Origin of the sequence: Pantoea sp. YR525, from assembly GCF_900116775.1 — a bacterium.
GTDB classification, from domain to species: domain Bacteria; phylum Pseudomonadota; class Gammaproteobacteria; order Enterobacterales; family Enterobacteriaceae; genus Pantoea; species Pantoea symbiotica.
Window position 1 is genome coordinate 1 of the sequence record NZ_FPBU01000012.1, and the last position, 57,671, is coordinate 57,671.

General features: G+C 54.6%; 53 protein-coding genes and 1 riboswitch (1 of these 54 running past the window's edge). Of the genes, 26 read left to right on the top strand and 27 right to left on the bottom strand.

What is annotated here, in order from left to right:
• Positions 1 to 326 precede the first annotated feature (326 nt).
• On the bottom strand, positions 327 to 1,178 hold the full coding sequence (gene murI, locus BM323_RS21110) for a glutamate racemase (RefSeq protein ID WP_008109644.1): 852 nt from the start codon (positions 1,176 to 1,178) through the stop codon (positions 327 to 329).
• Positions 1,123 to 3,009, bottom strand: coding sequence for a TonB-dependent vitamin B12 receptor BtuB (gene btuB / locus BM323_RS21115; RefSeq protein WP_008109645.1), 1,887 nt, complete (start codon positions 3,007 to 3,009; stop codon positions 1,123 to 1,125). Before btuB ends, murI begins: the two co-directional genes overlap by 56 nt.
• A 68-nt stretch (positions 3,010 to 3,077) precedes the next feature.
• Positions 3,078 to 3,259, bottom strand: a riboswitch (cobalamin riboswitch).
• A gap of 112 nt (positions 3,260 to 3,371) precedes the next feature.
• Between btuB and trmA the strand changes: the two genes are divergently transcribed.
• The gene (trmA, locus tag BM323_RS21120; protein WP_008109646.1) at positions 3,372 to 4,475 is read left to right on the top strand and encodes a tRNA (uridine(54)-C5)-methyltransferase TrmA; all 1,104 of its coding nucleotides are present in this window, start codon (positions 3,372 to 3,374) and stop codon (positions 4,473 to 4,475) included.
• Between the two features lie 76 nt (positions 4,476 to 4,551).
• Here the strand turns inward: trmA and BM323_RS21125 are convergent, their stop codons facing one another.
• Both BM323_RS21125 and fabR read right to left on the bottom strand, forming a co-directional pair.
• Positions 4,552 to 4,905, bottom strand: a complete 354-nt coding sequence (locus BM323_RS21125; protein WP_008109647.1) for a YijD family membrane protein — start codon at positions 4,903 to 4,905, stop codon at positions 4,552 to 4,554.
• Positions 4,906 to 4,923: 18 nt separating this feature from the next.
• On the bottom strand, positions 4,924 to 5,568 hold the full coding sequence (fabR, locus tag BM323_RS21130; RefSeq protein ID WP_008109648.1) for an HTH-type transcriptional repressor FabR: 645 nt from the start codon (positions 5,566 to 5,568) through the stop codon (positions 4,924 to 4,926).
• A 194-nt stretch (positions 5,569 to 5,762) separates the two neighbouring features.
• Here fabR and sthA point away from each other — a divergent pair, with 194 nt between their 5' ends.
• Positions 5,763 to 7,163 carry a Si-specific NAD(P)(+) transhydrogenase gene (gene sthA, locus BM323_RS21135; RefSeq protein ID WP_008109650.1) on the top strand — a complete coding sequence of 467 codons (1,401 nt, stop codon included), beginning with the start codon at positions 5,763 to 5,765 and terminating at the stop codon, positions 7,161 to 7,163.
• Here the strand turns inward: sthA and oxyR are convergent.
• The 5 genes from oxyR to argC form a co-directional block, all read right to left on the bottom strand.
• Positions 7,146 to 8,063: a DNA-binding transcriptional regulator OxyR gene (gene oxyR / locus BM323_RS21140; RefSeq protein WP_008109652.1), complete on the bottom strand. Its 918-nt coding sequence runs from the start codon at positions 8,061 to 8,063 to the stop codon at positions 7,146 to 7,148. The genes sthA and oxyR overlap by 18 nt on opposite strands.
• Before the next feature lie 287 nt (positions 8,064 to 8,350).
• Positions 8,351 to 9,724, bottom strand: coding sequence for an argininosuccinate lyase (gene argH / locus BM323_RS21145; protein ID WP_008109653.1), 1,374 nt, complete (start codon positions 9,722 to 9,724; stop codon positions 8,351 to 8,353).
• A 75-nt stretch (positions 9,725 to 9,799) separates the two neighbouring features.
• A complete protein-coding gene (locus BM323_RS21150) occupies positions 9,800 to 11,017 on the bottom strand; it encodes an argininosuccinate synthase (RefSeq protein WP_008109655.1) in 1,218 nt (405 codons plus the stop codon).
• Positions 11,018 to 11,031: 14 nt separating this feature from the next.
• Entirely contained in the window at positions 11,032 to 11,805 is a 774-nt protein-coding gene (gene argB / locus BM323_RS21155; RefSeq protein WP_007885411.1) for an acetylglutamate kinase, read from the bottom strand.
• A 15-nt stretch (positions 11,806 to 11,820) separates the two neighbouring features.
• A complete protein-coding gene (gene argC / locus BM323_RS21160) occupies positions 11,821 to 12,825 on the bottom strand; it encodes an N-acetyl-gamma-glutamyl-phosphate reductase (protein ID WP_008109657.1) in 1,005 nt (334 codons plus the stop codon).
• Between the two features lie 167 nt (positions 12,826 to 12,992).
• Between argC and argE the strand changes: the two genes are divergently transcribed.
• Together argE and ppc are read left to right on the top strand one after the other, a co-directional pair.
• A complete protein-coding gene (gene argE, locus BM323_RS21165; RefSeq protein ID WP_008109659.1) occupies positions 12,993 to 14,141 on the top strand; it encodes an acetylornithine deacetylase in 1,149 nt (382 codons plus the stop codon).
• Between the two features lie 257 nt (positions 14,142 to 14,398).
• A complete protein-coding gene (gene ppc / locus BM323_RS21170; protein WP_091004295.1) occupies positions 14,399 to 17,050 on the top strand; it encodes a phosphoenolpyruvate carboxylase in 2,652 nt (883 codons plus the stop codon).
• 124 nt (positions 17,051 to 17,174) lie between these two features.
• Here the strand turns inward: ppc and metF are convergent, their stop codons facing one another.
• The 3 genes from metF to metB all read right to left on the bottom strand — a co-directional run bounded on the left by metF (position 17,175) and on the right by metB (position 21,885).
• Positions 17,175 to 18,071 carry a methylenetetrahydrofolate reductase gene (gene metF / locus BM323_RS21175; RefSeq protein WP_008109661.1) on the bottom strand — a complete coding sequence of 299 codons (897 nt, stop codon included), beginning with the start codon at positions 18,069 to 18,071 and terminating at the stop codon, positions 17,175 to 17,177.
• Between the two features lie 218 nt (positions 18,072 to 18,289).
• Positions 18,290 to 20,722, bottom strand: coding sequence for a bifunctional aspartate kinase/homoserine dehydrogenase II (locus BM323_RS21180; protein ID WP_091004298.1), 2,433 nt, complete (start codon positions 20,720 to 20,722; stop codon positions 18,290 to 18,292).
• A gap of 2 nt (positions 20,723 to 20,724) precedes the next feature.
• Positions 20,725 to 21,885 carry a cystathionine gamma-synthase gene (gene metB / locus BM323_RS21185; RefSeq protein WP_008109665.1) on the bottom strand — a complete coding sequence of 387 codons (1,161 nt, stop codon included), beginning with the start codon at positions 21,883 to 21,885 and terminating at the stop codon, positions 20,725 to 20,727.
• Positions 21,886 to 22,159: 274 nt separating this feature from the next.
• Here metB and metJ point away from each other — a divergent pair, with 274 nt between their 5' ends.
• Positions 22,160 to 22,477, top strand: coding sequence for a met regulon transcriptional regulator MetJ (metJ, locus tag BM323_RS21190; protein ID WP_007885403.1), 318 nt, complete (start codon positions 22,160 to 22,162; stop codon positions 22,475 to 22,477).
• Positions 22,478 to 22,554: 77 nt separating this feature from the next.
• Here the strand turns inward: metJ and rpmE are convergent, their stop codons facing one another.
• The gene (rpmE, locus tag BM323_RS21195) at positions 22,555 to 22,770 is read right to left on the bottom strand and encodes a 50S ribosomal protein L31 (RefSeq protein WP_007885402.1); all 216 of its coding nucleotides are present in this window, start codon (positions 22,768 to 22,770) and stop codon (positions 22,555 to 22,557) included.
• 210 nt (positions 22,771 to 22,980) lie between these two features.
• Here rpmE and priA point away from each other — a divergent pair, with 210 nt between their 5' ends.
• From priA to rraA, 6 genes are all read left to right on the top strand, one after another.
• The gene (gene priA / locus BM323_RS21200) at positions 22,981 to 25,179 is read left to right on the top strand and encodes a primosomal protein N' (protein WP_091004301.1); all 2,199 of its coding nucleotides are present in this window, start codon (positions 22,981 to 22,983) and stop codon (positions 25,177 to 25,179) included.
• A 166-nt stretch (positions 25,180 to 25,345) separates the two neighbouring features.
• A complete protein-coding gene (gene cytR / locus BM323_RS21205) occupies positions 25,346 to 26,383 on the top strand; it encodes a DNA-binding transcriptional regulator CytR (RefSeq protein WP_008109670.1) in 1,038 nt (345 codons plus the stop codon).
• A gap of 151 nt (positions 26,384 to 26,534) precedes the next feature.
• Positions 26,535 to 27,449, top strand: a complete 915-nt coding sequence (gene ftsN, locus BM323_RS21210; protein ID WP_036649947.1) for a cell division protein FtsN — start codon at positions 26,535 to 26,537, stop codon at positions 27,447 to 27,449.
• Positions 27,450 to 27,538: 89 nt separating this feature from the next.
• Positions 27,539 to 28,075 (top strand): ATP-dependent protease subunit HslV, encoded by a 537-nt coding sequence (gene hslV, locus BM323_RS21215; RefSeq protein ID WP_008109674.1) that lies wholly within the window; start codon positions 27,539 to 27,541, stop codon positions 28,073 to 28,075.
• Between the two features lie 5 nt (positions 28,076 to 28,080).
• The gene (hslU, locus tag BM323_RS21220; protein WP_008109676.1) at positions 28,081 to 29,418 is read left to right on the top strand and encodes an HslU--HslV peptidase ATPase subunit; all 1,338 of its coding nucleotides are present in this window, start codon (positions 28,081 to 28,083) and stop codon (positions 29,416 to 29,418) included.
• A gap of 154 nt (positions 29,419 to 29,572) precedes the next feature.
• The gene (rraA, locus tag BM323_RS21225) at positions 29,573 to 30,058 is read left to right on the top strand and encodes a ribonuclease E activity regulator RraA (RefSeq protein WP_008109679.1); all 486 of its coding nucleotides are present in this window, start codon (positions 29,573 to 29,575) and stop codon (positions 30,056 to 30,058) included.
• Positions 30,059 to 30,108: 50 nt separating this feature from the next.
• On the opposite strand, the gene zapB is transcribed toward rraA, so the two are convergent.
• Positions 30,109 to 30,348: a cell division protein ZapB gene (gene zapB / locus BM323_RS21230; RefSeq protein WP_007885384.1), complete on the bottom strand. Its 240-nt coding sequence runs from the start codon at positions 30,346 to 30,348 to the stop codon at positions 30,109 to 30,111.
• Between the two features lie 420 nt (positions 30,349 to 30,768).
• On the opposite strand from zapB, the gene BM323_RS21235 reads away from it, so the two are divergent.
• The 3 genes from BM323_RS21235 (at position 30,769) to glpX (ending at position 34,264) form a co-directional block, all read left to right on the top strand.
• Positions 30,769 to 31,617, top strand: a complete 849-nt coding sequence (locus BM323_RS21235) for an MIP/aquaporin family protein (RefSeq protein ID WP_008109681.1) — start codon at positions 30,769 to 30,771, stop codon at positions 31,615 to 31,617.
• 30 nt (positions 31,618 to 31,647) lie between these two features.
• Complete coding sequence (gene glpK, locus BM323_RS21240; RefSeq protein WP_008109683.1) at positions 31,648 to 33,156, top strand: glycerol kinase GlpK; 1,509 nt, start codon at positions 31,648 to 31,650, stop codon at positions 33,154 to 33,156.
• 97 nt (positions 33,157 to 33,253) lie between these two features.
• Entirely contained in the window at positions 33,254 to 34,264 is a 1,011-nt protein-coding gene (gene glpX, locus BM323_RS21245; RefSeq protein WP_008109685.1) for a class II fructose-bisphosphatase, read from the top strand.
• Here glpX and emrD read toward each other — a convergent pair.
• Positions 34,254 to 35,450 (bottom strand): multidrug efflux MFS transporter EmrD, encoded by a 1,197-nt coding sequence (gene emrD, locus BM323_RS21250; RefSeq protein ID WP_008109687.1) that lies wholly within the window; start codon positions 35,448 to 35,450, stop codon positions 34,254 to 34,256. The two genes, glpX and emrD, sit on opposite strands and share 11 nt — an antisense overlap.
• A gap of 289 nt (positions 35,451 to 35,739) precedes the next feature.
• Here emrD and fpr point away from each other — a divergent pair, with 289 nt between their 5' ends.
• The 3 genes from fpr (at position 35,740) to tpiA (ending at position 38,071) form a co-directional block, all read left to right on the top strand.
• Positions 35,740 to 36,486 carry a ferredoxin--NADP(+) reductase gene (fpr, locus tag BM323_RS21255; protein ID WP_008109689.1) on the top strand — a complete coding sequence of 249 codons (747 nt, stop codon included), beginning with the start codon at positions 35,740 to 35,742 and terminating at the stop codon, positions 36,484 to 36,486.
• 106 nt (positions 36,487 to 36,592) lie between these two features.
• Positions 36,593 to 37,183, top strand: a complete 591-nt coding sequence (locus BM323_RS21260) for a YiiQ family protein (protein ID WP_008109691.1) — start codon at positions 36,593 to 36,595, stop codon at positions 37,181 to 37,183.
• A 120-nt stretch (positions 37,184 to 37,303) separates the two neighbouring features.
• On the top strand, positions 37,304 to 38,071 hold the full coding sequence (tpiA, locus tag BM323_RS21265) for a triose-phosphate isomerase (protein ID WP_008109693.1): 768 nt from the start codon (positions 37,304 to 37,306) through the stop codon (positions 38,069 to 38,071).
• Positions 38,072 to 38,214: 143 nt separating this feature from the next.
• Here tpiA and BM323_RS21270 read toward each other — a convergent pair whose 3' ends face one another.
• The 5 genes from BM323_RS21270 to cpxP form a co-directional block, all read right to left on the bottom strand.
• The gene (locus tag BM323_RS21270) at positions 38,215 to 38,973 is read right to left on the bottom strand and encodes a CDP-diacylglycerol diphosphatase (RefSeq protein ID WP_008109695.1); all 759 of its coding nucleotides are present in this window, start codon (positions 38,971 to 38,973) and stop codon (positions 38,215 to 38,217) included.
• A 108-nt stretch (positions 38,974 to 39,081) separates the two neighbouring features.
• On the bottom strand, positions 39,082 to 40,071 hold the full coding sequence (locus BM323_RS21275) for a sulfate ABC transporter substrate-binding protein (protein WP_008109697.1): 990 nt from the start codon (positions 40,069 to 40,071) through the stop codon (positions 39,082 to 39,084).
• A gap of 143 nt (positions 40,072 to 40,214) precedes the next feature.
• Positions 40,215 to 41,177 (bottom strand): 6-phosphofructokinase, encoded by a 963-nt coding sequence (gene pfkA / locus BM323_RS21280; RefSeq protein ID WP_007885343.1) that lies wholly within the window; start codon positions 41,175 to 41,177, stop codon positions 40,215 to 40,217.
• Positions 41,178 to 41,386: 209 nt separating this feature from the next.
• Positions 41,387 to 42,289, bottom strand: coding sequence for a CDF family cation-efflux transporter FieF (fieF, locus tag BM323_RS21285; protein ID WP_008109699.1), 903 nt, complete (start codon positions 42,287 to 42,289; stop codon positions 41,387 to 41,389).
• 202 nt (positions 42,290 to 42,491) lie between these two features.
• Entirely contained in the window at positions 42,492 to 43,004 is a 513-nt protein-coding gene (gene cpxP / locus BM323_RS21290; protein WP_008109700.1) for a cell-envelope stress modulator CpxP, read from the bottom strand.
• A 150-nt stretch (positions 43,005 to 43,154) separates the two neighbouring features.
• Here cpxP and cpxR point away from each other — a divergent pair, with 150 nt between their 5' ends.
• The 3 genes from cpxR to trmL are packed head-to-tail and all read left to right on the top strand — an operon-like array spanning position 43,155 to position 45,735.
• Positions 43,155 to 43,853, top strand: coding sequence for an envelope stress response regulator transcription factor CpxR (cpxR, locus tag BM323_RS21295; RefSeq protein ID WP_007885339.1), 699 nt, complete (start codon positions 43,155 to 43,157; stop codon positions 43,851 to 43,853).
• On the top strand, positions 43,850 to 45,226 hold the full coding sequence (gene cpxA / locus BM323_RS21300) for an envelope stress sensor histidine kinase CpxA (protein ID WP_008109701.1): 1,377 nt from the start codon (positions 43,850 to 43,852) through the stop codon (positions 45,224 to 45,226). The genes cpxR and cpxA overlap by 4 nt, the downstream gene beginning before the upstream one ends.
• A 35-nt stretch (positions 45,227 to 45,261) precedes the next feature.
• On the top strand, positions 45,262 to 45,735 hold the full coding sequence (gene trmL / locus BM323_RS21305) for a tRNA (uridine(34)/cytosine(34)/5-carboxymethylaminomethyluridine(34)-2'-O)-methyltransferase TrmL (RefSeq protein ID WP_008109703.1): 474 nt from the start codon (positions 45,262 to 45,264) through the stop codon (positions 45,733 to 45,735).
• On the opposite strand, the gene cysE is transcribed toward trmL, so the two are convergent.
• From cysE to BM323_RS21330, 5 genes are all read right to left on the bottom strand, one after another.
• The gene (cysE, locus tag BM323_RS21310; RefSeq protein WP_008109705.1) at positions 45,732 to 46,547 is read right to left on the bottom strand and encodes a serine O-acetyltransferase; all 816 of its coding nucleotides are present in this window, start codon (positions 46,545 to 46,547) and stop codon (positions 45,732 to 45,734) included. The two genes, trmL and cysE, sit on opposite strands and share 4 nt — an antisense overlap.
• Positions 46,548 to 46,616: 69 nt before the next feature.
• On the bottom strand, positions 46,617 to 47,636 hold the full coding sequence (gene gpsA, locus BM323_RS21315) for an NAD(P)H-dependent glycerol-3-phosphate dehydrogenase (protein WP_008109707.1): 1,020 nt from the start codon (positions 47,634 to 47,636) through the stop codon (positions 46,617 to 46,619).
• Positions 47,636 to 48,100, bottom strand: a complete 465-nt coding sequence (gene secB / locus BM323_RS21320) for a protein-export chaperone SecB (protein ID WP_007885330.1) — start codon at positions 48,098 to 48,100, stop codon at positions 47,636 to 47,638. Before secB ends, gpsA begins: the two co-directional genes overlap by 1 nt.
• A gap of 40 nt (positions 48,101 to 48,140) precedes the next feature.
• Positions 48,141 to 48,395 (bottom strand): glutaredoxin 3, encoded by a 255-nt coding sequence (grxC, locus tag BM323_RS21325; RefSeq protein ID WP_007885328.1) that lies wholly within the window; start codon positions 48,393 to 48,395, stop codon positions 48,141 to 48,143.
• Positions 48,396 to 48,413: 18 nt separating this feature from the next.
• Positions 48,414 to 48,845, bottom strand: coding sequence for a rhodanese-like domain-containing protein (locus BM323_RS21330; RefSeq protein WP_008109709.1), 432 nt, complete (start codon positions 48,843 to 48,845; stop codon positions 48,414 to 48,416).
• A 249-nt stretch (positions 48,846 to 49,094) separates the two neighbouring features.
• Between BM323_RS21330 and envC the strand changes: the two genes are divergently transcribed.
• Genes envC through BM323_RS21350 form a run of 4 tightly spaced genes read left to right on the top strand, consistent with a single transcriptional unit; the run spans position 49,095 to position 53,441 of the window.
• Complete coding sequence (gene envC / locus BM323_RS21335) at positions 49,095 to 50,396, top strand: murein hydrolase activator EnvC (protein ID WP_008109711.1); 1,302 nt, start codon at positions 49,095 to 49,097, stop codon at positions 50,394 to 50,396.
• A gap of 3 nt (positions 50,397 to 50,399) precedes the next feature.
• On the top strand, positions 50,400 to 51,296 hold the full coding sequence (locus tag BM323_RS21340; protein ID WP_008109713.1) for a divergent polysaccharide deacetylase family protein: 897 nt from the start codon (positions 50,400 to 50,402) through the stop codon (positions 51,294 to 51,296).
• A 20-nt stretch (positions 51,297 to 51,316) separates the two neighbouring features.
• Positions 51,317 to 52,537: a glycosyltransferase gene (locus tag BM323_RS21345; protein WP_008109714.1), complete on the top strand. Its 1,221-nt coding sequence runs from the start codon at positions 51,317 to 51,319 to the stop codon at positions 52,535 to 52,537.
• Entirely contained in the window at positions 52,530 to 53,441 is a 912-nt protein-coding gene (locus BM323_RS21350) for a glycosyltransferase family protein (RefSeq protein ID WP_008109715.1), read from the top strand. The genes BM323_RS21345 and BM323_RS21350 overlap by 8 nt, the downstream gene beginning before the upstream one ends.
• A gap of 29 nt (positions 53,442 to 53,470) precedes the next feature.
• On the opposite strand, the gene tdh is transcribed toward BM323_RS21350, so the two are convergent.
• Together tdh and BM323_RS21360 are read right to left on the bottom strand one after the other, a co-directional pair.
• Positions 53,471 to 54,499, bottom strand: a complete 1,029-nt coding sequence (tdh, locus tag BM323_RS21355; protein WP_008109716.1) for an L-threonine 3-dehydrogenase — start codon at positions 54,497 to 54,499, stop codon at positions 53,471 to 53,473.
• Entirely contained in the window at positions 54,496 to 55,704 is a 1,209-nt protein-coding gene (locus BM323_RS21360) for a glycine C-acetyltransferase (RefSeq protein ID WP_008109717.1), read from the bottom strand. The genes tdh and BM323_RS21360 overlap by 4 nt, the downstream gene beginning before the upstream one ends.
• Positions 55,705 to 55,935: 231 nt before the next feature.
• On the opposite strand from BM323_RS21360, the gene rfaD reads away from it, so the two are divergent.
• Together rfaD and rfaF are read left to right on the top strand one after the other, a co-directional pair.
• On the top strand, positions 55,936 to 56,868 hold the full coding sequence (gene rfaD, locus BM323_RS21365) for an ADP-glyceromanno-heptose 6-epimerase (protein WP_008109718.1): 933 nt from the start codon (positions 55,936 to 55,938) through the stop codon (positions 56,866 to 56,868).
• A gap of 17 nt (positions 56,869 to 56,885) precedes the next feature.
• Positions 56,886 to 57,671 carry the 5' portion of an ADP-heptose--LPS heptosyltransferase RfaF gene (rfaF, locus tag BM323_RS21370; RefSeq protein ID WP_008109719.1) on the top strand. 258 nt of this gene lie beyond the right edge of the window, so only the first 786 of its 1,044 coding nucleotides appear in the window; the start codon lies at positions 56,886 to 56,888; its stop codon lies beyond the right edge, outside the window.

Genomic DNA, 57,671 nt, shown 5'->3' on the forward strand with positions numbered 1-57,671 from the left:
TTCACTCGTGAGGCTTTGATATTTTTTACGTCCGGAGACGCTGATATCAATCCTGCGAGTGCCCACACAGATTGTCTGATAAATTGTTAAAGAGCATGCCGCGATTTCTCTAGCGGCGCGGGATGCGTATATTACGCTTTCCGCATTCTCAGTCAAGCATTTATTTTTGCTTTTCTGAAGGTTGCCTTGAAGGCCACCTCCTGAACACATCGCTTCGTAAGCCGTTGTTCCGTGTCAGTGGAGGCGCAGTATAGGGATTTCTTCGGGGCTGACAAGTGCTAATTTCAAATTAATTTCCGAGTGCTGATTTTTTCGTCGAAATGCCACTAAACTGCTAATTTTTCCAGCAACGGGAAGCCATAACGCTGCAAAATCGGTGACAATTTCGTCACTTCATCATCCATACGCGTACAGAACGCTAAATTCTGCCCGGACGAAACCGCCTGCGGTGCTTCATGCTCTAATAACCAAACGGTACGACGCGCGATAGCAGCGCCCGAATCCACCAACCTTGTCCCTTCAGGCAGTACCAATTGCAGCTCATCACGTAATAAAGGGAAATGCGTACAGCCGAGAACCACGGTATCGGGCGGCTCTTTCATACGTAGCCAAGGTTGCACGGCGCGGCGCACATCGGCCAACTCAACATCTTCGCCATGCAGCTTGGCTTCCGCCAGTTCCACCAGCTCAGCGGAACCGAGCATTTCGATTTTGCAGTCCCGGGCAAATTGCGCCACCAACTCATGTGTATAAGGACGTTTCACCGTGCCACGGGTGGCCAGCAATCCCACCACGCCGTTACGCGTCAGACGCGCAGCAGGTTTAATCGCAGGCACCACACCCACAACCGGGAATTCAAAGCGCTCACGCAGAGCCGGCAAAGAGATGGTACTGGCCGAGTTACAGGCGATGATCACCAGCGCAAGCGGGAAACGCTGAGTGATAGCCGTCACCACCGCCACTACACGCTCGACAATAAAGTCTTCGGATTTTTCGCCGTACGGGAAACCTTCATTATCGAAGGCGTAAAGATAGTGAAGATCCGGCAGTAGATGCCGGACCTCATCATAAACAGACAGCCCACCCACGCCGGAGTCAAACACCAGCACGGTGGGACGCAGATCAGAAGCTGTAGCTGGCGCTGAGGTAATACTCCGTTCCTGGAGTTGGATAGCCATACGCTGTCTCATAATCTTTATCGAACAGGTTGGCAATTCTACCACGAACGGTGAGCTGTGATGTGACCGGATACGAGACAGCGAGATCTACCGTGCTGTAACTCGGTAAACGGCGTTGCTCGCTGGCATATTCGCTGGTGTTGTTATCGTAGCGCTTACCAAAGTATTGGTAGATGACATCGATATCAAAGTCATACACCGTCATACCCAGCTGATATTTGGCCTGCTCACGCGCGCGACGCGCCAGCGTTTCTCCATCTGAATCACGACGAGCATCCAGATAACCCAAAGTGATCTGGTGATGAAGGAAGCTGGTATCAAAATCAGCGGTGGCTTCAATACCTTTCAGCGTAACAGCTTTTTCATTGTAATAGCCGCCATCAAAAGTCACAGGATCAGAAGCGTAGGTAATGAGATTGCTGACTTTATTGTGATACGCCGCAACACGCCAATTAAGCGGACCAGTTAAACCTTCCAGCGCGGCTTCCCACTGTTTTGATTTCTCAGGATTGAGATCGGGATTAGAGCTGATACCAAAACGCTTCAGGCCATATAGCTGTCCTAATGTCGGCGCCTGGAAACCCGTACCGTAAGAGAGTGATGCCTTGTAGCCCGGCACAAACTCCCAACCCGCAGCCGTTTGCCAGGTGCCATGACGGCCAAAGTCTTCATTATCATCGCCACGCGCTGAACCTTCGAGGGTGACATTGCCAAACTGCTGCTGAGCCGTCAGGTAAGCACCTGTGTTGTCTTGCTTGTAGCCATCTTCATCACGCGGTGCGCCAGAATAGAGTTGTCCAACCGAGCTCAGTTTCTGCTGCTGCCAATCCAGGCCCGCGCTGACCATGCCATGCCCCACCGCAAAGGTGTTGCCCCATTGCAGGTTGCGCTGCTCCATGTCATCCAGACTATTGGAATCCGCATAGCGGCCGTCAGATCCAACGTAGTTGTAGATTTTGTACTTTTGATAGCTGGCGGTCAGCTGCGAGGAGTAATCCTCTTTATTAAAGCGCAGACCGGTATCGAACGAGTGATTGTAGATCTGTTGCTCATCCTGACCACCGACGTAACCCGCATCGTAATCTGAGTTAGCGGCGTAACCGTAACCACGGAAGAAGCCAGAGAACGCATCATTAAACTTGTGATCAACGCCGGCCCAGAACGCCTTATTGCGCCAGCCATCACGGTCGCGATCGGTTGGCGATGTTGAGCCCGGCTGAACGTTGTAGCCATTGGTGGCCTGATAAGAACCCGCCACCGTTACGCGCGTCTGGTCCGTGACATTTTGATTGATGCCGCCGCTGTATTCCTGATACCCCTTCGAACCAAAGCCAGCCATCAGCGAGTTTTGATTATTCGGGTTTTGCGTAATGACATTCACCACGCCGCCAATCGCATCTGCGCCGTAAACGGCAGAGCGCGGGCCGCGAATAAACTCAACGCGCTGGATAATAGAAACAGGGATCTGGTTGAAGTCAGCAACGCCGGTGATACCCGGTTTAGAGAACGGCACGCCATCAACCAGAATCAGCGTGTGACGCGCTTCCGAACCTCGCACATACATAGAAGCGCTTTGTCCAATGCCGCCGCTTTGCGCGATATCCACGCCCGGCAAGCGACGCAACACTTCCAGCAGGTTCTTAGATTGCCACTGATCGATCTCGTCGCGGGTAACAACAGAAGTCGAAGCCAGCACCGACGAGACTGGCTGTGCGAAGCGGTTAGCGGTAACGATTTGCGTATCATCATTCTGCTGCGCGTAGCCAAATTGCGCCCAGAGAGACAACGCCGTTGCACTGAAGGCAAACAGCGAAGCATGTGTTTTTTTCATTGTTATAGCATCCAAAAGACGAAGCAGGATGCCGCACGACTACAACCAATAGCTCGCGATGGTCGTATGTATTGCGACGTCACACCGGCAGGTCTTCGGGCTGAGAATCATAAATGGTGAAAAACTTCCCATCCGGCAGGACAGTGTTTGTAAGTGCCATCACCACGACATTCTTTACCGCTGCGCGTCAGCTCCAGATTCACACTGGATTCCCTTTTAACTCAAGGAGGCCGGCAGGCGCAGTCTACGGCCAGGAAGGCCGGAAATCCAGACTTCCAGCCATCTTGTTTTCCGCAGGGCTGGACATCAGCAGTTGAATGCCTACAATCGCCCGGCAAGCCAGCTTATTACCAGGATTAAAGATGACACCCGAACAGCTCCCGATTGAACAATACGACGCGCAACTGGCGGAAAAAGTCAGCCGCTTACAGGCGATGATGGTGCCCTTTGCTGCGCCCGACGTGGAGGTGTTCCGTTCGCCGGTCAGCCACTATCGGATGCGTGCCGAATTCCGCATCTGGCACGACGGTGACGATCTCTACCACATCATCTTTGATCAACAGACCAAGCAACGAATCCGCGTCGATCAATTCCCGGCGGCCAGTGAATTGATCAACCAGCTGATGCCCAAACTGATCGCGGCGATCCGCGACAACCGCGCGCTGCGTTTTAAGCTGTTCCAAATCGATTACCTGTCGACGATGAGCAACCAGATCGTCATCTCGCTGCTCTATCACCGCAAGCTGGAAGAGGAGTGGACCGCCGCCGCCAGCGCCCTGCGTGACAGCCTGCGTGCCGAAGGCTTTGACGTGCAGCTGATTGGCCGCGCCACCAAAACCAAAATCTGCCTCGATCGTGATTACGTTGATGAACGCCTGCCGGTCGCCGGTAAAGAGATGATTTATCGTCAGGTGGAGAACAGCTTCACCCAGCCAAACGCGGCGATGAATATTCAGATGCTGGAGTGGGCGCTGGACGTGACGCAGGATTCGCGTGGCGATCTGCTGGAACTCTATTGCGGTAACGGCAACTTCTCGCTGGCGCTGGCGCGTAACTTCCGCCGCGTGCTGGCCACCGAGATTGCCAAGCCGTCAGTCGCGTCCGCGCAATACAACATTGCCGCCAACCAGATTGATAACGTGCAGATTATTCGTATGGCCGCCGAAGAGTTTACTCAGGCGATGACGGGCGTGCGCAGCTTCAATCGTTTAGAAGGCATCGACCTGAAGAGTTATCAGTGCGAAACCATTTTTGTTGATCCGCCGCGCAGCGGGCTGGATGAGGAAACTGTGAAGATGGTGCAGGCCTATCCGCGCATCCTTTATATCTCCTGCAACCCGCAAACGCTGTGCGACAACCTCGCGGTGCTGGGAGAAACGCATGATGTCACGCGTTTGGCGCTGTTCGATCAGTTCCCGTATACCCATCATATGGAATGCGGCGTGCTGCTGACGCGCAAGGCCTGATGAATCGGTCGCCATAAATGGCGACCCTACGGTTTGTAGGGTGCGCATTCATGCGCACCGAACAGCAGTCGAAGCCTTAGTTACGGTTTTTACGGCGGAAACGCATACCAATCCAGAACACCAGCGCCACCATCAGAATGGTCGGGATGAAGTTGGAGCCGATATCCGGATATTCAGCCCGCACAAGCGCGCTATAAACCAAAATACCCAGCAGGAAGAACGCCGCCGCCAGTGAAGGCATGCCGTCTGGCATATTGCGGTTGAGATAACGCTGATGCAAACACCAGGCCGCGAGGCCAAGCGCGATCAGCGGGAATATCGAAAAGGGGACAAACGTGCTGAACAGCACCGAAAAGGAGCCGTTGATCGCTAAACCGGTGATAAAAGCCAATAAAAGCGTTCCTTTATCGCGTGGGTTTTGCTCAATCATTTCATTATCCTTATCACATTACTCTTCGGGTTTTTCCAGGGTAACTGCCAGGCGCTCTTGCTCCCGGCGATACCAGTAATAAGCACCTTTGGCGATCATGCGCAGCTGCAGCACTAATCGATCCTCCAGCTTACGGCGCTGTTCAATATCAACGTCCAGCGCTTCGGCACCCGCGCTAAACACAATCGTTACCATTGCTTCGGCCTGCGCTTCGGTGAAGCTGCGCGGCATGCGATTTTCCAGCTCAAGGTAATCGGCCAGTTCGGCGATGAAGTGCTGAATCTCACGGGCAACGGCGGCACGAAATGCTGCCGAGGTTCCGGAGCGCTCGCGTAGTAAGAGCCGAAAAGCGTTGGGATTGTTCCCGATGAACTCCATAAAAGTTGCCACCGAGGTTTTGATGATGCTGCCGCCCTTGGCAATACGCTGGCGCGCCTGACGCATTAACTGGCGCAGCATCAAGCCGCTTTCGTCCACCATGGTCAAGCCCAGCTCGTCGACATCGCGGAAGTGACGATAAAATGAGGTCGGCGCAATCCCCGCTTCGCGTGCAACTTCGCGCAAACTCAGGCTGGCAAAACTCCTTTCTGCACTTAACTGACTGAAGGCAGCTTCAATCAGTGAACGTCGTGTACGTTCTTTTTGTAGCGCTCTGACGCCCATTTTCCCGGCCTTTTAGGTGATTTGGCAGGCACTATAACAAACTTTTCAGCGTACAGCGGTGCAAACTTTGTGAACGCCTGTGAACCTCACGCTTTGTCAAACTTCAGCAATTTACGCTGTTAGAATTCAGATGTGCGCGGCGAGATGTTAGAATCTCGTTGTAAAAATGTGATAAAAAAATAGGACGTACTGGTATGCAAAAGTCTTACGATTACGATGCCATTGTGATTGGCTCCGGTCCGGGCGGCGAAGGTGCGGCGATGGGGCTGGTGAAGCAGGGAGCGCGTATTGCAGTGATCGAACGCTACCACAACATCGGCGGCGGTTGTACTCACTGGGGAACCATCCCTTCCAAAGCCTTGCGTCACGCTGTCAGCCGTATCATCGAGTTCAATCAAAACCCACTTTACAGCGATCACACTCGACTCCTGCGCTCCTCATTCGCCGACATTCTCAACCACACCGAGAACGTGATCAGTCAGCAAACCGCGATGCGTCAGGGTTTCTACGAGCGCAACCGCTGTGAACTTTATCAGGGCGATGCCCGTTTTGTTGATGCCAACACCATCGAAGTGGAACAACCCGACGGTACCCGCGAGCGCTTAACCGCCGAGAAATTCGTTATTGCCTGCGGTTCTCGTCCGTATCATCCAGCGGATGTCGATTTTACCCATCCACGCGTTTACGATTCCGACTCCATCCTCAACCTGCACCATGAACCTGGCCACGTGATCATTTATGGTGCTGGCGTGATTGGCTGTGAATATGCCTCGATTTTCCGCGGCCTTAACGTCAAGGTTGACCTGATCAACACCCGCGACCGCCTGCTGGCGTTCCTCGATCAGGAGATGTCAGATTCCCTCTCCTATCACTTCTGGAACAGCGGCGTGGTGATTCGTCACAACGAAGAGTTCGAGAAGATTGAAGGCGTTGATGACGGAGTGATTATTCATCTTAAATCGGGCAAAAAAGTGAAAGCGGATTGCCTGTTGTACGCAAACGGTCGAACCGGTAACACCGATTCACTGGCGCTGGAGAACGTGGGACTGGAAGCGGATGGTCGTGGCCTGCTGAAAGTGAACAGCATGTACCAAACCGCGCTGCCGCATATTTACGCGGTCGGTGACGTGATTGGTTATCCAAGCCTGGCCTCTGCTGCTTACGATCAGGGCCGCATCGCCGCGCAGGCGATCATCAAAGGTGAAGCCACCGCGCATCTTATCGAGGATATTCCAACCGGGATTTACACCATTCCGGAGATCAGCTCCGTGGGTAAAACCGAACAGCAGCTGACAGCGATGAAAGTGCCATATGAAGTGGGCCGTGCGCAGTTCAAACATCTGGCGCGTGCGCAGATTGTTGGTATGCACGTCGGCAGCCTGAAGATTCTGTTCCACCGCGAAACCAAAGAGATTTTAGGGATTCACTGCTTTGGCGAGCGTGCTGCGGAGATCATTCACATCGGCCAGGCCATCATGGAACAGAAGAACGGCGGCAACACGATTGAGTACTTCGTGAATACCACCTTCAACTATCCCACCATGGCCGAAGCCTATCGTGTGGCAGCGTTAAACGGCTTAAACCGCCTGTTTTAACGAGGTATCCAGATAACCCTTCATGTGGGTTTTGATTGCTTCTGCCAACTGCTCATAGCGGCTGCGCAGAGGCGATCCTGGACGATAGACCAACGCGATGGTGCGCTGTGGAACAGGCTTGTAGCACGGCAAATAGCAGACGCCATCACGTTCGCGCTCATTCGGCACGGACAGCGCAGGCAGCAAGGTAATGCCGCTACCGGCGGCAACCATGTTGCGCAGCGTCTCCAGACTGGTGGCGCGGAAATGCGTGTCTTCATCGGCACCGGCTTCGAAGCAGAAGCCCATCGCCTGATCGCGCAGGCAGTGCCCATCTTCCAGCATCAGCAATTTCTCACCGGCCAGATCCGACATTGGAACGCGATCGCGATCGCGCCACGGATGATCGGCATACACCGCCAGCGTCATTGGCTCATCAAACAGCGGCACCTCAATAAAGGCTTCACTCTCTTTCACCAACGCCACGATGGCGCAATCCAGCTTGCCGCTGTCAAGCTGTGCCAACAGTTGCTGCGTCTGCGCTTCATGCAGGTACATTTCGAGTTTGGGGAAGGTTTTATGCAGCATCGGAATGATGTGCGGCAGCAGATACGGCCCGGTGGTTGGAATCAAACCAATGTGCAGCGGTCCAGACATCGCTTCGCCCTGTTGGCTCGCCATCTCCTTCAACACTTTCACTTCGCGCAGCACGGTTCGCGCTTGATCCACCAGCAACAGTCCAGCCTGAGTAAACAACACCTTACGGCTGGTACGCTCCAGCAGCATCACACCAAGTTCATCTTCCAGCTTACGAATCTGTCCACTTAAGGTGGGTTGGCTGACATGACATGCGTCAGCTGCACGCCGGAAATGGCGATGCTCCGCAAGTGAAACCAGGTATTCGAGATCACGAATATTCATTGAAATCCTCCAAACCACGATAGCCCGTGGCGATAGATAGAATAGCAATGAACGATTGGCCCTATCAAGGCGTGAGCGGGAATAATGCGCGCATCAAATGATCTGGAGCAGAACCTGCAAACTGCTTAAAACAAATCACTGTGCTGGCCGGGAGTGGCCTGCCCTTGATGATGTGCCTATAACAAAATGTAATTCCGAAGCTAGAGGTTGGCGGGCTACCGAAGAGGTGCCCGCTTTTTTTTGCGTTGGATTTATTGGTCGCCATGAATGGCGACTCTACGAAGAGATTAACCTAAACGCTTCTGCGCTTCGCCGATGGCGAAGGCGACCTGCTGAGGCGACACGCCACCCTGCGCATTACGCTTATCGAGACAGGATTGCAGCGACAGAATCGGATACACGTCATCCTCAATCACCGCACTGAACTGCTTTAACTGCGCCAAAGTCAGTGCTTCCAGCGCCACGCCCTGCTTGATCGCTTCCACCACGGTTTCACCGACAATGTGGTGCGCTTCGCGGAACGGAACGCCTTTTGCCACCAGATAATCGGCCAGCTCGGTAGAGTTGGCGTAGCCCTGCTCAGCGGCTTCCTGGCAACGTGGACGTTTTACCTGAATGCCATCCAGCACCAGCACCGACATATGCAGGCAATCGAGCCAGGTATCAAGCGCATCGAACAGCCCTTCTTTGTCTTCCTGCATATCTTTGTTGTACGCCAGCGGCAGACCTTTCAGCGTCATCATCATGCCGGTCAATGCGCCCTGCACACGGCCACATTTGCCACGGATCAGTTCCAGCGCATCCGGGTTTTTCTTCTGCGGCATCAGCGAAGAGCCGGAAGTGACTTTATCAGAGAGCTCAAGGAAGCCCGCTTCACCGGTGTTGAAGAAGATCAGGTCTTCGGCAAAGCGTGATAGATGCACCATACCAATCGAGGCGTCTGACAGCAGCTCCAGCACGTGATCGCGATCGGAAACGGTATCGAGGCTGTTACGCGTGGCAGAAGCAAAACCTAACCAGCCGGCCAGCTGCTGACGATCGATCTCGTAAGCGGTACCGGCCAGCGCGCCGCAACCCAGCGGACTGACATCCATACGCTTCAGTGCATCCTGCAAACGGCTCTCGTCACGCGCCAGCATTTCAACGTACGCCAGGCACCAATGCGCGAAAGTCACCGGCTGCGCACGCTGCAGGTGCGTATAACCTGGCATCACCGCGTCCTGATTGGCTTCTGCCGTGGCAACCAGCGCCAATTGCAGTTCGCGCGTTGCCTCCAGCAGCACGGCAACCTGCTCTTTGCACCACAGTTTCAGATCGGTCGCGACCTGATCGTTACGGCTACGGCCGGTGTGCAATTTCTTGCCCAGCGCGCCGACTTTATCGATCAGCTTGCCTTCCACCCAGCTGTGAATATCTTCCGCATCGCTTTGCAGAATCTGCTCAGGATTGGCGCGTACCTCGGCCAGCAGCTCATTCAACGCGCTTTCCAGCTGTTGCTGCTCTTCATTGGTCAGCACGTTGACCGTTACCAGCGCTTTTGACCAGGCAATCGAGCCGGTAATGTCCTGCTCGGCCAGGCGATAGTCAAAACGCAGCGAGTCGTTGAACTGTTTGAACCGTTGGTCTGCTGCCTGCGAAAAACGTCCGCCCCAAAGTGCCATCTGAATTACTCCTGAATCCGTTATAGAAAAGGCGGCCCGAAGCCGCCCTTGCAAATTATGTCGATTGCCGCGGTATTACTTCTTCTGCTCGTTCAGCGCGCGAATGCGTGAAGAGAGTGAGAACAAGCGGATAAAGCCGCCCGCATGACGGTGATCGTAAACTTCATCTTCGCCAAAGGTAGCGAACTCTTCTGAATACAGGCTGTTAGCAGAGGTTTTCTGAATCGCCGTGGCGTGGCCTTTGTACAGCTGCAATACCACTTCGCCGTTCACCTCTTCTGCCAGTGATTCAGCAGCGGCCTGGATGGATTTACGCAGCGGCGCGAACCAGCGGCCATCGTAAACCACGTAAGACATTTCATGGCCCAGCTGCTCGCGCCATTTGAAGCTATCGCGATCCAGCACCAGCTGTTCAACCGCACGCAGCGCATTCACCATGATGGTGCCGCCCGGGGTTTCGTAGCAGCCGCGAGACTTGATGCCTACCAGACGGTTTTCCACGATATCGATACGACCGACGCCGTGTTTCGCACCCAGCACGTTGAGTTTTTCCAGGCACTGGAACGGGCTCAGCTTCTCGCCGTTCACCGCGACAACGCGACCTTTCTCAACGGTAACGGTGACGTTTTCTGGCTGATCTGGCGCTTCCAGTGGATCAACGGTCCACACCCAGCAATCTTTGTTCGGTGCGTTAGCTGGGCTTTCCAGCACGCCGCCTTCGGTAGAGATGTGCCATGCGTTCTCATCACGGCTGTAGATTTTTTCCAGCGACGCGGTGGTCGGGATATTGCGCTCTTTCAGGTAATCCAGCAGCGCTTCACGTGAACGCAGGTCCCATTCACGCCATGGCGCAACCACTTTCAGCTGTGGTGCCAGCGCGGTGTAGGTGGTTTCGAAACGCACCTGATCGTTACCTTTACCGGTTGCGCCGTGGCACAGCGCATCTGCGCCGACTTTCAGTGCCAGCTCAACCTGCGCTTTGGCGATAATCGGACGCGCCATTGAGGTACCCAGCAGGTAAGTACCTTCATACAGTGCGCCAGTTTGCAGTACCGGATAAACGTATTCGCTGATGAACTCTTCACGCAGATCGGCCACGTGGCACTCAGACGCACCTGACTGCAGCGCTTTCTTCTCAACGCCTTCTAAATCTGCCGGATCCTGGCCAATGTTCGCCACGAACGCCACCACTTCACAGCCGCCGTAGTTCTCTTTCAACCATGGAATGATGGCTGAAGTATCCAGACCGCCTGAGTAGGCCAGAACGATTTTTTTGATGTTTTGCGTGCTCATGTCTTAATCCTTGATTATGCGAGAATCCGGGTGCCAATCGACACGCCGTTGAAAAGGGTTGGCAGTTGTTCAGCATGACGCCAGCTGGCGATATCGACCGGGCGACCGAGCGTGCGAGCGGCATCGAGCGCCGCGTTCACTTTCACGATCATGCCATCGGTGATGATGCCCTGCGCAATCAGCTGTTCCGCTTTCGCGGCGGTCATCTCTTCAATGCGTTGACCTTTGCCATCGAGAATGCCACTAACGTCAGACAACAGCACTAAATCGGCACCAATGGTCGCCGCCAGCGCGGTGGCCGCCTGGTCAGCGTTGACGTTCATCAACTCGCCGCCGTCGGTGATGCCAATTGAGCTGATTACCGGCATGTAGCCCGCCGCCAGCAGCGTGTTCACCAGCGCCGGATTGCCAGGCGTTGCGTTGCCAACGTGTCCCAGCTCTTCATCGAACTGCGCCACATTAACCAAACCGGCGTCGCCGAGGCACAAACCGACTGCGCCGATGCCATATTTCTTCGCCCACGCCAGCAGCGTTTTGTTGGCGGTACCGGCTAACGCACCGGTAATAATGTCAATCTGATCGGCTGGCGTCACGCGCAAACCGTTCTTCTTTTTCACCGGCAGCGCGAGCTTCTTCATCAGCTCGTCCACCACGCAACCACCGCCGTGCACAATGATCAGCGGACGCTGATGTTCATTGCGGTACGCCAGCAGGGCATCAAACAGACGGGCCAGCGCTTCTTCGCTATCCAGCAGCACGCCACCCAGTTTAATGATCAATGGATTCATTGCGTTATCCGTTCGTTAAATCAAAGACAGCGTTTCGGGGAAGCCGAAACGAATGTTCAAACACTGAACCGCCTGCGATGAGGCGCCTTTCAGCAGGTTATCTTCGGCAGCCACCACAATCAGGTGCTCGCCTTGCATGGCGAAGCCGATGTCGCAGAACGGCAAACCGACCACCGCTTTCAGCGCCGGTACGCCTTTGTCATACACGCGCACCAGCGGTTTGTCGTGGTAAGCGTTATGGAAAGCATCCGCCACATCCTGCTGCGTCACGCCCGCTTTCAGGCGGCAGGTAGTGGTCGACAAAATACCGCGCGGGAAGCTGCCCAGATGTGGCGTGAAGATCACCGGCGTACCGAGATGTGCCACGATTTCCGGGTGATGACGGTGATTAAACAGGCCGTACGGCTGCAAGCTCACTTCACAGAAGCTGGTGCCAACGTTGGCTTTGCGCCCTGCACCGCTCACGCCGCTGGTGGCGTTAATCACTGGCCACTGTGCATCGTTAAGCAAGCCCGCTACGATCAGCGGTTTCAGCGAAAGCTGGGCTGCGGTTGGGTAGCAACCCGGCACCGCAACCAGCTCCGCATCTTTGATTTTGTCGTGCTGCCATTCGGCCAGGCCGTAAACCGCCTTATCCAGCCAATCCTGATGCTGATGGCTGAAACCGTAATATTGGGTATAGAAAGCGTCGTCGTTTACGCGGAATGCGCCGGAGAGATCGAACACCACGCAACCGGCTTTGAGGAATTCAGGTGCCAGATCGTGGCTGACTTCATGGGCGGTGGCGAGGAACACCACATCCACTTTGTCGGCCCATTCAGCAGCATCGCTCAGCGGCTGCAGCGGCAAATCGACAATGCCTTTGAGCTGCGGATGCAAATCCGACAATAACTTTCCAGCATCCGGGCTTTGCGCTGAAACCGCCAAAGCGGTTATGTTCATATGCGGATGGCGATTCAGGTAGGTGGCAAGCTCTACGCCAGCGTAACCACTGGCACCAACGATCAGCGTATTCAACATCAGGCTGTATACCTTATTACAGTCACGTATCGGGTCGCGGCCTTGCCCCGTTGCCCAGAATGCCGTTTGCAGAAGATTTGATGCTTCACATGCAAGCGACGTTATTGTATTTTTATTCACTATTAATGCATGAATATTGATACATCCTAACCCAAGGACCGTCAACAGTGAAGACAAAATTACCACCTTTTATCGAACTCTACCGCCAGTTGATTGCCACGCCATCAATCAGCGCAACCGATAGCGCACTGGATCAGAGTAATGAAACTTTAATCAATTTGCTGGCCGGCTGGTTCCGCGATATTGGCTTCAGTGTAGAAGTGCAGCCGGTGCCTGGCACGCGACATAAATTCAACATGCTGGCGCGCAGTGGATTGGGCGCAGGCGGCCTGTTACTGGCCGGTCATACTGACACCGTTCCCTACGATGATGGCCGCTGGACGCGCGATCCCTTCACGCTGACCGAGCACGACAACAAGCTTTACGGCCTGGGCACCGCCGATATGAAAGGCTTCTTCGCCTTTATTCTGGATGCGCTGCGTGACGTTGACGTGACCAAACTCAGCAAGCCGCTCTACATCCTCGCCACCGCCGATGAAGAGACCACCATGGCGGGCGCGAAGTATTTCTCTGAATCAACGCAACTTCGTCCGGATTGCGCCATCATCGGCGAGCCAACCTCACTCAAGCCGGTGCGCGCGCACAAAGGTCATCTGTCGAATGTAATTCGTATTCAGGGACAATCGGGCCACTCCAGCGATCCATCACGCGGCGTCAACGCCATTGAGCTGATGCATGAATCCATTACCCAGCTGATGCAGTTGCGTAACACGCTGAAAGAGCGTTACAACCACGATGGATTTGCCATTCCTTATCCAACCATGAATTTCGGCCATATTCATGGTGGCGATGCCGCCAACCGCATTTGCGCCTGCTGTGAATTGCATATGGATATTCGTCCGCTGCCGGGCTTAACCCTGAGCGATTTAGATGGTCTGCTGAATGACGCGCTGGCACCGGTGAGTGCACGCTGGCCGGGACGATTAACCGTGGGCGAGCTGCATCCGCCAATTCCAGGTTACGAATGCCCGGCCAATCATGAGCTGGTGCAAGTAGTGGAGAAGCTGCTGGGCGTGCCAACCGAAGTAGTGAACTATTGCACTGAAGCGCCTTTTATCCAGCAATTGTGCCCAACGCTGGTTTTAGGCCCGGGATCTATCAATCAAGCCCACCAACCTGATGAGTTTATTGATACCGCATTTATCAAGCCGACTCATGCGCTTATCACTCAAGTCGTGCAGCATTTTTGTCATTGATGAACAACGGATGGGGCATTTCACTGTTAAATCAGCAAATTGCCCCGTCATTGTTCGGGATTTGATAATAAGAATAACTTATCTCGCTTCGCTGCAAGCAAATTCTTTGAATTTCCGCCATTTAGCAGCACATTTACGTAGATTTAAGGCAATTGACGTGCAGGAAGATACGTGGCTAGATAAAAGACGATGTTATGCCCGTGGGTAAATAATTCCCGTGGGGATATTTAAAAAGATGATGAGGGTGTCAGGGTCCAATGAACGAACAATATTCCGCAATGCGAAGTAATGTCAGTATGCTCGGCAAACTGCTCGGGGATACGATTAAGGATGCACTAGGAGAGAACATCCTCGACCAGGTGGAGACCATCCGTAAACTCTCTAAGTCATCCCGTGCGGGAAATGACACCCATCGTCAGGAACTGCTGACCACGCTGCAAAATCTGTCGAATGACGAGCTGCTGCCGGTGGCGCGTGCCTTTAGCCAGTTCCTTAATCTGACCAACGTCGCTGAACAGTATCAAACCATTTCCCGTAGCGGTGATGGCGCGAACCATCCTGAACTGCTGAAAAAGACTTTCGAGCGCCTGAAACAGCAAGGCGATATCAGCGAAGCGGCAATCCGTCAGTCGATTGAAGAGCTGTCGCTGGAGCTGGTGCTGACTGCGCACCCCACCGAAATTACCCGCCGCACGCTGATCCATATGCTGGGCGAAGTGAACAGCTGTTTACAGCAACTCGATCACAGCGACATTTCCGATTACGAGCGCACGCAGGTGATGCGCCGTCTGCGCCAGCTGGTGGCACAAGCGTGGCACACCGACGAAATCCGCAAATACCGTCCAACGCCAATCGATGAGGCCAAATGGGGCTTTGCCGTGGTGGAAAACAGCCTGTGGCAAGGCGTGCCCGCCTTCCTGCGTGAGCTGAACGAGCAAGTTGAAGAGACCTTTGGCATTAAGCTGCCGGTCGATTTCGTGCCGATTAAATTTACCTCGTGGATGGGCGGCGACCGTGACGGCAACCCGAACGTCACCGCACCGATTACCCGCCACGCGATGCAGCTGAGCCGCTGGAAAGCCGCGGACCTGTTCCTGCGCGATATCGGCGTGCTGGTTTCTGAGCTGTCGATGTCCGAATGTAGCGACGAAGTGCGCGAGCTGTGCGGCGATCCGGAAGCGCTCGAGCCGTACCGTATGGTGCTGAAGCGCATCCGCAGCCAGCTGATGACCACGCAGGCCTATCTTGGCCGCCGTCTGAAAGGCGAGCGCCTGCCGCGTCCGGCCGACCTGCTGGTCTCCAACGATCAGCTGTGGGAACCGCTGTTCGCTATCTATCAATCTCTGCAACAGTGCGGCATGGGCATCATCGCCAACGGCCAGTTGTTGGACACGCTGCGCCGCGTGAAGTGTTTCGGCGTGCCGCTGGTACGTATCGATATCCGTCAGGAGAGCACCCGCCATACCCAGGCGATTGCCGAAGTGACGCGCTATCTTGGCCTCGGTGATTACGAAAGCTGGTCAGAAGCCGATAAACAAGCTTTCCTGATTCGCGAACTGAATTCTAAGCGTCCGCTGTTGCCGCATCAGTGGGAACCGGGCGATGAGACGCGTGAAGTGCTGGATACCTGCAAAGTGGTGGCCGAAGCGCCGCAGGGTTCGATTGCTTCCTACGTGATCTCCATGGCGAAAACCCCATCGGACGTGCTGGCTGTGCATCTGCTGCTGAAAGAAGTCGGCATTCCTTACGCCATGCCAGTTGCGCCACTGTTCGAAACCCTTGATGACCTGAACAACGCCAACGACGTGATGACGCAGTTGCTGAACATCGACTGGTATCGCGGCTTTATCAACGGCAAACAGATGGTGATGATTGGCTATTCCGACTCGGCGAAAGATGCCGGCGTGATGGCCGCCAGCTGGGCGCAATATCAGGCGCAGGATGCGCTGATCAAAACCTGTGAGAGCGCGGGCATTACGCTGACGCTGTTCCACGGACGCGGCGGCTCAATTGGTCGTGGCGGTGCGCCAGCCCATGCTGCGCTGTTGTCACAACCGCCGGGCAGCCTGAAAGGTGGCCTGCGCGTGACCGAACAGGGCGAGATGATTCGCTTCAAATACGGTTTGCCAGAAGTCACCATCGCCAGCCTGTCGCTGTATACCGGTGCGATTCTGGAAGCCAACCTGCTGCCACCGCCGGAACCAAAGCGCGAATGGCAGGAGATCATGAATGGTCTGTCGGCGCACTCCTGTGCGATGTATCGCGGTTATGTGCGTGAAAATCCGGACTTCGTGCCCTATTTCCGCTCGGCCACGCCAGAGCAGGAACTGGGCAAATTGCCGCTGGGTTCACGTCCGGCTAAACGTCGCCCAACCGGCGGTGTGGAATCGCTGCGTGCTATTCCATGGATCTTCGCCTGGACGCAGAACCGCCTGATGTTGCCAGCCTGGCTGGGCGCGGGTGCCGCGTTGCAGAAAGCGATGGATGAAGGTCATCAGGATGAGCTGGAGAACATGTGCCGCGAATGGCCGTTCTTCGCCACACGTCTTGGCATGCTGGAGATGGTGTTCTCGAAAGCCGATCTGTGGCTGGCGGAATATTACGATCAGCGCCTGGTGGATAAATCACTGTGGCCACTCGGCAAGCAACTGCGCGATCAACTGGATGCGGATATCAAAGCGGTGCTGACCATCGCCAACGATGCGCATTTGATGGCCGACCAACCGTGGATTGCTGAATCTATCGCGCTGCGTAACGTCTATACCGATCCGCTGAACGTGTTGCAGGCTGAACTGCTGCATCGTTCACGTGCGCAAGAAGAGCGCGGTGATGAGCCAGATGCGCGTGTAGAACAAGCGCTGATGGTGACGATCGCGGGTGTTGCAGCGGGTATGCGTAATACCGGTTAATCGAGTGAAATGATGTGAAAAAGGAGCCAACCGGCTCCTTTTTTATTGTTTTACCGGTGCGCATGAACGCGCACCCTACAAAACCGGAAACCTGTAGGGTCGCCATTCATGGCGACCGCCAATCTTACGCCCCCATCGCCGGACGCACGCCCAACGTGTGACAAATCGCGTAACTCAACTCGGCACGATTCAGCGTATAGAAATGGAAATCCTTCACCCCTTCTCGCGACAGGATTTTCACCATGTCCATGGCAACGCTGGCACCCACCATTTTGCGCGTTTCCGGATCGTTATCCAGACCTTCAAACATCGCGCTCATCCAGCCAGGCACTCGCACATTGGTCATGGTGGCGAAGCGTTGTAACTGTTTAAAGTTAGAGACCGGCAGAATACCCGGCACAATTTCCACGTCGATACCGGTTGCGACACAGCGATCGCGGAAACGCAAGTAACTTTCCACGTCGAAGAAGAACTGGGTGATGGCGCGGTTAGCACCGGCATCAATTTTACGTTTCAGGTTGATCAAATCAGCCTGTGCGCTTTTCGCTTCGGGATGCACTTCCGGATAAGCCGCCACCGAGATATCGAAATCGCCGACGTCTTTCAGCAGTTCAACCAAATCCGAACCGTACATTTCCGGCTTGCCGCTGCCCGGCGGTAAATCACCGCGCAGTGCCACGATATGACGAATGCCGCTATCCCAGTAATCACGTGCGATAGCGCGCAGCTCATCACGCGTGGCATCGATACAGGTCAGATGCGGTGCCGCTTCCAGACCGGTGCGATCTTTAATGCCTTTAATGATGCTGTGCGTACGGTCGCGCTCGCCCGAGTTGGCACCGTAGGTGACGGAGACGAATTTCGGCTTCAGGCTGCTCAGTCGATCGATTGAGCTCCATAGGGTTTCTTCCATTTCACTGGTACGTGGCGGGAAAAATTCGAAAGAGACATTAATTTGCCCGTTCAGCTCAGCCAGACTTTGGTTCAACGCTTCGCGTTGATTGGCGTGAAAGAAACTCATCCTAATTACCTCGTCATCACATATCGATTATTTTGCGGCCTTCGAACATCCATACGTTTAGACGTCCAGATGCACAAAATGAACGATTCGCGCGCCAGCGTCAACAGAAAATTAATGTACGGGCGTGACAAATCTTCAATCAAGGTGAAAGCATTTCATAATGCGCGGGAGAAAATGAAGAGTGCAGACGGACGATGCCGCCTGCAGAGTGAGGCAGATTACAGCAGCTGTGCGAGGCGGTTGATATCCGATTGCAGCGCGCCCGCTGTTACATCCCGGCCAGCGCCCGGTCCGCGAATCACCAGCGGATTATCGCGATACCAGCGGCTTTCGATGGCAAACACGTTATCGCACGGCAGCAACGCGGCCAGCGGATGCTCGGGGCGTACCGCTTCCACGCCGACGCGCGCTTTGCCATTAGCATCGAAGCGCGCCACGTAACGCAGCACTAAGCCCATCTCTTGCGCCGCTTCCAGACGCTGCAGCATCTGGTCATTCAGCTCATCGGCGTTTTCGAAGAAGTGATCAATCGACTCACCGTCGCAAATCGCCGGCACCAGCGATTCGACACGTACCTGATCCGGCTCGATATCGTAGCCCGCTTCACGCGCCAGAATCACCAGCTTGCGCATTACGTCCTGCCCGGATAAATCAACGCGCGGGTCCGGTTCGGTCAGGCCTTGCTGCCACGCCTGATCGACCAGCTCGCTAAACGGCACCGTGCCGTCAAATTGCAGGAACAGCCAGGAGAGCGTGCCGGAGAAAATGCCGCTGATCGCCAGAATGCTATCGCCGCTTTCGCGCAGATCGCGCACCGTGTGGTTGACCGGCAAACCGGCACCGACGGTGGCGTTATACAGCCAGTGACGACCGGTTTTGGCGAAAGCATCACGCACCTGACGCCAGCTTTGACCGCTGGATGCACCAGCAACCTTATTGGCGCTGATAACGTGGAAGCCGTGGCTGGCAAAATCGTGATACTGCTGCGCCAGCTGCTCGCTGGCAGTGACGTCCAGCACCACTAAATCATCGAACGGGTGCGCACGCATCCACAGGAACAGCGACTCTTCATCACGCTCTACCGCTTCATCATCAAAAAACGCCAATGCGCGGCTGGCTTCCAGGCCGTCGTAGCTCAGCAAGCTGCGGCTGCTGTCTGCGACGCCCGCCAGCACATACTCAAATCCCGTACGCGCCGACAATGTTTCCTGCTCGCGGGCAAACAGCTCCAGCCAGCGTGAACCGATGTTGCCTTTACCGAACAACATCAGGCCGATGCGTTTTTCTGCGCGGAACAGCGACTGATGCAGTCCCTGAATCAGGTGCTGCGTCGGGCCAACGCGCAAGACCGCCACGATGCTGATGTGATCTTCCGATTGCCAGACAAATTCCACCGGCTGATCTTTGATTTGCTGCCAGAAGCGATGGCTGTGCAGCGGATTACGCGTCACGCCTGCGCCCACCAGCGCCACCAGCGCTAAGCCGTCGCGCAGCTGCAGATGGCCCGGCAGTGCGGCATCCTGCAACAGGTTGAAGGCGCTATTCACTACTTCCGAGGTGTAACACAGCTGCAGCAGGCGACGATCGGGATGTACACCAATCGCCAGCGGACGCAGCTGCGCGCGCTTCAGTAACAGATCGATCTCTTTCTGCTGCGTTTTGAAATCGTGATTGTCGGGGATTTGAATCTCCACCAGACACACATCATCGTGGCTGGTGACGATACGCGCGCCGGTGCCAGATGCCAGCACGCGTTCAATACGCGTCGAGCCTTGCTCCGGTTGATAGCTGCAACGCAGCTGCAAATCGATGTCGCTGTTGGAAACCGGCTGCAAGGTGCGGGTGTGCAGCACCGGCGCAGCCAGACGCGCTAGCTCGCTGGCTTCATCAAGACGCAGCAGCGGCAGCAGACACGCATCAGAAACTTTACGCGGATCGGCGCTGTAAACGCCCGCCACATCGCTCCAGATGGTCACGCGACCGACGCCCGCCAGCGCACCAATTTGCGTAGCCGAGTAATCCGAGCCGTTACGACCGAGCAGTACGGTTTCACCCGCTTCGCTGCGGCTGATAAATCCGGTCACTACCAGACGCTTATGCGGATGCTGTGTTAACAGCTCCTGCAACAGCGGCCAGGATTTGCCTTCATCAACCTGCGGCTGCGCGGCACGTTCAGCACGCAGGAAGTCACGCGCATCCAGCCAGGCAGCTTCGATCTCGCGCTGGCTCAGCACTGCGGCCATCAAGCGTGCCGACCAGATTTCACCGTGCCCTACCACTTCCGCATACACCGCATCGGTGATGGTGCCATCGAGCAGCGCCGCCAGTCTTTCCAGATCGCGGATAAAGGAAGACGTCAGGGTTTCGGCATATTCAGCAGGCAGCAGCGCAGCAATTAACTCGCTGTGAAAACGCCGTAAAGCCTGTTGCACCTGATGGGCAGATAAGCGATCGCTCTGGCTCAATTTCAGCCAGCTGATCAACTGGTTAGTGGTGCTGCCAGCGGCAGAGACCACCATTAAGTCGCCTGGCTGGCTGTAATCCGCCATGATGCTGGCCACGCGCTGATAGCAACGTGCGTCGGCCAGGCTACTGCCACCAAATTTATGCAACTGCTTGACCGGCGTTCCCGCGCCCACTGAACTCGTCATGATTACTCCTCGGCTGCGATCCGGAATGCATTATCCAGATCGGCGATTAAATCTTCGTGATCTTCAATCCCAACAGAAATACGCAGCAGTGTTTCCGAAATTCCCGCTGCCGCGCGCGCTTCTGCAGACATGCCGGCATGCGTCATGGTTGCGGTATGCGAAATCAAACTCTCTACGCCACCGAGCGATTCGGCTAGCGTGAACAGCTGCAGCGCTTTCAGGAAGCGGCGCAGGCGAGCCTCATCGGCATCGATTTCGAAACTCAGCATGGCACCAAAGCCACGCTGCTGACGTACCGCAAACTCATGACCGGCATTTTCCGGCAGAGACGGATGATACAGTTTTTTCACCAGCGGTTGTTGCTTCAGGTAATCAACAATCGCCAATGCATTGCGTTGTGCTGCCGCAATGCGCGGTGACAGCGTGCGCAAACCGCGCAGCAGCAGGTAGCTATCAAACGCTGCGCCGGTTACACCAATATTATTCGCCCACCACGCCAGATCGGTGGCCATCGCCGGATCTTTCGAAATCACCGCACCCGCTACCACATCAGAGTGACCATTCAGGTATTTGGTGCAGGAGTGAACAACCAGATCGGCACCCAGTGCCAGCGGGTTTTGCAACGCCGGGCTGAGGAAGGTGTTGTCCACCACGCTAATGGCGCCCGCTTCACGCGCGGCGGCGCAGATGCTGGCGATATCCACCACGCGCAATAAAGGATTGCTTGGGCTTTCAACCAGCACCAGTTTTGGCTTCTCGGCCAGAGCAGCGGCCAGCGCAGCTTTGTCGCCCTGATCGACAAACTTAACGCGATACGCACCGCGCTTGCTCAGGCTATCGAACAGACGATAGCTGCCGCCGTAACAGTCGTGTGGCGCCACCAGCAGATCGCCCGGCTTCAGGAACACGGTTGTCACCAGATGAATCGCCGACATGCCGGTATTGGTTAATACCGCGCCTGCACCACCTTCCAGCTCTGCCAACGCGCGCTGCACCACATCACGCGTTGGGTTACCACGACGTGAATAGTCATGCGCACGCGGCTCATTGAAGTCGAGGAAGTTATAGGTGCTGGAGAGATGAATCGGTGGGACAACGCAGCCATATTGCTCGTCATCATTCAAACCGCTACGTACTGCGATGGTTGCCTGTTTACGCGTCATGGTGCTTACTGTTCCTGAAGAAAAAGAAGAGCAACAGAATAACATTCCGCACATAGACGTCAATACATCTGGACATCTAAATGTCTTTGCGTATAGATTGAGCAAATCATCAATAACCGCTAAAATTGTCCGTCATCGCCTGGTGTTCAGCGCGCTTTCCTTTGCAGAAGCGGTGCTCAAGCATAAAACCTGCGGTTTAAGGGGTCAGGCATCGAAAAATCGGGCATAATCAACGGATTTCCCCATATTCAACTTTTATTGATTAAGGTAACCCATGGCTGAATGGAACGGCGAATATATCAGCCCTTACGCTGAACATGGCAAGAAGAGCGAGCAGGTTAAGAAAATCACAGTTTCTATCCCGCTGAAAGTGCTGAAGATTTTAACGGATGAGCGCACCCGCCGTCAGGTGAATAACCTGCGTCACGCCACCAACAGCGAACTGCTGTGTGAAGCCTTTTTGCATGCTTTCACCGGGCAGCCTCTGCCGAACGATGTCGATTTGCGTAAAGAACGCAGCGATGAGATTCCGGAAGAAGCGAAACAGATTATGCGTGAAATGGGCATCGATCCCGATAGCTGGGAATACTGAAGCCAGAAATAAAAAAACCCAGCCGAGGCTGGGTTTTTTCTTGCTGCCGAATCGCGAAGATTCGACGGCCAAAAATCTTATTTCTTGCTTGCTGGCACGCTGAAACGCTTGTTGAAGCGATCTACACGGCCACCGGTGTCAGCAATACGCTGCTTACCAGTGTAGAACGGGTGGCATTTGCCGCACACGTCCAGGTTCAGACCAGAAGCCATGGTTGAACGGGTGTTGATCACGTTACCGCAAGAGCAAGTCATGGTTACTGCTTCGTACTTAGGGTGAATACCTTGTTTCATGGGAGAACCTCATAAAAGGCCGTGTCGCTCTCCGTGCCAGGCTTAGCCTGCACAGCACCACACGCGGTTGAACATTAAGTGTATGCTCCGACAAGCGATCTCATCGAAGGCGGCATAGTATACAGAAATTAACCGGTTTTAGCAAATAGCCGCTTCCTAATTAGGCGTGTACACTACTTCTCCTTAATTCAGAACTGGATAGAGATTCAGATGCCCGTTGTTCAGGTTGCCCTACCCGTTCCGCTACCTCGCCTGTTTGACTACTTGCTGCCTGCCGATGCGCCGCAGCCGGTGGCGGGCGGGCGCGTGAATGTGCCGTTCGGCAATCGCAAAATGATCGGCATTGTGGTCGGCACGCGCGAGACCAGCGATCTGCCACTGACGCAGCTCAAGCAGATAGAAAGCGTGCTTGACGATCAAAGTCTGTTCTCGCCCGCCCTGTGGCGCATTTTGCATTGGGCCGCCACCTATTATCATTCTCCGCTCGGCGAAGTGCTGAGCCATGCGCTGCCGGTGCTGCTGCGTCAGGGCAAACCGGCGCAGGAAGCGCCGCTGTGGCAATGGGTGATTAATGATGCTGGCCGTGAAGTGGCGATGGAAAGTCTGAAGCGCGCGCCGAAACAGCAGCAAGCGCTGGCGATGCTGCGTCAGCGACCGCTCTATCGTCATCAGGTCAGTGAACACGATTTTACCGATGCCGCGCTGCAAGCGTTGCGCGCTAAAGGCTTGTGCGATTTGCGTGAACATACGCCGCAGATGCACGACTGGCGCACCAGCTTTGCCGTTAAAGGTGATCGCCTGCGCCTGAATACCGATCAGGCGATGGCGGTGGGCGCGATGCGCAGTGAAGACGATCACTATGCGCCGTGGCTACTGGCCGGCATTACCGGTTCGGGCAAAACCGAGGTGTATCTCAGCGTGCTGGAGAACGTGCTGGCACGCGGCAAACAGGCTTTGGTGCTGGTGCCAGAAATCGGCCTGACACCGCAAACCATCGCCCGCTTCCGCGAGCGCTTTGATGCGCCGATTGATGTGCTGCACTCAGCGCTGAATGACAGCGAACGCCTGGCCGTCTGGCTGCGCGCGCGCAGCGGCGAAACCGCGATTGTTATCGGCACACGCTCGGCGCTGTTCACGCCGCTGGCGCGTCCCGGCGTGATCATTATTGATGAAGAACACGACAGCTCGTACAAACAGCAGGAAGGCTGGCGCTATCAGGCGCGCGATCTGGCGGTGTTCCGCGCGCATGAGGAAGACATTCCGATTGTGATGGGTTCGGCCACGCCGGCGCTGGAAACCCTGCACAACGTGCGCGTCGGCAAATATCGCCAGCTCAATCTCACCAAACGCGCGGGCAATGCTAAACCGGCGTTGCAGCAGCTGATCGATCTTAAAGGCCAGCAGCTGAAAGGCGGGCTGGCACCGGCGCTGCTTGGCAAAATGCGCCAACATCTACAGGCCGACAATCAGGTTCTGCTATTCCTCAATCGCCGCGGCTTCTCTCCGGCGCTGATGTGCCACGATTGCGGCTGGCTGGCGGAGTGTCAACGCTGCGATAGCTACTACACGCTGCACCAGAACCATCGCCAGCTGCGCTGCCACCATTGTGATAGCCAGCGCCCGCTGCCGAATCAGTGCCCGAGCTGTGGTTCGACGCATTTGATGCCGGTTGGCGTCGGCACCGAACAGCTGGAACAGCAGTTGGGCACGCTGTTCCCCGGCGTGCCGGTATCGCGCATCGATCGCGATACCACCAGCCGTAAAGGTGCGCTGGAGCAGCATCTGGCCGATGTGCATCGCGGCGGCGCGCGCATTCTGGTGGGCACGCAAATGTTGGCGAAAGGCCATCACTTCCCGGATGTCACGCTGGTGTCGCTGCTCGATGTCGATGGCGCGCTGTTCTCTGCTGATTTCCGTGCCGCCGAGCGCTTCGCTCAGCTTTACACGCAGGTCGCAGGCCGCGCCGGTCGTGCCGGCAAACAGGGCGAAGTGTTGCTGCAAACCCATCATCCGGAACATCCGCTGCTGCAAACCTTGCTGCATCGCGGCTATTTCGCTTTTGCCGATCAAACGCTGCTGGAGCGTCAGTCGGTTCAGCTGCCGCCGTGGACCAGCCATGCGCTGTTCCGCGCTGAAGATATGGATAACCAACAGGCGGCGGAATTCCTTACTCAGCTGCGCAATTTGCTGGAAGCCAGTCCGCTAAAAGATGAGGCGATGTGGCTGATGGGGCCGGTTCCGGCATTGGCACCGAAACGCAGCGGACGCTGGCGCTGGCAGCTGCTGTTGCAGCATCCATCACGCAAACGTCTGCAACAGCTGCTGAACGGATCGCTACCGCTGATCGCCACCTTGCCTGCGTCGCGCAAAGTGAAATGGACGCTGGATATCGATCCCACTGAGAGCTAAGCCGCGCCACATCTGCGAGCCAGATCGAAAAAAGTCGCACAAGTCACAATTTTTATGCAAATTAAGTAACAACCCGGCGCGACCTTTGGTTAACAATAGTGCCGACCCGGTTGAAGCCCGGTAATGTCAGAAAATCAATGCGCTGTACCGCGTCAGGAGTTATACGTTGGACCAGAAGCAACCCTCCACCGCCGCCACCATGAAAGATGTGGCCGAGAAAGCAGGCGTTTCAACCGCCACGGTTTCACGTGCGTTGATGAATCCAGAAAAAGTCTCTGCTGCGACCCGGCTCAAGGTCGAAAAAGCCGTGATTGCCGTGGGTTATGCGCCGCACGGTTTGGCGCGCAATGCCAAACGCGGTGAAACGCAAACCATTCTGGTAATTGTGCCGGACATCTGCGATCCCTTCTTCAGTGAGATCATTCGCGGCGTGGAAGTCACCGCCGCGCATGAAGGTTATCTGGTACTGATTGGCGATTGCGCGCATCAGAACAAACAGGAAAAAACCTTCCTGAATTTAATGCTGACGCGCCAGATCGACGGCATGGTGCTGTTGGGTTCACAGCTGCCATTTGAGGCGGGCATTGAAGATCAGCGTAACCTGCCGCCAATGGTGATGGGCAACGAATTTGCGCCGGAAATGGCCTTGCCAACGGTGCATATCGATAACCTGACCGCCGCTTTTGAAGCAGTAAATCACCTGTTGCAGCTCGGTCATCGCCAAATCGCCTGCATCACCGGGCCAGAACATATTCCGCTGAGCCAATATCGTTTGCAGGGCTACATTCAGGCGCTGCGTCGCAGCAACATCGCCATCGACCCGACGATGATTGTGCACGGCGACTTCACCTTTGAAGCCGGTGCAAATGCGCTTAAGCAGTTGATGAGTTTGCCGCAGCCCCCGAAAGCGATCTTCTGCCATAGCGATTTAATGGCGCTGGGCGCGATGAATCAGGCACGCAAACTCGGCATGCGCATTCCACAGGATTTGTCGGTAGTGGGCTTTGATGATATCGAACTGGCGCAATACTACGATCCACCGCTGACCACCGTGGCGCAGCCGCGCTTTGCCATCGGTCGTGAAGCGATGCTGCTATTACTTGATGAGCTGCAGGGTAAACGCGTGAATAACGGCTCGCGCCTGCTGGATGCGGAGTTGCGCGTGCGTGGCAGTACGGCACCGGCAGCAAAACGGGAAAAATAGCGCGTAGAAGCCTGCATTTTCAGCGGATTCTGAAGGCAGACTGTGCTGGTCAAAGTTCCAGCCCTTGCGTAACATGGCGCATTCATTGCCGGGCAATTAACAGCACATTTACATGCCCATTGGCATTTTTTTGAAGGGTAGCAGAACGAAAGTGGCACAGAAAGATTATGTAGGCCGCGGGCGTTCAACAGGGACGCGTCGCAAAAAACCCGCCAGCCGCAGCAAGAAAAGCAAAGGCGGATCAGGCACTTCAAAGCTCATGATGGTACTGGCCGTGGCCGTGCTGGTCACCTTTGCCGGTGGTTTATGGTTCATCTCGCATCATAAGAAAGAAGAGATTGAGGTCATTCCAAACCACAAAGCCAACGGTAACGGCCTGCCGCCGAAGCCGGAAGAGCGCTGGAAGTACATCAAAGAGCTGGAAAATCGCCAAATTACCGTTCCGTCGCCGACTGAGCCTTCGGCCGGTGGCGTGCAATCACAAACTCAGCTGACCGATGAACAGCGACAGTTGCTGGAGCAGATGCAGGCCGATATGCGCCAGCAGCCGACGCAGTTGAACGAAGTGCCGTGGAACGAACAAACCCCGGCGCAGCGCCAGCAAACGCTGCAGCGTCAGCAGGTGCAGCAACAGCAGCAGCAGCAGCAGGTTCAGCAGCAACAACAGCAGCAGTTGCAACGTCAGCAGCAACAGTTACAACAGCAGCAGCGCCAGCAACAGTTGCAGCAACAACAGGCCGCGCGTCAGCAGCAGCAAGCTGCGCCGATCACGCGTGAGCCAACGCAGCAGACCAAACCGCAGGAAACGGCCAAGGCGAAAACCGAAGAGAAAGCCTCTTCACAGCGCTGGATGGTGCAGTGTGGATCGTTCAAAGGTACCGATCAGGCGGAATCAGTACGCGCCGGTCTGGCATTTGAAGGATTCGAGAGCCGCATTACTACCGGCGGTGGCTGGAATCGCGTGGTGATCGGGCCGTTCAAAGATCGCAGCAGCGCCGACAGCACAGTCAAACGCTTACACAGTTCCGGCCACGGAAGTTGTATTCCCCTCGCTGCTGGGGGTTGAAACCCCTTTTTCCTACCCCATATCTGGTTGCATGATACTCCGCGCCGAGTGCGCGGAGTTCCTTTTCTACTGCAACAAGGGGTCTGCCCGTGACAACAATAGTAAGTGTACGACGCAACGGCCAGGTAGTGATTGGCGGTGATGGCCAGGCTACGCTCGGCAATACCGTAATGAAAGGCAACGTTAAAAAAGTCCGTCGTCTTTACAACGATAAAGTGATCGCCGGTTTTGCTGGCGGTACCGCAGATGCCTTCACCCTGTTTGAACTGTTTGAGCGCAAGCTGGAAATGCACCAAGGCCATCTGGTGAAAGCGGCGGTCGAACTGGCTAAAGATTGGCGTACCGATCGCATGCTGCGCCGCCTCGAAGCGCTGCTGGCGGTGGCCGACGAAAACTCCTCATTAATCATCAGCGGCAACGGCGACGTTATCCAGCCGGAAAATGACCTGATTGCAATTGGTTCTGGTGGGCCTTACGCCCAGGCAGCGGCACGCGCGTTGTTGGAAAACACCGACATTGGTGCGCACGATATCGTGGAGAAAGCGCTGAACATCGCTGGCGATATCTGTATCTACACCAACCACAATATTAACTTCGAAGCATTACCGTCTAAGGCTAAGGACTAAACATCATGTCTGAGATGACTCCACGCGAGATTGTCAGCGAGCTTAATCGCTTTATTATCGGCCAGGACGGCGCAAAGAAGGCGGTCGCGATCGCCCTGCGTAACCGCTGGCGCCGCATGCAGCTCGACGAAGAGCTGCGCCACGAAGTGACGCCGAAAAACATTCTGATGATTGGTCCAACCGGCGTCGGTAAAACCGAAATCGCCCGTCGCTTAGCCAAACTGGCTAACGCACCGTTCATCAAAGTGGAAGCCACCAAATTCACCGAAGTCGGTTATGTCGGTAAAGAGGTGGATTCCATCATTCGCGATCTGACCGATTCTGCCATCAAGATGGTGCGCAGCCAGGCGATCGAGAAGAACAAATACCGCGCGGAAGAGATGGCGGAAGAGCGCATCCTCGATGTGCTGATCCCACCCGCGAAAAACAACTGGGGCCAGGCTGAACAAGCGGCTGAGCCATCAACAGCGCGTCAGTCCTTCCGCAAGAAACTGCGCGAAGGCCAGCTGGATGACAAAGAGATTGAGATCGATCTGGCCGCTTCATCGGCTGGCGTTGAAATCATGGCGCCTCCGGGCATGGAAGAGATGACCAGCCAGCTGCAATCGATGTTCCAGAACCTCGGTGGCCAGAAGCAGAAACCGCGTAAGCTGAAAATCAAAGAAGCCATGAAGCTGCTGATTGAAGAAGAAGCGGCCAAGCTGGTGAACCCGGAAGAACTGAAGCAGGATGCCATCGATGCGGTTGAGCAGCACGGTATCGTGTTCATCGACGAAATCGACAAAATCTGTAAGCGCGGCGGCCAGAATGCGGGCGGTCCAGACGTATCACGCGAAGGCGTACAGCGTGACCTGCTGCCGCTGGTTGAAGGCTGCACCGTTTCCACCAAGCACGGCATGGTGAAAACCGACCACATTCTGTTTATCGCTTCCGGCGCGTTCCAGGTCGCTAGCCCGTCAGATCTGATCCCAGAACTGCAAGGCCGTCTGCCAATTCGCGTTGAACTGCAGGCGCTGACCGTCAATGACTTCGAGCGCATCCTGACCGAGCCAAACGCCTCGGTTACCGTGCAGTACAAAGCATTGATGGGCACCGAAGGGGTCAATATCGACTTCACCGATGACGCCGTGCGTCGTATCGCCGAAGCCGCATGGCAGGTGAACGAAACCACCGAGAACATCGGTGCGCGTCGTCTGCATACCGTGCTGGAGCGTCTGATGGAAGATATCTCCTATGACGCCAGCGATCGTAACGGTGAATCGATCACTATCGATGCCGAGTACGTTGGTAAGCATCTGGATGAGCTGGTGGCCGACGAAGATCTCAGCCGCTTCATTCTGTAAGCTTTACCCGCGAAATCGCTGCCCGGCCACTGTGCCGGGCTTTTTTTTACGCAGGATATTGATGCAACGCTTTTTTTGGCGGTTGATGATTTTGCCAACAATCGCCAGATAGCGATATACTTAGCGCTCCTGTGGCAAACAGACGAAAACCCTCATGAAATACGATACATCTGAACTCTGTGACATCTACCACGAAGCTGTGAATGTTGTTGAACCGCTTTTTTCGAACTTTGGTGGGCACAGCTCATTCGGTGGTCAAATCACCACAGTGAAATGTTTCGAAGATAACGGCTTACTCTACGATTTGCTGGAAGAGAACGGTCGGGGTCGCGTATTGCTGGTGGATGGCGGCGGTTCGGTCCGTCGCGCACTGGTCGATGCTCAGCTGGCGAGTCTGGCGGCGCAAAATGAGTGGGAAGGCATTGTGGTTTACGGCTCGGTACGTCAGGTAGACGACCTTGAAGAGCTGGAAATCGGCATTCAGGCGATTGCGGCGATTCCGGTGGGTGCAGCGGGTGAAGGCATTGGCGAAAGTGACGTGCGCGTTAACTTCGGCGGCGTGACCTTCTTCTCTGGTGACCATCTGTATGCCGACAATACCGGCATCATCCTGTCTGAAGACGCACTCGACATCGAGTAAGCCGCAACAAAAACGGGTGCCGCGGCACCCGTTGGTTTAAGCATCGACGCTTAAACTTCTTCCATTTTTCCCAGCAGTGCCCGCAGACGATCCTGCCAGACATGCTGCTCTTCTTTCAGATGCTGATTTTCACGCACCAGCGCATCTTGGTTGCCTGAAGCCTGGCTGACTTCGTTTTTCAGCGTATTGTTTTGCTCTTTCAGCTCTTCAATTTCCATCTGCAGCAGAGTGATGGTATCAATCGCCTGCTGTACTTTCGCTTCCAGTTTCTCGAACACTTCAAATGACATCTTTCTGACCTCTCCTAAATCTTGCAAGGCGTTGATGGGGCTAGTGCATGCCTTATTATGGTGCGCTCAGCCACGATGACTCGATTGTATGTAGCCGAACCCAGCAAGTCCAGCGCCACAAGGCCTGCGAGGGCAGTCTGTAACACTTTTCAGTCTATGCCTAAAAAAATGCGCATCTTCGCGCATCTGTGTGCGCGATCACATCAGCATCGACCAGCAAAGCGGGAAAAATGGGTCTCAAAGCAACGCAAAAGACGCGAAAACGCGCATTTTTATGATGGAGTACACAGTTTTCAATTTCGCTATTTCTCGTTTATGCTCGTTAACGATAAATTCACATCAACCCTACATTGATAGCTGGGCGACTCATGGATGAGAACAAAAACTGATAAAATTTAACCTCGCTTCAGGAATGCCATTATGAGTCAGACAACTAACACACTAAAAGGTCAGTGCATCGCTGAATTTCTCGGCACAGGTTTGATTATCTTCTTTGGTGCAGGCTGTGTTGCTGCACTGAAACTGGCCGGTGCGTCATTCGGTCAGTGGGAAATTTGTATTATCTGGGGTTTAGCCGTCTCCATGGCAGTCTATCTAAGCGCAGGCGTTTCTGGCGCGCATCTTAACCCAGCCGTTACCGTCGCGCTGTGCCTGTTCGCTAATTTCGAAGGTCGTAAAGTTATTCCCTATATTCTGGCGCAGGTTGCCGGCGCGTTCTGCGCTGCCGCGTTGGTTTACGGTCTCTACTACAATCTGTTCTTTGATTACGAAGCGAGCCATCAAATGGTGCGCGGCAGCGTTGAAAGCCTCGATCTGGCCGGTATCTTCTCTACCTACCCGAACCCGCACATCAGCGTCGCTCAGGCGTTCCTGGTTGAGATGGTGATTACAGCGGTATTAATGGCGGTGATCATGGCGCTGACCGATGACGGCAACGGTGTACCGCGTGGTCCGCTGGCTCCGCTGTTGATTGGTTTGCTGGTCGCAGTAATCGGTGGCTCAATGGGTCCACTGACCGGCTTCGCACTCAACCCGGCGCGTGACTTCGGTCCAAAACTGTTCGCCTTCTTCGCTGGCTGGGGCAACGTCGCCTTCACCGGTGGCAAAGATATTCCTTACTTCCTGGTTCCGATTTTTGGCCCGCTGGTCGGTGCTTGCCTCGGAGCCTTTGGTTACCGTTCGCTGATTGGCCGCCATCTGCCAGTTAACGTCGCGGAAGCCAGCACAGCAGAAAAACCGGTTGCGCGCGCTCAGCAGCGTAAAGCGTAAGTTTCATCGATACCACATCAGGAAAGCACAATGACTACTGATAAAAAATATATAGTTGCACTCGATCAGGGCACAACCAGCTCACGCGCCGTGGTGCTTGATCATGATGCCAACATCGTCGCGGTTTCTCAGCGCGAATTTACCCAGATCTACCCGAAAGCGGGTTGGGTTGAACATGACCCAATGGATATCTGGGCGTCACAAAGCTCAACGCTGGTTGAAGTGCTGGCACACGCCGACATTAACTCCGATCAAATCGCGGCGATTGGTATCACCAACCAGCGTGAAACCGCCATCGTCTGGGATAAAGAGACCGGCAAACCGGTTTACAACGCCATCGTCTGGCAGGATCCACGCACCGCAGATTACTGTAACAAGCTGAAGAAAGAGGGCCTGGAAGAGTATATCCAGCACACCACCGGTTTGGTGATTAACCCGTACTTCTCAGGCACCAAGGTGAAGTGGATTCTGGATAATGTGGAAGGCGCGCGTGACCGTGCTAAACGCGGCGAACTGCTGTTCGGTACCGTTGATACCTGGCTGATTTGGAAAATGACCCAGGGACGTGTGCACGTCACCGATCACACCAACGCCTCACGTACCATGATGTACAACATCCACAAGCTGGAGTGGGATGAGCGCATGCTGGAGATCCTCGATATCCCGCGTGAAATGCTGCCAGAAGTGAAAGGCTCTTCTGAAGTGTACGGCCAGACCAACATTGGTGGTAAAGGCGGTACGCGTATTCCAATCGCCGGTATCGCGGGTGACCAGCAAGCGGCGCTGTATGGCCAGCTGTGCGTACAACCGGGTATGGCGAAAAACACTTACGGCACCGGCTGCTTCATGCTGATGAACACCGGCACCGAAGCTGTGACTTCAACGCATGGCCTGCTGACCACCATCGCGTGCGGCCCACGCGGCGAAGTGAACTATGCGCTGGAAGGTGCGGTGTTTATCGGTGGTGCGTCGATTCAATGGCTGCGCGATGAGATGAAGCTGATCAGCGATTCAACCGACTCTGAATACTTCGCGTTGAAAGTGAAAGACACCAACGGCGTGTATATGGTGCCAGCCTTCACCGGTTTGGGTGCGCCATATTGGGATCCGTATGCACGCGGCGCGATTTTCGGTCTGACGCGCGGTGCGAACGCTAACCACATCATCCGTGCCACGCTGGAGTCAATTGCTTACCAGACGCGCGACGTACTGGAAGCGATGCAGAACGATGCGGGCACCCGCCTGCAATCACTGCGCGTGGATGGTGGTGCGGTTGCCAACAACTTCCTGATGCAGTTCCAGTCTGACATTCTCGGCACGCGCGTAGAGCGTCCGGAAGTGCGTGAAGTCACGGCGCTGGGTGCGGCCTATCTGGCTGGCTTAGCGGTTGGCTTCTGGAACGATCTGGAAGAAGTTCGCGCTAAAGCGGTGATTGAGCGTGAGTTCCGCCCAAGCATCGAAACCACCGAACGTAACGTCCGTTACGCCGGCTGGAAGAAAGCGGTCGCTCGCGCTAAAGCGTGGGAAGACGAAGAGTAAAATCCTGCTAACCCGCGGCGCCCTGCCGCGGGTTTTTCCCCCTGCCACTTTTCCCCGCTGTGTTAAACTGCCTGCCTGTTTTTTATCAGGTGCCACCATGAAACGAGAACTCGCGATTGAATTTTCCCGCGTGACCGAAGCCGCCGCTCTGGCGGGCTATCACTGGTTAGGACGCGGCGATAAAAATGCGGCCGACGGCGCAGCCGTTCACGCCATGCGCATTATGCTCAACACCATAGATATCGACGGCCAGATTGTGATTGGCGAAGGCGAAATCGACGAAGCGCCGATGCTGTATATCGGTGAGAAAGTCGGTACCGGCCGTGGCGATGCAGTGGATATCGCGGTCGATCCGATCGAAGGCACGCGCATGACGGCGATGGGCCAGGCCAATGCACTGGCGGTACTGGCGGTTGGAGACAAAGGCAGCTTCCTGCACGCACCTGATATGTACATGGAAAAGCTGATTGTTGGACCGGGCGCGCGTGGCGCCATCGACCTCAATCTGCCGCTTGATATCAACCTGAAAAACATCGCGCTGGCATTGGGCAAACCGCTCAGCCAATTAACAGTGTCGATTCTGGCTAAGCCACGCCACGATGCGGTGATTGCCCAGCTGCAGCAGCTCGGTGTGCGCGTGTTCTCCTTCCCGGATGGCGATGTCGCGGCCTCGATTCTGACCTGTATGCCAGATAGCGAAGTGGACGTGATGTACGGTATCGGCGGCGCACCGGAAGGTGTGGTGTCGGCGGCAGTAATTCGCGCGATGGATGGCGACATGCAGGCGCGTTTATTGGCGCGTCACGAGGTGAAAGGCGATAGCGAAGAGAATCGTCGCCTCGGCGAGAATGAACTGCAACGCTGCGCCGAGATGGGCATTGAAGCGGGTCAGGTGCTGAAGCTGGATCAGATGGCGCGCAACGACAACGTTATCTTCGCTGCCACCGGCATCACCACCGGCGATTTGCTGAAAGGCATCACGCGTAACGGCAACATCGCCACCAGCGAAACCCTGCTGGTGCGCGGCAAATCACGCACCATTCGCCGCATCCAGTCAATCCACTATCTGGATCGCAAAGACGCGGCGCTGCATCAATTTATCCTGTAATCGCCTGCTTGCCGCTCTCCGGATGACGAGAGAGTGGCCACCAGCACAGTAACATCACCAGCGACGTCACGAACATCAGCATGCCAAGGCTGGATTGATCGTGCTGTGGCAACAGTGCAGAAAGCCACGCCACCACGCCGGAACCGAGATTCTGTAAGCCTCCGATTAACGCACCTGCGCTGCCCGCCAGCCACGCATACGGCTCCATCGCGCCCGAGGTTGCCAACGGAAACAGCATGCCCGCGCCAAAGAAGAACAGCGCAGCGGGCACCAGCAGCGTCCAGATGTTCATCACGCCAAACCAGGCGGGAACCCACATCAATAATCCAGCCAACAGGCAACTGTTTACGCCGTACCACATCAGCGTGTGCCAGGATTTCTGCTCACGTCCGGCAAACCAGGCGCCAAAGAACGCAGCCGGAATCGGCAGGATAAACAGGATGCTGACGGTCAAGCCATCCAGCCCCAATACGCCGCCCATCAGCACGCCGCAGCTGGCTTCAAACACCGCGATACCAGCCAGTGCGCCAATCAGCAGCAGCAGATAACGCACGAAGTTGCCGTCGCTCAGCAAAGTGGCATAACGGCGCAGGAAAGGCGTGGCGGGCGTATCAACAGGGCGGGTTTCCGGCAGCCAGCGCGCCATTGAAGCTGTTACACCGACGCACAGCAGCAGCAGGAAGGCGAAACAGGCATGCCAGCCAAACAGATGCGTCAGCAGTGCACCAATCACTGGCGCCAGCAGCGGACTAACCAGAATGCCCATATTCAGCAGGCTGTTCGCCTGACGCAGGGCGATGCCGGAATAGAGATCGCGCGGCATGGTACGCGCCATCACGCCCGCTACGCCGGTCCCTAAACCTTGCACCGCGCTGCCCAATACCAGAATATCGAGCGAGGGCGCGAACATGGCGATCAACGCGCCGACGGCAAAGATCGTCATGCCAATCAGGATCACCGGACGGCGGCCAAAACTGTCCGAGAGCGGGCCGTAGATCAACTGCGATCCGCCGTAGGTCATCAGATAGGCGGCCATAACCTGCTGGATCGCCCCGCTGCGCACATTGAGCGTTTCGGCCATGTTGGCCATTGCTGGCACATAGATGGTTTGCGCCATCTGCCCGACCGCCACCAGCACAATCAGCATGAATAACAGAAAGCGATTTTGCGTTTTACTTATCAACATGGAACAAAATGTCTGCCTGAGAAACAAAGAATAAGCAGCACAAAACAAGCCGCCTCGGATTTATGGCGGCAAAAATATCAGGATTCAGTGACAAATCGAGAGGCACCGACAAAGCTGTATGTCTTGAGCCGTCAAGTTGATAGTCCAGATTGTAAACTGCCCGCTACAGTTGCTGATCTGTGCGCTGCGTTTGTCGCTGAGAGCCCTTTGCTGGGCGCAGGGCTGGAAATTTGCCGGATTGATAACGATGATAATCATGTGCCTGAATATTCAACACTAAGGAGTTAGCATGGCTGAGTGGATCAATGCTGAAGTTAAAGAAGTAAAAAACTGGACCGATGCACTGTTCAGCCTGCGCGTCGAAGCACCGATTGATACCTTTACTGCGGGACAGTTTGCCAAGCTGGCATTGGAAATTGACGGTGAGCGCGTGCAGCGCGCCTATTCTTACGTCAACGCGCCGCAGGATTCGCTGCTGGAGTTTTATCTGGTCACAGTGCCCGAGGGCAAACTGAGTCCGCGTTTGCAGGCGCTGCAGCCCGGCGAGCAGGTGATGATCACCAAAGAGGCGGCGGGTTTCTTTGTACTCGACGAAATTCCAGACTGCCAAACGCTATGGATGCTGGCGACCGGCACGGCGATCGGCCCCTATTTATCGATTCTGCAACAGGGCGAAGATCTGGATCGTTTCGACAATATTGTGCTGGTGCACGCCGCGCGTTTCGCCGATGACCTGAGCTTCCTGCCCTTGATGCAAGCGCTGCAGCAGCGCTATCAGGGCAAATTGCACATTCAAACGGTAATCAGCCGCGAAGAGATCGCCGGTTCGCTACACGGTCGCGTACCGCAGCTGATTGAAAGTGGAGCACTGGAGCGTGCGGTTGGCTTGCCGCTGACGGCAGAAACCAGCCATGTGATGCTGTGCGGCAATCCACAGATGGTGCGCGATACCCAGCAGTTACTGAAAGACACGCGTGAGATGCGCAAACATTTCAAACGTAAACCCGGCCATATGACCAGCGAGCATTACTGGTAATCGGCGCGGCACAAAGAATGTGAGATTTTTCCCAGTGTGGGTTTTGACTTTGCCCGGTAAAAACCGTTCTAATCGTGGGCTAAGTGAATGATTTAGGGCCGAAGCAATGAACAACCTGCCAGTCGCGCTGCTGCTTGGCCTCGCACTGACATTTCCCGTCTGGGCGGAGGATGCCCCCACGTTAGATCGTAGCGATCATCTGCCTGCTGCGCCCTATCTGCTCGCGGGTGCACCGACCTTCGATATGACCGTTGCTCAGTTCCGTGAGAAGTACAACGCGGCCAATCCCAATGAACTGCTGCAGGAATATCGCGCTATTGATAATCGCGGCGATAAAAGCAACCTGACGCGTGCCGCCAGCAAAATCAGTGAAACGCTGTATGCCTCAACGGCGCTGGAGCAAGGCACCGGCAAAATCAAAACCCTGCAAATCACCTGGCTGCCGGTTCCCGGCCCCGATATGAAAGCTGCACAGGCACGCGCCATGGATTATATGACCGCCCTGCTGCGCTTCTTCATCCCCGGCTTATCGCTCGAAGATGGGCGTAAAAAACTCGATTCCCTGCTGAGCGCCGGCAAAGGCGCGCGCTATTTTGCCCGCACCGAAGGTGCCTTGCGTTTCGTGGTGGCAGACAACGGCGACAAGGGTTTGACCTTCGCCGTTGAGCCGATAAAACTGGCGCTCGCGACGCCCTGATCGCACCGGCAAAAATGACGAAAAGCAAAGCCAGCAACGCATTTGATCTCTATACTGTCTCGCAGACATCGCTGCCCGATGGCAGCGCTATTTCATGAATCGCGTTATGCGGAGGAAAGAATGCGACATCCACTGGTTATGGGTAACTGGAAACTGAACGGTAGCAAGCAGATCACTAAAGAGCTGATTGAAGGCCTGCGCAAAGAGCTGTCTGGTGTTGATGGCTGTGGCGTCGCGATTGCACCGCCAGCCATCTATCTGGACCTGGCGAAGCACGCCATTTCCGGTAGCCACATTGCTCTGGGTGCTCAGAACGTTGACGTTAATCTGTCTGGCGCATTCACTGGCGAAACTTCCGCAGACATGTTGAAAGACGTTGGCGCGAAATACATCATCATCGGCCACTCTGAGCGCCGCACCTACCACAAAGAGAGCGACGAGTTCATCGCGAAGAAATTTGCCGTAGTGAAAGAAGCTGGCCTGGTGCCGGTTCTGTGCATCGGTGAAACTGATGCAGAAAACGAAGCGGGCAAAACCGAAGAAGTGTGCGCACGTCAGATCGACGCCGTGCTGGAAACTCAGGGCGCTGCAGCGTTCGAAGGCGCGGTTATCGCTTACGAGCCAGTTTGGGCTATCGGTACCGGCAAATCAGCCACTCCAGCGCAGGCTCAGGCGGTGCACAAATTCATTCGTGACCATATCGCGAAGAAAGATGCAGCTATCGCTCAGCAAGTAATCATTCAGTACGGCGGCTCCGTCAACGACAAAAACGCCGCTGAGCTGTTCACCCAGCCAGATATCGATGGCGCGCTGGTTGGCGGTGCTTCACTGAAAGCGGATGCTTTTGCGGTGATCGTGAAAGCGGCAGCAGCAGCGAAAAACGCGTAAGTCAGCGTTTTTGATGCAGAAAAAGGCGGCTGATTAGCCGCCTTTTTTATTGGTCGCCATGAATGGCCACCCTACGACAAATGGAGCCGTACGTCGGTTTTGTAGGGTGCGCATTCATGCGCACCTGGTTATCGCCTCAACGATTATTGCGGCAATATGCTGCATTTATGATCCTGCAACTCTTCCGCCGAGCCGCTGTTCAGTTTCAGCCAATTACGCTCCAGCGCCAACAGCGCTAAACGGCCATCCGGCAATTGTGCCAGCGCCAGACCATATTTCCCCATTTCGGTGCGCGCATGCGGCACTTCATCCGCCAGACGGATAAACGCACTCTGCTGCGCCAGTTCTTCCTTAGAAATCGACCGCACCAGATAACGATGCTTACGCAGCGTTTCACTCTGCCACTTCACGTTCAGCCTCGGTGCCAGCGCATCCAGCTGCTGACGCACATCCGGCCGCAGACAGGAAATATGAATATGCAGCTGATTTTGCGTACGCCCATATTGCGCATTGATGGCCAGCGACAGCGCGCTATCGGGGATCGGCGCGCCATGCTTCTGCGCCAGCAATGTGCGTTGCTGCCAGGCTTCGGCAAACAGATTCGGTGTAGCGGGTTCAAGAAGTATCGGGCTTTCTATGCCGGTGATTTTTTCGATCGGCATCAGCAGATACTGCAACGGGCCGTTGAGATCTTTCAGCGTGACGTAACCCTGCTCGCTGTTCACCTGCTGGCATGGCGCGGGTTTACCCGTCGCCGCCACATTCGGCACGCATTTTTCGCTGATAATCTGCCACAAGGCGTTGGAGTTTTTATGGAAATGGATGGCGCCGGCGATCAGTCCGACAATCAACAGCACCAATAATGCGGTAAGTAACTTCAGGGTACGACGACTGCCCTGCATAGCCCGATTCCTCTGTTCATCACCTGCCAGCATCCTCGCCTGGCAGGTGATGAAAGTCACGGACTAAAACAAAACGGCCAGCATTCTCGCTGGCCGTTTTTCTATTCGTTATGGCTTCATCACCTGATCGTAGCTGCCGCCATCGGCGAAGTGGGTTTTCTGGGCTTGCGTCCAGCCACCAAACTTGCTGTCGATAGTGAACAGTTTTACCGGCGCGAATTTATTGGCAAATTTCTTCGCAACGGCTTCATCACGTGGACGGTAGAAATTTTCTGCCGCGATGGTCTGACCTTCCGGCGAGTAGAGGTATTTGAGGTAATCTTCGGCCACTTTACGGGTGCCCTGCTCGTCGACCACTTTATCTACCACCGATACCGTTGGCTCCGCCAGAATCGATTCACTTGGGGTGACGATTTCAAACTTGTCTTTACCCAGCTTATCCACTGCAAGATAGGCTTCGTTTTCCCACGCAATCAGCACATCGCCAATGCCACGTTCTACGAAGGTATTGGTCGCACCGCGTGCACCGGAATCCTGCACTTCTACGTTCTTAAACAGCGATTTCACGTAAGCCAGCGCTTTGGCCTGATCGCCATGGTTCTGATCCAGCGCCCAGCCCCATGCAGCCAGATAGTTCCAGCGTGCGCCGCCCGATGTTTTCGGGTTTGGCGTGATGACGGATACGCCCGGTTTAATCAGATCCGGCCAATCATGAATGCCTTTCGGGTTGCCTTTACGCACCAGGAATACGATGGTCGAGGTGTATGGCGCGGAGTTGTCCGGCAGGCGTTTGATCCAGTCTTTATTGATACGACCACGGTCAGCAATAGCATCTACATCAGATTGCAGCGCCAGCGTAACCACATCAGCACGGATGCCATTGATCACTGAGGTCGCTTGTTTACCGGAACCGCCGTGCGACTGGCGAATTACCACGTTGTCGCCGGTTTCCTGCTTGTAATGCGCGCTAAACGCTTTGTTGTACTGTTCGTACAGCTCACGGGTTGGATCGTAAGAGACGTTTAACAGCTGAATATCCTTTGCCAGAACACTGGTTGAAACCAGTAACAGGGTGACACCAATACTCCACTTATTCATTGCTTGCTCTCCCGAGGTCGTTATAGAACAAGACTGACACAAACTTATCCACGGATTAAAGAATTAAAAATAAGCTGTTATAACTGGAGGGAATATAAGCAGGCATTAAAAAGGCGCGAATCTCGTCGCGCCTTGATAAGGAATTAGTAGAGTTTTTTCGCGGTATCAAGCCAGTCGCGTTTGAATGGACGCTTCATATTTTCAATCGCATCGATGATGTCGTGATGCACCATCTTCTCATTCTGAATACCGACGCAGCGGCCGCCATAACCTTGCAGCAGCAGCTCAATGGAGTAAGAACCCATGCGCGATGCCAGGATGCGGTCATAGGCACAAGGTGCGCCACCACGCTGAATGTGACCAAGAACGGTGGCGCGGGTTTCGCGTTTGGTTTCAGCTTCAATGAAGTGCGCCAGATCGTCGATATCGCAGATGTGCTCGGTAATCGCTACGATGGCGTGTTTTTTACCTTTGGCGATGCCCGCTTTGATCTCTGAAACCAGCTCTTCACGGGTATATGGGATTTCAGGCAGCACGATGAACTCACAACCACCGGCAATCGCTGCCGCCAGCGTTAAATCGCCGCAGTAACGGCCCATCACTTCAACGATGGAGATGCGCTGGTGGGAAGATGAGGTGTCGCGCAGACGGTCAATCGCTTCAACTACAGTTTCCAACGCAGTGAAGTAGCCAATGGTGTAATCGGTGCCTGCTACGTCGTTATCGATGGTGCCCGGCAAGCCGATGCATGGGAAGCCCATTTCGGTCAGGCGCTTCGCACCCATGTAAGAACCATCACCGCCGATAACCACCAGCGCATCAATGCCGCGCTTTTTCATGTTATCAATCGCGGTCTGGCGCACTTCATCGTTGCGGAATTCTGGGAAACGTGCGGAACCGAGGAAGGTGCCGCCACGGTTGATCATGTCTGACACGCTGTAGCGGTCGAGGTTGATCATGCGATCTTCGTACAATCCCAGATAGCCGTCGTAAATACCAAAAACTTCCAGTCCTTCACTCAGCGCGGAACGTACAACTCCGCGAATGGCTGCGTTCATGCCTGGGGCGTCGCCGCCGCTGGTCAGTACTCCGATTTTTTTGATCATGACAACCTCTGGATTGTTCAAAAACTAAGGATTATTCCTGCCATGTGTCCGGCGTGGACCAGCTCGCGATCGCATGGCTTAATAGTTGCAGAATAGTATATCAAAGGCTTGATGCTGAATTGATTCAGGTCAGACAAGTTTTCGCTAATTTTTTACAGAGTTGTTAGCGTTACGTCACTTTTTTTGTGTAATTGCATGATTTTAAATCGCTAACCTTGAAAAAAGCCGTGTTGATTGCTCGGCACAACAGAGCAGGGATCTTGATGGATGATCACGTCTGAGCCGGGAAACTTCTTTAGTAATGCCTGCTCAATTTGATCGGCCACCTGATGCGCCTGCACCAACGGCAACTGATCTTCCATCTCCAGATGTAGCTGGATGAAACGCGTGGGGCCCGATTGCCGTGTGCGCAATGCATGTGCGCCACGTACGCCCGGCCAGTTGGTCACCACGTTGATGATCTCCTGCGTTTCATGCTCGGGCAGTACGCGGTCTAGCAGCGCCTGTACCGCGTCATAGCCCATCCGCAAGGCGTTATAGAGAATGTAAACGCCGATGCCGAGCGCGAACAATGCATCCGCTCGTACAAAACCATAGCTGCTCAAACCGAGTGCGACCAATATTGCGCCGTTCATCACCACATCAGATTGATAGTGCAGCATGTCTGCGCGAATCGCCTGGCTGCGTGTGCGACGCACCACCCAGCGCTGGAAGGCAACCAACGTCAGGGTTGAAAACAGCGCAATCACCGTAACCACAATGCCCACCAGCGGCGCATGTAAGGTTTCGGGCGATGCCAGATGCTGAATACCGGTGAGAAACAGAAACAGCGCCGAGCCGGAGATAAACATGCTTTGCGCCAGCGCGGCCAATGATTCGGCTTTACCATGACCGAAGGTGTGATCGTCATCGGCCGGCTGCAATGAATAGCGCACCACCAGCAAGTTGGTGAGTGAAGCGGCAATATCCACCAATGAATCCACTAACGCCGCCAACATGCTGACTGAACCGGTATGCCACCAGGCAAAAATTTTCACGATTAACAGTAGTGTCGCCAGCGTAGTCGCCGCTAACGCCGCCCGATTGACTAACTTTGCATAGGAAGAATCCATGCTATGCCTCGCCGGGTCGCACGCTTCATCGGTGCGGCCTTTAGGTCTCAAGATGGCTAAAGTTTATCATCGGCAGAAGTGTGCTGCGTGATTGAATTTTAAGACAATGATGTTAGAGAGAAATGACAGGCAAAAAAAACCCCCGCATCATGCGGGGGAAGACAGGGATGGTGTCTATGGCAAGGAAAACAGGGATACTATGTTACTGGTTACTGCTGGTACTACTCACTGCTTGCAGCGGTGATGATGGCTGCAATCCTGAGAGTCGACGAACTTCAGCTAATCGTCGCTCATAATTTTTCTGCAATGTCGCTTGCTGTGCAGGCGTTAGCAGGTGGTACATCTGATTACGAACCCGAGCCATCTCGACTTGCTGTTCTATCGCTGCGCGGGCTTGTTTCTCTGCCTGCTGTCGAATAGCCGATTCGTTAAATTTGTCTGCAATCACAAGGTCATGCATAGTTTCTATATCTTGAACGCTGATTGTTGGGCGTTCGTGTCGCGCTTGCTGCATCAGGTCTCGCATCTGTTGCCGCTGTTGTTCAGTCAGCTCAATGCCATCGAACATGTAGCTTTGCGGATTTTGCGTCATACTGCCTGTCGTCAATCCGCTGTTCGGATGCATCTCGTCAATCGTCGTCGTGTCTGCTGCTTCGGCGCTGGCGTGACTGAGAACCATCGCTGAGGCAATGACGACGGCGGTTAAGTAGCGCATCGTTAACTCCCAGTTCGTTCCGTTTTGCGATTCAACGAGAGCCAGTGTACGGCGGTGGCTGCAAACATCCGTCAGGGGGTGTAAAACTACGTAAAGCGTTGGATTGCAAGTCAAGGAACACGGTATTTTGCCTGCGGAGGGCAATAAAAAATGAATAAAATCCTGTTGGTTGATGACGACCGCGAATTAACTTCGCTGCTTAAAGAACTGCTTGAGATGGAAGGTTTTGAAGTCATTGTGGCAAGCGATGGTGAGCAGGCGCTTAACCTGCTAGACAACACCGTGGACTTGTTATTGCTTGATGTAATGATGCCGAAGAAGAACGGTATCGACACGTTGAAAGAACTACGCCAACAGCACCAAACTCCGGTCATTATGCTGACTGCACGTGGCAGCGAACTGGACCGCGTTCTGGGCCTTGAACTGGGCGCAGATGACTATCTGCCTAAACCGTTTAACGATCGCGAACTGGTGGCGCGTATCCGTGCCATTTTGCGCCGTTCAAACTGGAGCGAGCAGCAACAGCAGCACGATAACAGCTCACCGACGCTAGAAGTCGACTGCCTGCGCCTCAATCCGGGTCGTCAGGAAGCCAGCTTTGATAGCGAAACGTTGGATCTCACCGGCACCGAATTCACCCTGCTCTATTTGCTGGCACAGCATCTGGGTCAGGTGGTATCGCGTGAGCACCTTAGTCAGGAAGTTTTAGGCAAACGACTGACGCCGTTTGACCGCGCTATTGATATGCACATTTCTAATCTGCGTCGTAAATTGCCGGAACGTCGTGATGGTCATCCGTGGTTTAAAACCCTGCGCGGACGCGGCTATCTGATGGTTTCGGCATCATGATTGGAAGTTTAACCACCCGCATCTTCGCCATCTTCTGGCTCACGCTAGCGTTGGTGTTGATGCTGGTTTTAATGGTGCCCAAACTCGATTCGCGCCAGATGACCGCGTTATTGGAAAGCGAGCAGCGTCAGGGCACCATGATTGAACAGCACGTTGAAGCGGAGCTATCACAGGATCCGCCAAACGACTTAATGTGGTGGCGTCGCCTGTTCCGCTCCATCGACAAATGGGCGCCGCCCGGTCAGCGCTTGTTATTGGTGACCAGCGAAGGCCGGGTGATTGGCGCGCAGCACAATGAAATGCAGATCATCCGCAACTTTATTGGGCAGTCGGATAACGCCGACCACCCACAAAAGAAAAAGTATGGTCGCGTTGAAATGGTTGGGCCTTTCGCGGTACGCGATGGCGAAGACAACTATCAGCTCTACCTGATTCGTCCTGCCACCAGTTCACAGCTGGATTTCGTCAATCTGCTGTTTGACCGCCCGCTACTGCTGCTGATTGTCACTATGCTGATCAGCTCGCCACTGCTGCTGTGGCTGGCGTGGAGCCTGGCGCGTCCCGCCCGCAAACTTAAATATGCGGCGGATGAAGTGGCAAGCGGTAATTTGCGTCAGCATCCGGAACTGGAATCGGGGCCGCAAGAGTTTCTGGCGGCGGGTTCGAGTTTCAACCAAATGGTGAGCGCACTCGAACGCATGATGACGGCGCAACAGCGTTTGCTATCTGATATCAGCCATGAACTGCGTACGCCGTTGACTCGCTTGCAGCTGGCTACCGCGTTACTGCGTCGCCGTAATGGTGAGGGCAAAGAGCTGCAACGCATCGAAACGGAAGCGCAGCGTCTTGATGGCATGATTAACGATCTGCTGGTGCTGTCGCGCACTCAGCACAATAACGCGCTGGTTAGCGAGGCAATGAAGGCCAACCAGCTGTGGAACGGCGTGCTGGAAGATGCCAAATTTGAAGCCGAGCAGATGGGCAAACTGATGGAAGTGCCTTATCCGCCTGGTCCGTGGCCGCTGTACGGTAATCCACATGCGCTGGAGAGTGCGCTGGAGAATATCGTGCGTAATGCGCTGCGCTATTCGAATTCGCATATCAGCGTCAGCTTCTCGGTGGATATCGAAGGCATTACCATCCACGTCGATGATGATGGTCCGGGCGTCAGCCCAGAAGATCGCGAGCAGATTTTCCGTCCGTTCTACCGCACCGATGAGGCGCGCGATCGTGAATCAGGCGGCACCGGATTGGGCTTGGCGATCGTCGAAACGGCCATCCAGCAGCATCGCGGCTGGGTCAAAGCCGATGACAGCCCGCTCGGGGGTTTACGCCTTACGCTGTGGCTGCCGCTGTACTCCGCCCGTCAATAATTTGTTATGCTTCGGCCCTCGTTTCTGGGGGCCTTATGCTAAACATTGTCTTATTTGAACCTGAAATCCCGCCAAATACCGGCAACATCATTCGCTTGTGCGCAAATACCGGTTTCCAGTTACACCTGATTGAACCGCTGGGCTTTGCCTGGGATGATAAGCGCCTGCGCCGCGCCGGGCTGGATTACCACGAATATACCGCCTTGAAAAAACACGCCAATTACGCGGCATTTCTGGCGACGGAAGCGCCTCAGCGCATGTTCGCGCTCACCACCAAAGGAACGCCTGCACACAGCGCAGTGAGTTATCAAAAGGGTGATTATTTGGTGTTTGGTCCGGAGAGTCGTGGTTTACCCGCAGATATCCTCAACGCGCTACCCGCTGAGCAGAAAATCCGTATTCCGATGATGGCGGAAAGCCGCAGCATGAATCTGTCTAATGCGGTTTCTGTGGTGGTGTATGAAGCGTGGCGCCAGCTCGATTATGCTGGCGCACTGATCAAAGGCTAGATGCCGTCGCCGTACTCAAAGCCCGCGCCGTTGAAATGCTGATCCATATCCATCGACGGTTTGTCGCTGGTCGGTTTACCGACAATGCGCGCTGGCACGCCGGCCGCCGTGGTATGCGGCGGTACGGGCTGCAGGACAACGGAACCGGCACCGATTTTCGCACCGCGTCCCACTTCTATGTTGCCCAGAATCTTGGCGCCCGCGCCAATCATCACACCCTCACGGATCTTCGGATGGCGATCGCCGCTGGTTTTACCGGTACCGCCGAGCGTCACCGATTGCAGGATCGAAACATCATTCTCGATGATTGCCGTTTCGCCGATAACAATGCCGGTGGCGTGGTCAAGCATGATGCCGCGACCGATGCGTGCCGCCGGGTGAATGTCCACGGCAAACGAGACAGAAATTTCGTTCTGCAGATAAACCGCCAGTGCGCGGCGACCTTCTCTCCATAACCAGTTGCCAATGCGATAAGCCTGCAGGGCGTGGAAGCCTTTGAGGTAAAGCAGCGGCGTGGAATATTTATCAACGGCGGGGTCACGCTGGCGCACAGCCTGAATATCGTAGGCCGCGGAGACAATCATCTCTGGGTCTTCACGGTAGGCTTCTTCCACGATTTCGCGGATGGCAATAGCTGGCATGATCGGGTTCGCCAGCTTGTTGGCGAGCATATAGCTGAGCGCACTGCCGAGGTTTTCGTGTTTAAGCAATGTCGCATGGTAAAAGCTGGCCAGCATCGGTTCACAGTCGGCCAGTGCTCTGGCTTCGGCTTTGATATGGTTCCAGACCAGTTCTAACTCTTCAGACGACATTGCTGTTTGCTCCCGATAAAAAAAGCGCCTGATGGGGCGCTACAGGTGGTGACGCTGGCGCATCCTGCTTCAGCTTTGGCTGTTTTCGTCCTTCCTTGCACGGCCAAGTAAAGTCAATGCTGCCTCTCGCGCTGATTTTCCGCAATAGAGCACCTGATAAATCTGCTCGGTAATTGGCATTTCTACGCCAACTCGTGCGGCCAATGCTTTGACTTCTTTGGTGTTTCTGTAGCCTTCTACAACTTGTCCGATAATGCGTTGCGCATCGTCTACGCTCTCGCCTTGCCCCAGCATCATGCCGAAACGACGGTTGCGCGACTGATTATCGGTACAGGTCAGCACCAAATCGCCTAAACCGGCCATGCCCATAAAGGTGGTGGCATCGGCGCCCAGCGCTGCGCCAAGACGGCTCATTTCTGTCAGTCCACGGGTGATTAAGGCGGTACGTGCGTTGGCACCAAAGCCAATGCCGTCAGAAATCCCCGCACCAATCGCAATCACGTTCTTCACCGCGCCGCCTAACTGCACGCCAATGAAATCTTGATTGTTGTAGACGCGGAAACTTTTGCCGCAATGCAACTTCTGCTGCAGGTCTTCAGCGAATTCCGCATCGGTCGATGCCAGTGCGATAGCCGTTGGCATGCCAGCAGCCAGCTCTTTGGCAAAGGTTGGTCCGGAAATCACCGCTAACGGAATTGCATCGCCGAGGATTTCACGCGCCACATCCTGCAGCAAACGGCCGGTCTCTTTTTCCAGTCCTTTGGTCGCCCAGACAATCCGTGAATCGGCACGCAGATGCGGCTTAAGCTGCGTCAGCACGTCGCCAAATACATGGCTCGGCACCACAATCAGCAAATCGCGACTGGCGTTAACCACGGTAGCCAGATCGGCTTCAGGAACGAGATTATCAGGGAAAGGGACATCGGGCAGGAAAGCAGCATTGCAGCGGTCAGCTTGCAACTGCGCCACGCTTTGAGGATTGTGGCCCCAGAGCAGGACCGGATGGCCATTACGGGCCAGCGTGATGGCCAATGCGGTGCCGTACGAGCCGGCACCGATGACGCTAATTGAAGCGTTGAGTGTAGTCATCAGGCATCCTGATGTGGCGCTTCGCCTTCACCTTGCTGCTGCAGATAGTTCATGAACAGCGCATCAAAGTTAACTGGCGCCAGGTTGAGCTGCGGGAAAGTACCACGAGACACAAGGCTGGTTACGCATTCGCGTGCATACGGGAACAGAATGTTCGGGCAGTACGCGCCGAGGCAATGTGCCATCTGCGTACCTTCGATACCGCTGATGGTGAAAATACCCGCCTGCTGGACTTCGCACAGGAATGCGGTTTCTTCGCCAACGGTTGCGGTTACGGTAACACGCAGAACGACTTCAAAAACGCCATCAGCCAGCTGAGAAGAGGCGGTGTCCAGGTCCAGCTTCACTTCCGGTTCCCACTCTTTCTGGAAAACCTGCGGTGCGTTTGGCGCTTCGTAAGAAACATCTTTGGTGTAAACACGTTGAATCTGGAACTGCATTTCGCTGTTGCTTTGCTCTGACATGTGTCTAAATCCTGTGAGTTAAAATTGTCTGACCGAAAAGTTATGCCTGGAGTAAAGGATCAAGTCCCTGACGCCCATCCAGCGCGTAAAGATCGTCACAGCCGCCAATGTGCTGCGCATCAATAAAAATCTGTGGCACCGTCGTACGGCCGCTGCGTTGAATCATCTCTTCACGTTTCGCCGCGTTCCCGTCAATGGGAATCTCCTGGAACGACACGCCTTTCTGATCCAACAACGCCTTTGCACGGTGGCAATAAGGACAAGTGACTTTGGTGTAGATCTCTACATTCGCCATACGGTTACCTCAAAGAAGTTATTTGCCGCGCACCAGTGGCAGATTTTCACCACTCCAGCCGCTCACGCCATCTTTCAGTACGGAGACTTTCTCGAAGCCCGCTGCGCTCAATTTCGCCGCAGATTCGCCCGCACTTTGACCGGTCGCGCAAACTACAATTATGTGCTGTGACTTGTGCTTTTCCAGCTCGCCAAAGCTCTCTTTTTTGATGTCTGCTGCCGCTACGTTGATAGCCCCAGAAATGTGTCCTTTGCGGTAATCGTCACGTGAACGAACGTCTACCACCACCGCGTCCTCTTTGTTAATCAGGTGGGTTGCTTCACCACGACTGATGGTTTTTACTTTAGAGAACATACCTTTAACGGTGGTCACAATCACGAGAACGAGTAAAGCGACCCATGCCAGACTGAGGATGGGGTGATTGCTTGCAAACTGCATAATTTCTTGCATGAGGGGTAACGACTCCAAACCGGGCTGATAAGCTAAAACAAGGGTTCTGAGTATACCTGCGCCACTTCGCATGTACAGTCGCTAAGGGAACAGAGTTACGATTTGTGCGTCATTTTCCAAAAAAAGTGTTCTAATCCCAAAATTAAGACAAAGTTTATGCCGGTAAGCTCGGTACGGACATTTTTAGCAAAGTAAAACCCGGCCGGGCTAACTGGTAAGCGGCTGTTCATCGTGGAATAATTATCGACTATGAAGGGAAAAGCGACCGTTACACACACAAGGACCCGTCACAACGGCACTGCGATTCCGTTGTCATTTCGCTGGTCCGAAATCTCCCTGAGTCTGCTTCTGGCGGGCACATTATTACTTCCTGCTGCCGCTCGCAGTGCGGATGACAGTAAAACGCAATTGAAGTCCATTCAGCAGGATATCGCCGAGAAAGAGAAAAGCGTTAAAGCACAGAAAGTGCAGCGCAGTAAACTATTGGATCAACTGCAAAGTCAGGAAAAAGTGATTGCGCAGGCCAGCCGTCAGCTACGCGAAACGCGTAACAGCCTCAGCACGCTCGAGGGTGAAATCGCGCAGGTCACCTCCACTATTTCTCGGTTAGAAAAGCAGCAAGCGCAGCAGGAAAAATTGCTGGCACAACAGCTTGATGCCGCCTTTCGTCAGGGACAGCACAATGGTCTACAGTTGCTGCTTGGTGGCGAAGAAGCCCAGCGCAGTGAGCGTATTCTTGCCTATTTCGGCTATCTCAATGCCGCTCGCCAGAAAAACATCGACGATCTCAAGCAAACCCAACAGCAATTAGCGGAACAGCGCCAATCATTGCGGGGTAAACAGGATCAGCAAAAATCGTTGTTAGCTCAGCAGCAGACGCAGCAAAGCAAGCTGGAAGTAGCTAGCGCGGCGCGTAAGAAAACGCTCACCGTACTGGAAAGCTCGCTGGAGAAAGATCAGGCTGACCTGGTTGAGATGCGTGAGAACGAAAGCCGACTGCAGAGCAAAATCGCCAAGGCTGAGCGTGAAGCGCGTGAACGTGCCGAACGTGAAGCGCGCGAGGCGGAAAAAGTGCGTCAACGTCAGGCACAGGCGAAAGCCAAAGGATCAAACTATCAGCCAACGCAGAGTGAGCGTGAGCTGATGGCGCGTACCGGAGGATTAGGCAAGCCCGGCGGGCAAGCGGTTTGGCCGGTACGTGGACGCATTGAACATCGCTTCGGTGAATCGATGCAGGGCGAATTGCGCTGGAAAGGTCTGGTGGTTGATGCGCCAGAAGGCACCGAAGTGAAAGCCATCGCAGATGGACGCGTACTGATGGCCGACTGGCTGCAAGGCTATGGTCTGGTTGTGGTTCTGGAACACGGTAAAGGTGATATGAGCCTCTATGGTTACAACCAAAGCGCACTGGTGAGCGTGGGTGCTCAGGTGAAGGCAGGACAGCCTATCGCCCTTGTGGGCACCAGCGGCGGCCGCGGCACGCCTTCGCTCTACTTTGAAATCCGACGCCAGGGACAGGCCGTCAATCCACTACCGTGGTTAGGAAGATAAGTTTTGTTTCAACCCTCTAAGCTCTCGGCCGCCCTGTGCGGCCTGTTTCTCTCACTTTCCGCCCATGCGGGAAAACTCTCCATCGTGATCGACGACTTCGGTTATCGGCCAAAAGAAGAGAATAAAGTGCTGCAAATGCCTACCGCGATTTCCGTTGCGGTCCTGCCGAATGCGCCACATGCACGGGAGATGGCTACCAAAGCGCATCAGGGCGGTCGCGAAGTTCTGATTCACCTGCCGATGGCGCCGCTGAGCAAACAGCCGCTGGAGAAAGACACGCTGACGCCAGAGATGAGCAGCACGGAAATCGAGCGGATTATTCGTGAAGCCACTGGCAAAGTGCCTTACGCCGTCGGGCTGAATAACCATATGGGCAGCAAAATGACGTCCAGCTTGCCCGATATGCAGAAAGTGATGCAGGTGCTCAATCATTACAACTACTACTTTCTCGATAGCATGACGATTGGCAACAGTCAGTCTATCCCGGCCGCGCAAGGCACTAACGTTAAAGTACTGAAGCGTCGCGTATTCCTTGACGATAGCCAGGATGAGGCTTCAATCCGCACGCAGTTTACCCGCGCAGTGAAACTGGCGCAGCGCGATGGTTATGCCATCGCGATTGGTCATCCGCATCCTACGACGGTGCGTGTCCTGCAGCAGATGCTGCCGACACTACCAGCCGATATCACGTTAGTGCGGCCAAGCCAGTTACTGAATGAGCCGCTACATCAGGGCACGGCTCCGCCACCATCCAAAACGCAGCCTCCGCGTTTCCGCGCGCCAGGCGTGTGTAAGCCGAACAAGCCGTTGTCGCCGGTGCCGCAAAGCCACGCCGTTGAGTTGATCAGTGACAGCATTGTGCAAAGCCCATTGGTTCAGTCAATAAAGCAGCTCTTCTGAGATCGGGAAAAGGAAATTCAATGAGAAGAAAAATTCTGCTGTTGGATACCGGCCGCGAATGGGGCGGCGGTACCAACAGTATGCTCGAGTTGCTCAAGCGCATTGATCGACAGAAATTTGATATTACCTGCTGCTTCTATAACAACTATTCTCGCGGCAACAGTGAAACCATTGAGTCAATTCTCAATTCGATTGGCATTCCGGTGGTTTTTATCGCCCAGCGTCGTCAGCCGAAATGGGCGAAAATCACTAAAGAGCTGTTACGCACGCTATTCATTTTTAACCGTTCGCTGAAGAAGCAGATGATTGACCAGGTTGATGAAAAATGGCGTGTGTTGCCAAACGCCCAACAAATTTCATCAATTTTGCAGACTGGGCAATATGACGCGCTGTATATGAATAATCAGCCCAGCACCAATGTTGAAGGCTATCACGCTGTGCAGGGTATGCCGGTTGCGCTGATTCAACACTGCCGCATTGAGCCGCAAATGAACTCTGCGCTGGTCGAGATGGTTAATGAACGTGTTGATGCCGTTATCGCAGTTTCGCATGGCGTAAACCTTACTCTGCGCCAGAGCGGAGTTGATGCGCAACGTTGCTTCACCGTGTCAAACGCGATTGATATTCATCAGGTGTTACCGCATCGCGAGGAAGTGCGCGAGCGCTTTGCTTATTCGCCTGATACTTTTATTTTTGGCTCGATCGGATCCCTTATTACACGTAAAGCGAATCATCATATTTTCCAGGCGCTAGGCCAATTTAAACGCATGCATCCTGAAGCTAAATGGAAAATGGTGGTGGTGGGTTCCGGGCCGGAACATGAAAATCTGGTTCAGCTGGCACGTAAAGAAAACATTGAAACGAATGTTGTTTTTACCGGTTTTCAAAACAACCCGCTGGATTACCTCGCAGCGTTTGATGCCTTTATTCTCGCCTCGCGCAGTGAAGGCTTACCGCGCGTAGTGCTGGAAGCCATGCTGGTGAAAACGGCCGTTATTGGTTCGAATGTCGTGGGCACCTCAGAGTTAATTAACCACAATGAGACTGGATTAATTTTTGAATACGGCGATGTTAACCAATTAAGCGTTCATCTTGCCGCTTTATGGCAAGACGCAAGCTTGCGCCAGCGCCTGATTAATACTGCGGAATCACGCGTGCGCGAATGCTACGCGATTGAAAACTATGTCGCGGGGGTTGAAATGATATTGGAAAAGAGTATTGAAAGGAGATCTCATGTTTGAATTATTTAATAAAAATCACCGATATGTGCGCTCTCGGCATAATATTCCTTATAAGCAAGAAGCGGAAAAAGGTAAGATTGCAATCAGCTCAGTGGTTATTCCCTGTACCGGATCAGATTACATTGAAGAAGCCGTTTTAAGCGCTGAGTTCGCAAGTCGCTTTGCAAAAAATCTTGAAGAAATTGTTATAGTCAGCGATCAATCTGCCTCGCTTTTTCCTGCGCTACCGCAGAAAGTGCGGGTAGCAACTCTTGATGTACCTTTGCGGGAGGAGAGCTATCGTTATAAGCAAATTTATCGCAGCCGCCTAATTAAAATTCAGGCGCCATTGCAGGCTAAGGGCGATGGAATCTTAATGATTGATTCTGATTTAAATTTGCTACAAGACCCAGAAGCTAAAATACAAGAACACTCTCTTTATAGCAGCTTCCGACAGGGAAAGATGATTGCCAAAATGGCTGAAATACCTAAGGAACTCATTCCTGCTTATTATAAAAATGCGGTGCGTCCAGTCTTTGAGGATCACGTTAATAGCGCATATCTTGTAGCAACGCGATCAACGTGGAAACGCCTTTGTCCCTTATGGTCCGCACTTTTTCAGGACACATGGGAGCTGATGAGCGATAATCAGCCACCAACAGACCAATTACCACTCGCAGCATTATTAGATCTGCTGGATATTAAAACAATTAACTTAGGTGATTGGGTCAACTGGCCTGTTTCTAAGCGAATTGGCGGACAACCAGCAGTTATTCCATCGCAGGTCATTGGCGCGCACGGTGGTTTTCCATTGAGTGAATGGCAAAAGTATTTACATGATCCCACTCAGCCACTCACTTTTAGAGGCCAGGATTATACGCGCAAAGTACGTTATCTGACGGATGCGGAAAAACAGCAGTCCTGAAATTCTCCGGCCATCAGGCCGGAGAATAGTTAATCCCAGCTCAACACCACTTTGCCGGATCTTCCCGAGCGCATCTCATCAAAGCCCTGCTGGAACTCATCAATGTGATAGCGATGGGTGATGATCGGCGTGAGATCGAGGCCGGACTGAATCAGCGCCGCCATTTTGTACCAGGTTTCGAACATCTCGCGGCCATAGATGCCTTTGATGAACAGGCCTTTAAAGATCACCTGATTCCAGTCGATTGACATCTCGCCCGGCGGAATACCCAGCAGCGCGATACGGCCGCCGTGGTTCATCACCTCCAGCAAGGTGCGGAACGCCGGTGGCGCACCGGACATCTCCAGACCCACATCAAAGCCTTCGGTCATGCCGAGCTCATTCATCACGTCACGCAGATTTTCCTGCGCCACGTTCACGGCGCGCGTTACACCCATTTTGCGCGCCAGTTCGAGGCGATAGTCGTTGATGTCGGTGATCACCACATGGCGCGCACCGACGTGCTTACACACCGCCGCCGCCATAATGCCAATCGGCCCGGCACCGGAGATCAGCACATCTTCGCCCACCAAATCGAACGACAGCGCGGTGTGCACCGCATTGCCGAAGGGATCAAAAATCGCCGCCAGCTCGTCAGAAATGTTGTCGGGAATTTTGAAGGCGTTAAATGCCGGAATCACTAGATATTCAGCGAAACAGCCCTGACGATTGACGCCAACGCCTACCGTATTGCGGCACAGATGCGTGCGTCCGGCGCGGCAGTTGCGGCAATGGCCGCAGGTGATATGGCCTTCACCGGAAACGCGATCGCCAACGGCAAAGCCCTTAACTTCCTGACCCATTCCCACCACTTCACCCACATATTCATGGCCGGTGATCATCGGCACTGGAATGGTTTTGCGCGACCAGTCATCCCAGTTGTAGATGTGCACGTCGGTGCCGCAGATAGCAGTTTTACGAATCTTAATCAGCAGGTCGTTATGGCCGGGCTCGGGGATCGGCGCGTCCTTAACCATCCAAATACCTTCTTCGGCTTTTAATTTGGCGAGTGCTTTCATTTCCCGGCTCCTGAAATAACGCCCAGCTGTTGACCAATGTGGGTAAAGGCGGCCACGGCGTGTTCCAGCTGCGCCTGCGTATGTCCGGCAGAGATCTGCGTGCGGATACGCGCTTGACCTTGTGGTACCACCGGATAGAAGAAGCCGGTGACATAGATGCCTTCCTGCTGCAACAGGCTGGCAAACTGCTGCGCCACTTTGGCATCGCCCAGCATTACCGGGATGATGGCGTGATCGGCGCCGGCCAGCGTGAAGCCTGCGGCAGTCATTTTCTCGCGGAAAAAGCGGGCGTTTTCCCACAGGCGCTGACGTAAACCGTCGCCTTCACTCAGCAGCTCCAGCACACGCAGCGAGGCAGTAACAATCGTCGGTGCCAGCGAGTTGGAGAACAGATACGGACGTGAACGCTGACGCAGCCACTCAACCACCTCTTTCTTCGCTGCCACGTAGCCACCCGATGCGCCACCCAGCGCTTTGCCCAGCGTGCCGGTCAGAATGTCGACGCGATCCATTACGCCACAATATTCGTGCGTACCGCGTCCGGCAGAACCGACAAAGCCGACTGCATGGGAATCATCGACCATCACCAGCGCATCGAACTCATCTGCCAGATCGCAAATGCCCTGCAAGTTGGCGATCACGCCATCCATCGAGAACACGCCATCAGTAGCAATCAGGATGTGGCGCGCGCCTTTGTCGCGTGCTTCCTGTAAACGCGCCCGCAGCTCGCTCATGTCGTTGTTGGCGTAACGATAGCGCTGCGCTTTACACAGGCGCACGCCATCAATGATCGAGGCGTGATTGAGGGCGTCGGAAATAATCGCGTCTTCAGCGCTGAGCAGCGTTTCAAACAGGCCGCCGTTGGCATCAAAGCAGGATGAGAACAGAATCGCGTCTTCCATGCCAAGGAACTCAGCCAGCTTGTGTTCCAGCTGCTGGTGGATGTCCTGGGTGCCGCAGATAAAGCGCACCGAGGCCATGCCAAAACCGTGCGAATCCATGCCGTCTTTCGCCGCCTGGATCAATGCCGGATGATTAGCTAAACCCAAATAGTTATTGGCGCAAAAGTTGATAACGGGCGGGCTGTTGGCAACGTTGATTTCTGCCTGCTGCGCCGACGTAATGGTGCGTTCTTGTTTGAACAATCCGTCCTGGCGTGTTGTCTCAAGCTGTTGACGGATTTGCGAATAAAACTGATTGGACATGATTATGCTCCTCAGATAGCAAATATTTGGCACATATTACTGATCGAAAAGCGAACCAACGACATTTCAGCCATCAATATCTCGGTTTTGCAGCATAGTTCACGCTGCGGACAGGATTTGTGCAGCGCTTACGGAGTCATCTGGCTGCCTGCGTCGGGCTGAAATGTTATGATGATAGGCATTCGTGGGTGAAACCTCCTGTTTCCCCCCAACTCTTTAAAGGCAAAGCATATGATTATCGTAACCGGTGGCGCTGGCATGATTGGCAGCAACATTGTTAAGGCGCTGAACGACCGCGGTCTGACCGACATTTTAGTGGTGGATAATCTGAAGGATGGCACCAAGTTCGTGAATCTGGCGGATCTCGACATCGCCGATTACATGGATAAAGAGGAATTCCTCAGCTACATCATGTCTGGCGAAGATCTCGGCCCCATTGAAGCCGTTTTCCACGAAGGTGCGTGTTCCGCGACCACCGAGTGGGACGGCAAATACATGATGGATAACAACTATCAGTACTCGAAAGATCTGCTGCACTTCTGCCTTGAGCGTGAAATCCCGTTCCTTTACGCCTCTTCCGCTGCCACTTATGGCGGCCGCAACGAGAACTTCATCGAAGAGCGCCAGTACGAGCAGCCGCTGAACGTATACGGCTATTCGAAAATGCTGTTCGATCACTATGTGCGCCAGATTCTGCCTGAAGCCGAATCGCCGGTGTGCGGCTTCCGTTACTTCAACGTGTACGGTCCGCGCGAAGGCCACAAAGGCGGCATGGCAAGCGTCGCGTTCCACCTCAACACGCAGATCAGCAACGGTGAAAATCCAAAACTGTTCGAAGGCAGCGACGATTTCCGCCGCGACTTCATCCACGTTGATGACGTGGTGGCGGTAAATCTGTGGTGCTGGGAAAACGGTGTTTCCGGTATCTATAACTGCGGTACCGGGCGCGCTGAATCTTTCCAGGAAGTGGCGGATGCGGTGCTGAACTTCCATCAGAAAGGCCAGATTGAATACATTCCGTTCCCAGACAAGCTGAAAGGCCGCTATCAGGCGTTTACCCAAGCTGACCTCACCAATTTGCGTGCAGCGGGTTACGACAAGCCGTTTAAAACCGTCGCGCAAGGCGTGGGCGAATACATGGCCTGGCTGAACCGTAACGCATAAGGAAATCGGCAGCAGCGATGAAAATTCTGGTTATTGGCCCATCATGGGTCGGCGATATGATGATGTCGCAAAGTCTCTATCGCACGCTCAAGGCTGAGCATCCTGAAGCGGTGATCGACGTGATGGCGCCGGCCTGGTGCCGCCCATTGCTGTCGCGTATGCCGGAAGTGAATCAGGCGCTGGCGATGCCGCTCGGCCACGGCGCATTAGCGCTGGGCGAACGTCGTCGTTTGGCGAAAACCCTGCAGGCCAGCGGCTATGACCGCGCCTATGTGCTGCCGAACTCCTTCAAATCTGCACTGGTGCCGTTTTTCGCCGGGATCAAACGTCGCACCGGCTGGCGCGGCGAAATGCGCTATGGCGTGTTGAATGATGTGCGCACGCTGGATAAAGCGGCCTTTCCGTTGATGGTTGAGCGCTATGTGGCGCTTGGCTACGACAAGCCAGTCGCTTCCGCACAGCAGCTGCCGCAGCCATTGCTGTGGCCGCAATTGCGCGTTGATGACGATGAAAAGCAAATGACGGCGGCGCAGTTTGCGCTGTCGGCCGATCGTCCAGTTATTGGGTTTTGTCCTGGCGCAGAGTTTGGCCCGGCGAAGCGCTGGCCGCATTACCATTATGCCGCGCTGGCAGAACAGCTGATTGGCGAAGGTTATCAGGTGGTGCTGTTCGGTTCAGCGAAAGACCGCGAAACCGGCGACACCATTGTGCAGACGCTGTCAGAAGCTGCGCGTGCGCACTGCAAGAATCTGGCCGGCGATACGCAACTCGAGCAAGCGGTGATTCTGTTGGCGAACTGCGCG

Bases quoted from the DNA above. Each gene is read 5' to 3' on its own strand.
- murI (WP_008109644.1), bottom strand. From the start codon at position 1,178: ATGGCTATCCAACTCCAGGAACGGAGTATTACCTCAGCGCCAGCTACA.
- btuB (WP_008109645.1), bottom strand. From the start codon at position 3,009: ATGAAAAAAACACATGCTTCGCTGTTTGCCTTCAGTGCAACGGCGTTG.
- trmA (WP_008109646.1), top strand. From the start codon at position 3,372: ATGACACCCGAACAGCTCCCGATTGAACAATACGACGCGCAACTGGCG.
- BM323_RS21125 (WP_008109647.1), bottom strand. From the start codon at position 4,905: ATGATTGAGCAAAACCCACGCGATAAAGGAACGCTTTTATTGGCTTTT.
- fabR (WP_008109648.1), bottom strand. From the start codon at position 5,568: ATGGGCGTCAGAGCGCTACAAAAAGAACGTACACGACGTTCACTGATT.
- sthA (WP_008109650.1), top strand. From the start codon at position 5,763: ATGCAAAAGTCTTACGATTACGATGCCATTGTGATTGGCTCCGGTCCG.
- oxyR (WP_008109652.1), bottom strand. From the start codon at position 8,063: ATGAATATTCGTGATCTCGAATACCTGGTTTCACTTGCGGAGCATCGC.
- argH (WP_008109653.1), bottom strand. From the start codon at position 9,724: ATGGCACTTTGGGGCGGACGTTTTTCGCAGGCAGCAGACCAACGGTTC.
- BM323_RS21150 (WP_008109655.1), bottom strand. From the start codon at position 11,017: ATGAGCACGCAAAACATCAAAAAAATCGTTCTGGCCTACTCAGGCGGT.
- argB (WP_007885411.1), bottom strand. From the start codon at position 11,805: ATGAATCCATTGATCATTAAACTGGGTGGCGTGCTGCTGGATAGCGAA.
- argC (WP_008109657.1), bottom strand. From the start codon at position 12,825: ATGTTGAATACGCTGATCGTTGGTGCCAGTGGTTACGCTGGCGTAGAG.
- ppc (WP_091004295.1), top strand. From the start codon at position 14,399: ATGAACGAACAATATTCCGCAATGCGAAGTAATGTCAGTATGCTCGGC.
- metF (WP_008109661.1), bottom strand. From the start codon at position 18,071: ATGAGTTTCTTTCACGCCAATCAACGCGAAGCGTTGAACCAAAGTCTG.
- BM323_RS21180 (WP_091004298.1), bottom strand. From the start codon at position 20,722: ATGACGAGTTCAGTGGGCGCGGGAACGCCGGTCAAGCAGTTGCATAAA.
- metB (WP_008109665.1), bottom strand. From the start codon at position 21,885: ATGACGCGTAAACAGGCAACCATCGCAGTACGTAGCGGTTTGAATGAT.
- metJ (WP_007885403.1), top strand. From the start codon at position 22,160: ATGGCTGAATGGAACGGCGAATATATCAGCCCTTACGCTGAACATGGC.
- rpmE (WP_007885402.1), bottom strand. From the start codon at position 22,770: ATGAAACAAGGTATTCACCCTAAGTACGAAGCAGTAACCATGACTTGC.
- priA (WP_091004301.1), top strand. From the start codon at position 22,981: ATGCCCGTTGTTCAGGTTGCCCTACCCGTTCCGCTACCTCGCCTGTTT.
- hslU (WP_008109676.1), top strand. From the start codon at position 28,081: ATGTCTGAGATGACTCCACGCGAGATTGTCAGCGAGCTTAATCGCTTT.
- rraA (WP_008109679.1), top strand. From the start codon at position 29,573: ATGAAATACGATACATCTGAACTCTGTGACATCTACCACGAAGCTGTG.
- zapB (WP_007885384.1), bottom strand. From the start codon at position 30,348: ATGTCATTTGAAGTGTTCGAGAAACTGGAAGCGAAAGTACAGCAGGCG.
- BM323_RS21235 (WP_008109681.1), top strand. From the start codon at position 30,769: ATGAGTCAGACAACTAACACACTAAAAGGTCAGTGCATCGCTGAATTT.
- glpK (WP_008109683.1), top strand. From the start codon at position 31,648: ATGACTACTGATAAAAAATATATAGTTGCACTCGATCAGGGCACAACC.
- glpX (WP_008109685.1), top strand. From the start codon at position 33,254: ATGAAACGAGAACTCGCGATTGAATTTTCCCGCGTGACCGAAGCCGCC.
- emrD (WP_008109687.1), bottom strand. From the start codon at position 35,450: ATGTTGATAAGTAAAACGCAAAATCGCTTTCTGTTATTCATGCTGATT.
- fpr (WP_008109689.1), top strand. From the start codon at position 35,740: ATGGCTGAGTGGATCAATGCTGAAGTTAAAGAAGTAAAAAACTGGACC.
- BM323_RS21260 (WP_008109691.1), top strand. From the start codon at position 36,593: ATGAACAACCTGCCAGTCGCGCTGCTGCTTGGCCTCGCACTGACATTT.
- tpiA (WP_008109693.1), top strand. From the start codon at position 37,304: ATGCGACATCCACTGGTTATGGGTAACTGGAAACTGAACGGTAGCAAG.
- BM323_RS21270 (WP_008109695.1), bottom strand. From the start codon at position 38,973: ATGCAGGGCAGTCGTCGTACCCTGAAGTTACTTACCGCATTATTGGTG.
- BM323_RS21275 (WP_008109697.1), bottom strand. From the start codon at position 40,071: ATGAATAAGTGGAGTATTGGTGTCACCCTGTTACTGGTTTCAACCAGT.
- pfkA (WP_007885343.1), bottom strand. From the start codon at position 41,177: ATGATCAAAAAAATCGGAGTACTGACCAGCGGCGGCGACGCCCCAGGC.
- fieF (WP_008109699.1), bottom strand. From the start codon at position 42,289: ATGGATTCTTCCTATGCAAAGTTAGTCAATCGGGCGGCGTTAGCGGCG.
- cpxP (WP_008109700.1), bottom strand. From the start codon at position 43,004: ATGCGCTACTTAACCGCCGTCGTCATTGCCTCAGCGATGGTTCTCAGT.
- cpxR (WP_007885339.1), top strand. From the start codon at position 43,155: ATGAATAAAATCCTGTTGGTTGATGACGACCGCGAATTAACTTCGCTG.
- cpxA (WP_008109701.1), top strand. From the start codon at position 43,850: ATGATTGGAAGTTTAACCACCCGCATCTTCGCCATCTTCTGGCTCACG.
- trmL (WP_008109703.1), top strand. From the start codon at position 45,262: ATGCTAAACATTGTCTTATTTGAACCTGAAATCCCGCCAAATACCGGC.
- cysE (WP_008109705.1), bottom strand. From the start codon at position 46,547: ATGTCGTCTGAAGAGTTAGAACTGGTCTGGAACCATATCAAAGCCGAA.
- gpsA (WP_008109707.1), bottom strand. From the start codon at position 47,636: ATGACTACACTCAACGCTTCAATTAGCGTCATCGGTGCCGGCTCGTAC.
- secB (WP_007885330.1), bottom strand. From the start codon at position 48,100: ATGTCAGAGCAAAGCAACAGCGAAATGCAGTTCCAGATTCAACGTGTT.
- grxC (WP_007885328.1), bottom strand. From the start codon at position 48,395: ATGGCGAATGTAGAGATCTACACCAAAGTCACTTGTCCTTATTGCCAC.
- BM323_RS21330 (WP_008109709.1), bottom strand. From the start codon at position 48,845: ATGCAAGAAATTATGCAGTTTGCAAGCAATCACCCCATCCTCAGTCTG.
- envC (WP_008109711.1), top strand. From the start codon at position 49,095: ATGAAGGGAAAAGCGACCGTTACACACACAAGGACCCGTCACAACGGC.
- BM323_RS21345 (WP_008109714.1), top strand. From the start codon at position 51,317: ATGAGAAGAAAAATTCTGCTGTTGGATACCGGCCGCGAATGGGGCGGC.
- BM323_RS21350 (WP_008109715.1), top strand. From the start codon at position 52,530: ATGTTTGAATTATTTAATAAAAATCACCGATATGTGCGCTCTCGGCAT.
- tdh (WP_008109716.1), bottom strand. From the start codon at position 54,499: ATGAAAGCACTCGCCAAATTAAAAGCCGAAGAAGGTATTTGGATGGTT.
- BM323_RS21360 (WP_008109717.1), bottom strand. From the start codon at position 55,704: ATGTCCAATCAGTTTTATTCGCAAATCCGTCAACAGCTTGAGACAACA.
- rfaD (WP_008109718.1), top strand. From the start codon at position 55,936: ATGATTATCGTAACCGGTGGCGCTGGCATGATTGGCAGCAACATTGTT.